The organism is Mesorhizobium sp. M0208, assembly GCF_040322015.1.
Lineage (GTDB): Bacteria > Pseudomonadota > Alphaproteobacteria > Rhizobiales > Rhizobiaceae > Mesorhizobium.
In genome coordinates this window covers 1-54,284 of sequence record NZ_JAMYSP010000020.1, presented here as the reverse complement: position 1 = coordinate 54,284, position 54,284 = coordinate 1, and the positions used below count along the sequence as shown (strand labels likewise).

The window sequence follows — 54,284 nt, the reverse complement described above, 5'->3', positions numbered from 1 at the left end:
TCCTCGGCGAACAGCCGCTTGTCGCGCTTGAGTACGCCGCGCGTCTCGTCGAGATATTCGGCGATGACCATCGCGCCGACGATCGGCACGTCGCCCTCGGCAAGCAGGATCGGCAGCGTGCCGGCCGGGTTCAGTGCCAGGAACTCCTTGCGCCGCGTCCACGGCTTTTCTTCGATCAGCGCCAGTTCCTCGGCATACTCGCCAAAGGCGAGGCGGACGAAGCGGCAGCTGGCGAACATCGGATGGTGGAAAAGCGTCAGCATGGTCCCGCGATAATAGAGCGCACTGGCAAATCGCCGGCTGCGCCGGTAAGTCTTGGCCGCCCGATTCAGGGGCTGTCAGGGTGCTGCGACCTATAGGGGGAGTTCCGCGCCGTGACAAGCAAACCGTTTTCTCAAGCCCGCCCTCCAACGCCGAGGTTGCCATGGAAAGCCAAACCGTAGTCGAAGCGCTGCTGCTCGGCATGCTCGAGGGCCTGACCGAGTTTATTCCGGTGTCTTCGACCGGTCATATCCTGCTCGCCGGCCATTTCCTCGGCTTTCATTCGACCGGCAAGGCCTTCGAGATCCTGATCCAGCTCGGCGCCATATTGGCGATCCTCAGCGTCTATTTCCGCCGTCTCTGGAAGATGCTGCTCGAGCTGCCCTACGATCGGCTGACGCGGCATTTCGTCCTTGGCATTCTCATCGCATTCCTGCCGGCGGCCATTATCGGCGCACTGGCGCATGACTTCATCAAGACGGTGCTGTTCGAATCGCCGCGGCTGATCTGCATCATGCTGATCATCGGCGGTGTCATCCTACTGCTGGTCGATCGCATGACGCCGAAGCCGTATTACCACGATGTCGAGCGGTTTCCGACCAGGCTTTATCTGCAGATCGGGCTGTTCCAGTGCTTGTCGCTAATCCCCGGCACGTCGCGTTCGGGCTCGACCATCGTCGGCGCGCTGCTGCTCGGCGTCGACAAGCGGGCGGCGGCGGAATTCTCTTTCTTCCTTGCCATCCCGACGATGGTCGGCGCCTTCGCCTTCGACCTGTTCAAGAACCGCAATGTGCTAAGCAGCGCCGACTTGCCCATCATCACGGTCGGCTTCGTTGCCGCCTTCGTCACCGCGCTAATCGTCGTGCGCTTCCTGCTCGACTACGTCTCGCGCCATGGCTACGCGCTGTTCGGCTGGTGGCGGCTGGTCGTCGGCATCGTCGGGCTGACGGGGCTGGCAATCTGGGGGTGAGCCGGCGCGGATAGCGCAATCCCAGCCGGAACTCTATTCTTGCCCGAAGCCGAGCCATACGATCTTGTGGACGTATGGTTGGCAGGGGGAATGCGTGAGCGAAGTTCTTGACGCCCTCGTTATTGGCGCCGGTCCGGCGGGTCTCGGCGTCAGCTACTTCTTGAAACGGCAGGGCCGCAACCACCGTGTACTCGATCGAGGCCGGATTGGCGAAACGTGGCGAACGCAGCGATGGAACTCGTTTCGACTGAACTCGCCGACCGTCCGCTCCATCTTACCCGGTGATTCCTACGACGGCCCCGAGCCCTGGGGCGCGATAACCCACCACGAGTTCGTCGCATACCTCGAAGGCTATGCCGAGCGGCACCGGTTGCCGGTAAGCACTCAAACTCCGGTGCAAGAGCTGACCAGAGACGACGGGATCTTTCGCATCACCACGACGGACAGGGCATTTCTGGCGCGCACTGTGGTGATCGCCACCGGCGACCAGAATCGGCAGGTCCGGCCAGCAGGGTCGGCGGATTTGCCAACCGCAATTCGCCAAGTCGATTCCTCGGCTTATCGCAACCCGGCCGAGTTCGAGAGTGGCGCGGTGCTGGTGGTCGGCAGCGGCCAGTCGGGCGGCCAGATCGCCGAGGATCTGGCGTCGGCAGGACGTGTGGTCTTTTTGGCGACCAGCCGCAACGGCCGTTGGGTGCGGCGCTACCGCGGGGGCAACATACTCAAATGGCTGACGCTGTCCGGGTTTCTCGACGTTCCACGCAAGGAACTCGTCCTCCCCTCCGGCAAGCTGCAGGCCCGCGCGCTGGTCGGCGCGACCCACACGATCAGCCTGCAATCGCTGAGCGCGCAGGGCGTGGTGCTGCTCGGCCGCTTCAGGGGTGTGGAGAACGGCAACCTCGTCTTCGGCGACGAGCTCGACGACCATATGCGATTTGCCGACGAAGTCTCCGCGAATGCCAAGCGCCTGGTTGACGAGTACATCGAGCGCGCCGGCCTCGATGCGCCACTGGCCGAGGACGATCCGGCCGAGACGATTGAACCGCGCTTGCCCGATCCTCCGATCCGCTCCCTCGACTGGACGGCGAGCGGCATCAGATCGGTGATCTGGTGCACGGGCTTCACCGGCGATTTCTCGTGGGTTCGGCTTCCCGGCGCGCTCGATGCAGCCGGCCAGCCCGTCCACGAGGATGGCGTCGGCGCTGTTCCAGGTCTCTTTTTCGCCGGCCTCGATTTCGGATCGACGCGGAAGTCGGGCACCATACCGGCCATTCCAGAGGAGACGGCGGCCGTCGTGGAGCGACTTGTCCAAGCGCGAGCCGACTTGCCACGGAACGGCGTCTAAACCAGCCGTCGAACGCGGGTTCTTGAACTGCAAGAACATGACAGCTCTGGCGCGATCAAGACGACGTACGCTGCCTAGCGGACCGAGCCGGCGCAGTCGTTCGGAATGGTCGACCTGGAGACGCCAAAGGAGGCGCGTCAAGGCGCACGATCGGTCAGCGCGCTCGCGCCTTCCTCCGCGGCGCAATGTGCGCAGCAGTAGATGATGTCATCCTGTTCGACGCCATGTCCGATGATCCGGCATCCGCAATGCGGACACGTCGGAGCAAGTTTCTGGACCGCGCATTCGAAGCTGTCGAATGTGTAGGTCTCGTCGGCCATCGTCACGTTGAAAGCCTTATCGTAGTCATTCCCGCATTGATCGCATCTGGCCATAGTTCTTTTCCTTCTTTCACTGGCTCCAAGCTCGACCAACCTGTCGCGCGGCGATAGGTTCCCGCCAGGATCAGGGGGCCGTCCTAAGGCGGAGACGACCGCGAGCCTGTGCCACGACGCTGTTCGATCGCACGGATCACCTCGTCGATACCCCGCGGCTCGATGTCGAGTTCCTTCAGGCCAGGCACGTCGATTGCTGCCACATTGTCCTGACGCATGAGATCGACCTGGTTGCGCGTTATGGGGGCAGCCGGGAGGAGTTCCGCGACGCCAGCCAAGGCGTTCCATACCGCAAACGGCACCGGCATCAGCTGGACGTGCGTCCCGAGCTGTCGGGCGATCTCCCGAAGCAGTTCCTTATAGGTATAGATGCGCGGGCCAGCGAATTCGAATATGGATGAACCCTTGTGGGTTCGCCCGTCGATCAGCCGGCTCACTGCTTCTGCGACGTCCGCCACATGGACCGGCTGAAGCCGTGTGCCACCATCGCCGAACAGCGGATAGACCGGCAGGAGGCGTATCAGCCTCACAATGGTCGTCAGGAAAGTGTCGTCAGGTCCTGTCATGACGGCGGGACGCACAATGAAAGCGCCGGGAAATGCGCTTTCCACGGCACCTTCTCCGCGCCCACGCGCCCTTATGTAATTCGAATCCGATTGAGGATCGGAGCCGATCCCTGAAATCTGGACGAACTGGTCGATCGCGCGGTCGCGCGACGCGGCAGCGAGATCGGCCGCGGCTTTCACATGCACGCGTTCAAAGGTCTGGACGCCCTGCTCGACGTAAAGACTGACAGCATTCACGACCGCCTGCGATCCGGCAATGGCCGACCCGATCGAGGACGCATCCGTTATATCCGCGTCGACTGCTTCGGGCATCCTCGTAATCGAGGAAAAGACCAGGGCCACGCGAGCCGGATGGCGAGATGCGACGCGCACCGTGAAACCTCTTTCCAGGAGTCGCTTCACGATCCTGCGCCCGAGAAAGCCAGTTCCGCCGAACACGGTGACGATCCGTTCCGGGTTGAGATCGTCGGGATCCATTTGCCTCGCCATCCCTTTGTCCTCGCATAGCTGCCACGAGGACTGCCCTGGCCGGCACTTGAACCAGCCCGTCGAACATCAGGACGATTGAGGAACAACGCAGGAACGCTTTTGTTCCAGTCAGCGCTGGGCGGATGCTTGACAGATCGGCAAACCATGATCTGAACCGCAGGCGCAGCAAAACGGCCCCACTTCGAGAATGGCCTAGTTTCGCCCGTAAAACACATTCTCGACATGCACCGGCCAACGCCACGGCAGCACCGCCACCATGTCGAAGCGCACCGATAATTTTCCGTAGTCGGATTGGCGCGACAGCCAGAAATCGGCGGCGCCTTCGATGCGGTGCTCCGATTCGCGACCGACGGCTTCCATTGCCTCCATCAGCGTGCGGCGCGCCTTGACCTCGACGATCAGCACCAGATCGCCACGCCGCGCGATCAGGTCGATCTCGCCGAACCTGGTGCGGTGGCGGCGGGCAAGAATTCGGTAGCCTTTCAGCATCAGCGCCGCCGCCGCCAGCCATTCGCCGTGATGGCCGCGCCGGTAGGCCTTTTGCCGGCTGGCGCTTGGCCGTTCAGCCATCGCCGTCTCCGCCGGCCCCGTCTCTTCCAGCATTCTTGAGGTCGAGCAGCCGACGATAGAGCGTCTGCTTCTGGCCACCCGTCATCTTGGCGGCTTCCGCCGCTGCCTTGGAGGCCGGCATTTCGGCGGCGAGCGAAAGCAGCAGCCGGTCGATGTCTTCTGGCTCATCAGCGACCGCATCGGCCGGGCCGACGCAGATGACGATTTCACCCTTGGGCGTATCGGCTCCCGCATAATGGCCGGCGAGCGATTGCAGGGTGCCGGTCCGCATCTCCTCGAAAGTCTTGGTCAGCTCGCGGCCGATCGCCGCCTTGCGGGCACCGCCCAGCACCTCGACCATGGCACTGAGCGTCTCGGCCAGCCGGCGCGGCGATTCGAAGAAGATCAACGTTGCCGGCACCGCCTTCAGCGCTTCCAGCCGCGTCAGCCGCTGCCCGGTCTTCACCGGCAGGAAGCCGGCAAACAGAAACGCGTCCGAGGGCAGGCCGGATGCCGTCAAAGCGGCAAGTGCTGCTGACGGGCCGGGGATCGGCACGACACGAATGCCGCGTTCCAGCGCCTCACCGACCAGCCGGTAGCCGGGGTCGGAGATGAGCGGCGTGCCGGCATCCGAGATCCGCGCTACGCTTTGGCCGGCAAGCAGCGCCGCGATCACCTTCGGTCCGCCCTAGCCGCCATAGTGCGCGGGGTAGGCGGTGGTGCGGCGGCGGATGCCGTAGCGGTCGAGCAGCACGCGGCTGACACGTGTGTCCTCGCAAGCGACGATATCGGCGGCGGCGAGCGTTTCCAGCGCGCGCAGCGTGATGTCGGCGAGATTGCCGATAGGCGTCGCCACCAGGTAGAGCGCCGGCTCGAGCGGCCGGGCGGCGATTTCGGTCTGCCCGACCACATAACTGCGTTTGGCCGATTCGCCGGTCACCTGCACAACTCCGTTCGACCCTGTTTGGCACGGCTCACGCTTGGTTGCAAAAGCCTGGGTTGCAAAGGCCCGGGTTCCAAAAGGGATGCCGACGTGAACCAGCCGCCATGCCTTCGCCATAGTAGGGAACGAAACCGTTGCCGGCGAATTTTACACCTGATCTCGGGAGGAGCAGGATGAACAGCCTGACCATACAGGACGTTTTCGAACCCTACTATGCCGGCCGCAAACGCTTCGCCGCGCCATGCGACAAGAGCCTGCCTGCCGAAGCCGCAGATGGCAGAGCCAAGAAGCCGCTTGCACGCCAGCGATCGACAGAGAGCAAGCAAGCAAACGAAACCGACCGCACGATGGAGCACTGACCGGACGATGCCCAATCGCTTCGACATTTTCATCACCCGCCTCGAAACAAAAAGCGCCCGCGATGGCGCAGCGTCACATTCCGCAGACGACCAGCACCATGCCTCACGCGACAAAAGCGAGATCAAGCCGGCCCGTTCCGGAGAGACCAGCGAAAAAGATCGCGCCAAACACCGCCACAAGCACGAGGCTTGACCCCGCAAACCTTAGCGATCGGTCGAGACAGTTCTCGAAGCGCGGTTGCGAATGCTCCGCCATGTATCCTTCACCCAGATACTTCGAGACGCGGGGCTCCAGCAGGTCCACCAGAGCCGGGTCCATGAATGCATAGTCGTCGGGAATATCGAGGCAGATTACTCGAGCCTTTTTCAGGCTTGTCTTGAATTTCTGCTGCAGTTTGGCGCGGTGCGTTTTTTCCATCACGAAGATGATGTCGGCCCAGGCGACGAGTTCATGCGTCATTAGTGCCGGCCGAAGCGACCTCGATGTCCCGCCGCTTGGAAAACACCTGCTCCGCCGTCGGGCTGCGCAAGCGATTCTGGCTGCAGGTGAAGAGAACGTTCTTCAACGTGCTATCTGGCCAAATCCGCCACGACCGCATCGAGCACGATCATGCCGGCCGGCGTGGCGCGCAGGCGGGCATTGCCGATCGGTGCCACCAGGCCTTCGTCCTGCAGCACCGACAGCCGTGCCGTCGACAGGCCGCGCCCTGAAAATGCCTCGTAGCGGGAAAGGTCGATGCCTTCCGCCAGCCTCAGCCCCATCAGCAGGAACTCGTCGGCCTCTTCCGAGCGCGTCAGGATTTCGCCGCCGGTAACGCCATGGCCCTTGGCCTCGACCAGATTGGCCCAGGTCTCCGGCATTTTCTCGGCGATCGTCACCACGCGGCGGCCATTTTCGACGAACCGGCCATGCGCGCCGGGACCGACGCCGACATATTCGCCATAACGCCAGTAGGTGAGATTGTGCCGGCTTTCGGCGCCGGGCCTGGCGTGGTTGGAAATCTCGTAGGCCGGCAGTCCGTGCGCGGCGGTGATCTCCTGTGTCAACGCGTAGAGATCGGCGGCAAGCTCATTGTCTGGAATGATGAATTTCCTTGCCGCATGCAGTGCATGGAACGGCGTGCCTTCCTCGATGGTCAGCTGATAGAGCGACAGATGGTCTGCGGCGTGGCCGATCGCCTGCTCGAGCTCCGCCTGCCACGCTTCCGGCGTCTGACCAGGTCGCGCGTAGATCAGGTCGAACGACAGCCGTGGGAATATCTCGCGCGCCAGGCTGATCGCATGCAGAGCCTCATCGACATTGTGCAAACGGCCGAGGAAGCGCAGATCCTTGTCGTTCAGCGCCTGCACGCCAAGCGACACCCGGTTGACGCCGGCCGCGCGATAGCCGCGAAAGCGCTCGGCCTCGACCGAGGAGGGATTGGCCTCCAGCGTCACCTCGATGCCACCGGGCACCGTCCAGTTCTTCGCCACTGCATCCAGCACCGCCGCCACGGTCTGCGGCTTCATCAGCGATGGCGTGCCGCCGCCAAGAAAGATACTGGTCACCTCGCGCGGCCCGGTGCGGCCGCGCATCGTCGCCAGCTCGGTCTCGAAGGCGCGGGCAAAACGCTCCTGGTCGACCGGCTGGTGGCGGACATGGCTGTTGAAGTCGCAATAGGGGCATTTGGCCGCGCAGAATGGCCAGTGGACGTAGACGCCGAAACCGGGGCTGCGGTCGAGCAGCATGGTCATGCGCCGGCCAATCGGGCTTGGGCGAATTTCTGGAAGGCACGGGCACGGTGCGACAATGCGGTTGGCTGGCCGGGCTTCCAGCCATGCTTTTCCTCCGCGCTCATCTCGCCGAAGGTCTTTTCGAACCCATCGGGCAAGAACACCGGATCGTAGCCGAAGCCGAGCTCGCCGCGCGGCGGCCATACCAGCGTGCCCTCGACCTCACCGCGAAAATATTCCGCCTGGCCATCAGGGAAGGCAAGGCAGATGACCGCGACAAAGCGGCCCTTGCGCTGGGCAGGCGTGATCGCGCCAACTTCTTGCAAGGCCACTTCCGTGCGCTGCATGGCCATGCCGAAGTCGCGGGAGCCGTCCGGCGTCTCGGCCCAGTTGGCGGTGTAGACGCCGGGTGCGCCGTCGAGCGCATCGACACACAGGCCGGAATCGTCCGACAGCGCCGGCAATCCAGTTGCCTTGGCGGCGGCCAAGGCCTTTATGAAGGCGTTCTGCTCGAAAGTGGTGCCAGTCTCGTCCGGCTCCGGCAAGCCGTATTCCTTTGCGGACTTCGCTTCTATGCCGAATGGCGCCATCAGATCGGTGAATTCGCGCAATTTGCCGGCATTGTGGCTTGCGACGACGATCTTATGCCCATCAAGCGAATGAATAGTTGGTGAATGAACAGGCGGCGAATGCATCAGATGCCCCAAATTCTTGGCTCGGCGAATTCGATCGAATTGCCCGAGGGGTCGCGAATATAGATCGAGCGACCGCCCTGAGGCCATTCGAACTCACTTTCGATGGCGATTTTCTTCGCCTCAAGATGCGCTTTCCAGCGTGGGATTTCATCCGCGCTTGCGGCGAAGCAAAGATGGCCCTCGCCGACCGTGCCATGCGGCGGCACGGGCAGCTTGGCGTCGGCCCGCGGCGGCACTTTGGTCGCCTCGGCATTGAAGATAAGCAGCACGCCGTCGCCGCAGCGGAAGAAGAGATGCCTGCCATCGACCTTACCGAGCAGATCGAGCCCGAGGACGCCCGAATAGAACCGTTCCGCGGCAGCAAGGTCCGTCACGTAGAGTGCTGATTCCAGGATTGCGGAAGGAGTCACAGGATCGCCAATCTCTCCAATATTGACCGCAGCTAAGCCACCGCCATCTGCTGCAAGCTGACCAGGCGCTGAATGCCTTTCTTGGCGAGCTCCATCAGCGCCGCGAACTGCTCTTCCGAGAACGGCTCGCCCTCGGCTGTGCCCTGGATCTCGACGATGCCGCCCTTGCCGGTCATGACGAAATTGGCGTCGGTGCCGGCCGAGGAATCCTCGATATAGTCGAGATCGATGACCGGCTGGCCATCATGGATGCCGCAGGAGATCGCCGCGACGTGATCCTTAAGCACCTTGCCCAGGCTCGCCATCTGGCGGGCTTCCATCCAGCGCAGGCAGTCGTAGAGCGCCACCCAGCCGCCGGTGATCGAAGCGGTGCGCGTGCCGCCGTCGGCCTGGATCACGTCGCAGTCGACGGTGATCTGCTGCTCACCGAGCGCCTGCAGATCGACCACGGCGCGCAGGGAGCGGCCGATCAGCCGCTGGATCTCCAGCGTGCGGCCGCCTTGTTTGCCGGCCGAAGCCTCGCGGCGCATGCGCTCGCCGGTCGAACGCGGCAGCATGCCGTATTCCGCCGTCACCCAGCCCTTGCCGGAGTTGCGCATCCAGCCCGGCACCTTTTCCTCCAGGCTGGCCGTACACAGCACATGCGTGTCGCCGAACTTCACCAGGCACGAGCCTTCCGCATGCTTGGAGACGCCGCGCTCGAAGGAGATGGGGCGCATTTCGTCGAATTGGCGTTTGGAAGGGCGCATTCAGGCTTCTTTCTTTCTTCGGAATCTTGGCCGGGGAATCTTGGCCGGCTTGTAGCCGCACGGGGCGTGAGGCGCAAAGGAAAATGGACCGGTTGCGCCGACGCCGCGGAAGTCTATATCTTCGGACCGGAGGTTTCTGGCTCGAATGACCAAGGTAGTCGATCCCGGTTCGCAGTCGCCATTGCTCTCGTCGCCGGCACTTCAACCGCCCGCGCTTCAATCGCTCGATATGCGTTCGCGCGACATCTTCCGGCGCATCGTCGATTCCTATTTGAAGGATGGCGAGCCGGTCGGTTCGCGCAGCCTGTCGCGCATCCTGCCGTCATCGCTGTCGCCGGCCACCATCCGCAACGTGATGAGCGACCTCGAGCATCTCGGCCTGATCTACGCGCCGCACATCTCGGCTGGCCGGCTGCCGACCCAGGCCGGCTTGCGCTTCTTCGTCGATGCATTCATGGAACTCGGCGACCTCTCCGACGAGGAGCGCCGCACCATCGAGGCGCAGGTGCGCGCCTCCGGCTCGGGCGCGACGCTGGAGCATATGCTGACCGAGGCCAGCCAGATGCTGTCCGGCATGTCGCGCGGCGCCGGCCTCGTGCTCGCCGCCAAAAATGAGGCGGCGCTGAAGCACATCGAATTCATCCAGCTCGAGCCGACCAAGGCGCTGGCCGTGCTGGTCTCGCAGAACGGCGACGTCGAAAATCGCGTCATCGATCTGCCCGCCGGCATCACCGTCTCGCAATTGCACGAAGCCTCCAACTTCCTCAACGCCCATATCCGCGGCCGCACCCTGGCCGAGGCCCGGGTCGAGATCGCCCGCATCAAGGAAGAGACCAGGGCAGCCCTCGACACGCTGTCGCAGGATCTGGTCGAGAAGGGCCTGGCGGTCTGGGCAGGCGCCGAAAGCGGGGTGCCTGGGCGGCTTATCGTGCGCGGCCGCGCCAATCTCCTGGAAAACGTCACCGCCCAGGCCGACATAGAATTGCTGCGGCATCTGTTCGAGGATCTGGAGACGCAGGATGGACTGATCCAGCTCCTCGACCTCGCCGAGGAAGGCCCGGGGGTGCGCATATTCATCGGTTCGGAAAACAAGCTGTTTTCGCTGTCGGGCTCCTCGCTGGTGGTGGCACCCTATCGCGACAAGGACGCGCGCGTCGTCGGTGCGCTCGGCGTCATCGGGCCGACGCGGCTGAATTATGCGCGCATAGTACCGATGGTCGACTATACCGCGCAGCTGATTTCGCGCATGCTGCGCTAGGAGCCGCCGCGGCCTGCCGCAAGGAGAAAAAGAATGGCGCTGGAATCGTTCAAGGCCCAGATCAGCCTGCTGCTCGAGGAAATGGTCAATCAGCCTGAGGATCACCACGAGGTGCAAGAGCAGTTGCGTGAGAAGCTGCAAGAGATGCGGGCCATGGGCCTGCCGCTGCCGGCCGATCTGGTCGCGCTGGAAAAGCGACTCGACGACGACTTCTACGCCTCTGGCAACTGAACGGGGTTCGGCTTCAAATCCTCGTGTGCTGGACCACCGCTTGGAACGACCAATGCCTGATCCCGTTTGCCCTCTTCGAGGCAAACCTCGGAGGACGTTAATGATCCGATCTGGCGGCTTTGCGGCCGTTGCCGCTGCCCTCCTTGTCGCGACACCGGCAGCCGCCCAGCAGGCGGATCAAAAGGTGCTCAAAGGCGAAGCCGCTTTTGGCGATTGGCACGCCGACAGGCCTGGCGTCCGCCGCCTGATCGGGCCGCAAGACATGCCGGCAGCCGACCCCGCTCAATCCGCTTCGAACGGCGGCGGCGTGGCGGAACGGCCCGAAAGCGCCGAGCCAGAATTGCCGCCGGGCTTTTCGGCCGAAATGATCGCCTCCGGACTCTATAATCCGCGCGTCGTTCGCATCGCTCCGAACGGCGACCTGTTCATCGCAAACGGCCATGCCGACCAAATACGCGTCTACCGTCTGGCCGAGGGCCGCGCCAAACCCATCGAGAAAGCGATTTTCGCCCAAGGCCTCAACTATCCATACGGCATCGCCTTCTATCCGCCAGGCGGCAAGCCGCAATGGGTCTATGTCGCAAACAGCGACAGCATCGTCCGCTTCCCCTATCGCGACGGTGACCTGAAGGCGTCCGGTAAACCAGAAACCATTGTCGCCAAAATCCCGTCGGGCGGTCACTCGACCCGCGACATCGCCTTCTCGCTTGACGGCAAGACGCTTTTTTTATCGGTTGGCTCGGACTCGAATGTCGCCGAGGACATGGACAAGCAGCCGGATGGCGGCCTCGACGCCTGGGCGAAATCAAAGCCGCTCGGGGCGGCCTGGGGCCCCGAGGACGGCCGTGCCGATGTGCTCGCCTTTGACCCGGACGGGAAAAATCCCCGAACTGTCGCCACCGGCCTGCGCAACTGTACGGGCATGACGGTGCAGCCCGCCAGCGGCGCGTTGTGGTGCGTCGTCAACGAGCGCGACGAGCTCGGCGACAATGTGCCGTTCGAGTTTGCAACTGAAGTCAAGGACGGTGCGTTCTATGGTTGGCCTTGGTACTACATCGGCAACCACGAGGATCCGCGCCATCAGGGCGAGCGGCCAGACCTCGCCGGCAAGGCCACTGTCCCCGATGTATTGATGCAGGCGCATTCGGCGCCGATGAACATAGCCTTCTACGACGGCAAGAACTTTCCGGCGGATTACCGGGGGGATGCTTTCGTCACCATGCATGGTTCGTGGAACCGTGGCGCCAGGACCGGCTACAAGGTGGTGAGGCTCAAATTCAGGGATGGCAAGCCGACCGGCGAGTATGAGGACTTCATGACCGGCTTCGTCATCTCGAACGACGCCGTCTGGGGCCGCCCGGTCGGTGTCGCCATGGCCAAGGACGGTTCCCTGATCGTCACCGAGGACGGTAACGGCACCATCTGGCGCGTTACCTACGAAGACGGCCGCTCCTGAACGGCGGCGTCGCCTGCTGCGCTGGCGCAATCGAATTCGGCCCGAGGGAATTCACCCAACTTCAACATTGTGCGACAAGCGCGAACCATGACGCTCACCGGGTTCCTCGCCTATAGCGCCGCCCTCGGCATCGCCGCAGCCATCCCCGGCCCAGGCGTCACCGCGCTTGTTGCGCGTGCGCTGGGTTCCGGCTTCCGCTCGTCGCTGGCCATGTCGTTCGGGCTGATGCTCGGCGACCTGACCTATTTGACTGCCGTGGTGCTCGGCCTGGCTTTCGTCGCACAGACGTTCGGCATGGTCTTCCTGGCCATCAAATGGCTGGGCGTCGCCTACCTCGCTTTTCTTGGCTGGCGTTTCTGGACGAGCGGCATCACGCCCGAAACGGTAGAGGCGAAGAAAGGCAAAGGCGGCTTGGCATCCAGCTTTGTAGCCGGTCTCGCCGTCACACTCGGCAATCCGAAGACGATGATCTTCTATCTCGCCATCACCCCGACCATCGTCGATCTGAAGACGATCACACTGGCCGATTACGGCATCCTGGTCGCGCTCACTATCATCGTTCTGCTCGTGGTGCTGGTGCCCTATCTGGCGCTGGCGGCCAAGGCGCGCTGGTTCCTGAAGTCGCCGCGGGCGCTGAGGGCACTCAACCGCACCGCCGCCGGCTTCATGGTCGGTGCGGCGGCGGCAATTGCCGCCCGCCAGTAGATCTCTTCGCCAATCCGCCCAACGCCCTGCAAGGCGCCGGTATTCAGCACGACCGTCACCCGGATATTTTTCGAACGTGCCTATCTTGCGCGGTGGATGGCTCTATCCTATGCCCGCCCGGCTCTTGCCGCTTGACCTCTGGGAGGAAAACCAATGAACAAGCCCGCCACCCACACACACGTGCCCGGCCGCGGCCGCATCTACAATTCGATCACCGAGACGATCGGCGACACGCCGCTGGTGCGACTGGATAAATTCGCCAGGGAGAAGGGTGTCGTCGCCAATCTGCTGGCCAAGCTCGAATTCTTCAACCCGATCGCCTCCGTCAAGGACCGCATCGGCGTGTCGATGATCGAGGCATTGGAGGCTTCGGGCAGGATTACGCCCGGCAAGACCACGCTGATCGAGCCGACCTCGGGCAATACCGGCATCGCGCTCGCCTTTGCCGCCGCCGCCAAGGGCTATAAGCTGATTCTGACCATGCCGGAAACCATGTCCGTCGAACGCCGCAAGATGCTGGCGCTGCTCGGTGCCGAGCTGGTGCTGACCGAAGGGCCGAAAGGCATGAAGGGGGCCATCGCCAAGGCCGACGAGCTGGCGGCAACACTGCCCGACGCCGTCATTCCGCAGCAATTCGAAAACCCCGCCAATCCGGAAATCCATCGCCGCACCACGGCCGAGGAAATCTGGAACGACACCCATGGCGAAGTCGATATCTTCGTTGCCGGCATCGGGACCGGCGGCACCATCACCGGCGTCGGCCAGGTGCTGAAGAAGCGCAAGCCCTCGGTGCATGTCGTCGCCGTCGAACCGGAAGCCTCGCCGGTGCTGTCGGGCGGCCAGCCAGGCCCGCACAAGATCCAGGGCATTGGCGCCGGCTTCGCGCCAAAAATCCTCGACACGACGATCTACGACGAGATCGTCAAGGTCTCGAACGAGGATTCGGTTGCCAATGCACGGCTCGTCGCTCGGCTCGAAGGTGTGCCGGTCGGCATTTCGTCGGGTGCCGCCCTGCAAGCGGCGATCGTCGTCGGCTCGCGGCCGGAGAACAAGGGCAAGAACCTGGTGGTCGTCATTCCATCCTTCGCCGAACGCTATCTGTCGACGATCCTGTTCGAAGGGCTGGGTGCGTAAGTCCTCGACACTTCATCTCGCGACAGGTTCCAATAACAACGCCCAGGGTCTAGATCGCAGCTCGCTGGACCGCTGAAAAAACACCTGTGGCGGCCGTCGCTCGCTTGAGCAGGGTGGTGCTTCCGGTTCAAATCGCCACCGGCCCTATGCCGGCTGGCGGAGGATTTCATGTACAAGCTCTATACGCGTGCCAATACCGGCGGCTTTGTTGTCGAGGCGGCGCTCGCTTTGGCAGGCGTGCCTTTCCACCAGATCGACGTTCCGAAGGGCCGCCTCGATCAGGCCTTTCTTGATATCAGCCCCTTGAACCAGGTGCCGGTCCTGATCTTGCCGGACGGACGCTCGATGACCGAATCCGCGGCGATCTGCATCCTGCTGGCCGAGCGCCACCCGGAAGCAGGACTGGCGCCCGCGGCAAGTTCGCCTGACCGTGCGGATTTCCTGCGCTGGATGTTTTTCATGTCCTCCGTCATCTATCCAGCCAACCTGCGGTTCTTCTACGCGCATCGCTATACGGCCGACGCCGGTGGCGTGGACGCCCTCAAACAGGCGGCGGTCTCGGAAATGGATCGCAGCTTCGCCATTCTCGATGCCGCCCTCGACGGCCGCGACTGGCTGGCCGGCGACCAACTCTCGCTGGCCGACATCTATCTCGTCATGTTGGTGGCCTGGCATCCGGAGGTCGCGAAGGTTCCAACCGCTTGGCCGAACATCGAACGCCTGTGGGCCAATTTGCGGGAACATCGGGTGATGAAGAGGCTGAATGCTTCCCACGACATGTGGCCGGCCTGAGCACTCCGCCTTGTCTCAGTCTTTTTCCGCGCGGCCGAGCTCTGCCCGTCGTTCCTGCAGGAACCGGCGCACGGCTGGATCGCGTTCGAGGCCGATGGCCCGGTCATAGGCCTCGCTCGCCTGCGGAACTTTGCCGAGCCTGGCCAGCAGGCCCGCGCGGGCGGCCCAGTAAGGTTGATAGTCATACAGCCGCTTATCGCCGCTGAGTTGATCAAGGGCGCCCAATCCTGCCGAAGCACCTTCGGCCTCGGCAATGGCCACCGCACGGTTGATCGAAACCACCGGCGAGCCGGCAATCACTGACAGCGCGTCATAGAGCTCCTTGATCGCGACCCAGTCGGTGCCGCCGGTCAGCCGTCTTGTCGCATGGGCGGACTGCACGGCGGCCTCAAGCTGGTAGCGGCCGACAACGCCCTTGGCCGCGGCGCGCCCGAGCAGCGTCTCTGCTTCATCGATCAGTGTATCGTCCCACAGTGCAAGATCCTGCTCGGCCAGCGGCACATAATCGCCCGCCGCATTGCGCCGCGCCGCGCGCCGCGCTTCGGCGAACAGCATCAGCGCCAAAAGGCCGAGCGCCTCCGGCTCGTCCGGCATCAGCGTGGCCATCAGACGGCCGAGCCAGATGGCTTCTGTCGCGAGATTGCGGCGCCGCGTTTCGGTGCCGGCCGGGTCGGACCAGCCTTCGGCAAACGCCGCGTAGATTGCTTCCAGAACGGTGCCCAGCCGCTCGCCGAGTTCGGCCCGCTCCGGCACGCGGAACGGAATGCCTGTCTCGCGAATTCGCGTCTTGGCGCGCACCAGGCGCTGGCTCATCGTGGCTGGCGAGACAAGGAAAGCCGAGGCGATCGTCGCTGCGTCGAAGCCCAGGACCGTCTGCAGGATCAGCGGCGCGCGGACGCCGGCCTCGATCGCCGGATGGGCGCAGGCGAACATCAGCCGGAGCCGCTCGTCCGGCAGGTCTTCGTCGACCATGCGTGCCTCCATCTCCTCGGCGATCAGCCTAAGGTGGTCGCGGGCCGCCTCGCTTGTCAGTCGTCGTCTGACCGCGTCGACGCGGCGCTTGCGTGCCACCGCCAGCAGCCAGGCTTCCGGCTTGTCGGGCACGCCCGCCTGTGGCCAACGCTCGAGCGCCGCTGCAAAGGCATCTGCCAAGGCGTCCTCGGCAGCGGCCACGTCGCGTGTGCGCGCGGCGAGATACGCGACCAGCTTGCCGTAGCTTTGCCGGGCGGCCGCTTCCGCCGCCGCCCGCGCGATCTCCGGACGACTGTTCATCACACGGTCACTTCTGGGATGGGTACTCGGTCATTTCCCAGATCGGCCGCACCTCGATCGTGCCGGTGCTGGCACCGGGGCAGCGAGCCGCCCAGGCAATTGCTGCGTCGGCGTCCTCAGCCTCGATCATGTAGAAGCCGGCGAGCTGCTCCTTGGTGTCGGCATAGGGACCGTCGAGCACATTGGTCTTGCCGTTGGCCATCCGCACCGTGGTGGCGGTCTGGGTCGGCTTCAACCGGTCGCCGGCCAGCCACGCTCCGGATTTCTTCAACGCCTCGGTATAGGCTCCATAGGCTGCGCTGATTTCGTAGGTCTTCTCCGTCGGCGCGACCGCCATCGCGGCTTCGTTCGCATAGATCAAAAGCATGTATCGCATGGTCTTCTCCCGTTTTTCTCGAAGGCCGCTCCGTTGCGGGCCGAACGTATGTCGCGTGGCCTCGCCCGATTTCGACACGCGCTGCAAAAATCTTTCGGCTCCCATGGCATTTCACGCAAGCTCAACCGTTCGTCTAATGGCGACAATTGCGGGTTGGCATTTCCCGTCCGCTCTCTAAACTCGTCCCGGATCGCGCTGACGAGGAGAGTGCGGCAGATACTTCAGGGAGGAAACCGAATGCTCAATTTCAGGACGAAGTTCGTTGCCGCCGGCGCGATAGCGCTGTCGCTTGGCCTTGGCGCGGTATCGGTCAAGGCACAGGAATTCATCAACGTGCTGACCGGCGGCACGTCGGGCGTCTACTATCCGCTCGGCGTGGCGCTGTCGGAAATCTACGGCAAGGGCATCGAAGGCGCGCGCACCCAGGTGCAGGCGACGAAAGCGTCGGTCGAAAACCTCAACTTGCTGCAGCAGGGCAAGGGCGAGATCGCCTTTGCACTCGGCGATTCCGTCAAGCTGGCCGCCGAAGGCAATACCGAAGCAGGCTTCCCAGGCAAGCTCGACAAGCTGCGCGGCATTGCGGCCATCTATCCCAATTATATCCAGATCGTCGCCAGCAAGGAATCCGGCATCAAGACGCTCGCCGATCTCAAGGGCAAGAGCCTTTCGGTCGGCGCGCCGGCCTCAGGCACCGAGCTCAACGCCCGCACCATTTTCGCCGCTGCCGGGCTGAAATACGAAGACCTCGGGCGGATCGAATATCTGCCCTTTGCCGAATCCGTAGAGTTGATCAAGAACCGCCAGCTCGACGCCACGCTGCAGTCGGCGGGCCTTGGGGTCGCATCGATCCGTGACCTCGCCACCTCGGTGCCGGTAAACATCGTTGCCGTGCCGGCGGAGGACGTCGCCAAGATCGGCTCGCCCTATCTTTCCGTGGTCATCCCCAAGGGCACCTATGAGGGCCAGACCGAGGATGTCGCGACCGCCGCCGTCGGCAATTTCCTGATCACCAGCGCCGATGTCCCTGACGAGACCGCCTACCAGATGACCAAATTGCTGTTCGAGCATCTCGACCAGCTCACCGCTGCCCACGCCGCCGCCAAGGCGATCGACCCCGCCAAGGCGCTCGACGGCATGCCGGTGCCGCTGCATCCAGGCGCCGAGAGGTATTACAAGGAAAAGGGATTGGTGAAGTAAGGAGCCTCGCCTCGCTCCGCACCCTCCCTCGGGGAGGGGAGCGCCCCGCCAGGAACCCCGCCAATGACCGCAACCCCGACCGTTCTTTCCCCCACAGCGGAAGCTCCTGTCGAAGGATTGCCGCCGGGGTTCGGCGAAGGCATCGCCGGCAAGGCGGCTTTTTTTATCGCCATCGCCTTCTCCATCTTCCAGATCTACATCGCCGCCTATGGCAGCCTGCCGAGCCAGGTCGTACGCGCCATGCATGTCGGCTTCCTGCTGCTGCTCGGCTTTGCCCTAATCGCCAATCTGCGCGCCAAAAGCGTCCCGGCGAAAGCAGTGTTCTGGACGCTCGGCGTGCTCGGCTTCGCCATCGGTCTGTACAATTGGGTGTTCTATGCCGACCTCATCCGCCGCTCCGGCTTTCTCACCACGCCTGACCTGATCGTCGGCGCGGTGCTGGTCGTGCTGGTCTTCGAGGCGGCGCGGCGATTGATGGGGCTGCCGCTCGCCGTCATTGCCTTCATCTTTCTCGCCTACGCATTTGCCGGCAATCATCTGCCGCCGCCTTTCATCCATCGCGGCTATGATTTCGCCCAGCTCGTCGACACCTTCGCCTATGGCACCGAAGGCATCTACGGCACGCCGGTCTATGTCTCGGCCGCCTACATCTTCATCTTCGTCGTCTTCGCCGCCTTTCTTGAACGCGCCGGCATGATCGCGCTGTTCAACGATTTTGCGCTTGGCCTGGTCGGCTCATGGCGCGGCGGCCCGGCGCAGGTCTGTGTGCTGTCCTCGGCGCTGATGGGCACCATTTCCGGCTCCGGCGTCGCCAATGTGGTGGCCAGCGGCCAGTTCACCATCCCGCTGATGAAGCGCTTCGGTTTCCGCTCGGCTTTCGCCGGCGCCGTCGAGGCGACCTCGTCGATGGGCGGCCAGATCATGCCGCCGGTGATGGGAGCGGTTGCCTTTATCATGGCCGAGACCCTGAACATCCCCTATGCCGCGGTGGTCAAGGCGGCGATCATTCCGGCGCTGCTCTATTTCGGCGCCTGTTTCTGGCAGGTGCACCTGGAGGCAGGCAAGGCCGGACTGCACGGCATGGCCAGGACCGACCTGCCCAATCCGTGGGATGCGGTGAGACAGCATTGGCCGCTGGTACTGCCGCTCGCAGCACTGATCTACCTGCTGTTTGCCGGCTACACACCGGTGTTCGCCGGCACCATGGGCCTGGCGTTGACCATTGTGCTTATTCTCGGCACGCCGCTGGCAGCATCGATCGGGCCGCTCGCCTTCCGCATCGTCTTCTGGCTGGCGCTCGGGCTTGCCGCGGCTTCCTTCATGAAATTCGGCGTCGACATCCTCAGCCTGGTCATCGCCGTGCTGGTCGTCGCCTGCCTCACGTTCAAGGGCGGGCGCGAGACGCTGCGCATATGCATCGATTCCCTTGCGGAGGGAGCAAAGAACGCGCTGCCGGTCGGCATTGCCTGCGCCATTGTCGGCATCGTCATCGGCACGTTGACGCTTACCGGCATCGCCTCGACCTTCATCGGCTGGATCATCTCGATCGGCGAGAACAATCTGTTCCTGTCGCTGCTTTTGACCATGCTCACCTGCCTGGTGCTCGGCATGGGCATACCGACCATTCCCAATTACATCATCACTTCGTCGCTGGCCGGGCCGGCGCTGCTGTCGCTCGGCGTGCCGTTGGTGGTCAGCCATATGTTCGTCTTCTATTTCGGCATCATGGCCGATCTCACTCCGCCTGTGGCGCTGGCCGCCTTCGCCGCCGCACCCATGGCCAAGGAAAGCGGCCTCAAGATCGGCATCCAGGCCACCAAGCTTGCCATTGCCGGCTTCGTTGTGCCGTTCATGGCGGTCTATACCCCGGCGCTGATGCTGCAGGACCCCGGCCCGATCGCCGCCCAGTTCGGCTATCCCGTCGAGGTCGCCTATATCGTCATCAAAGCCTGCATGGGCATAGTCCTGTGGGGCGCCGCTGCCGTCGGATTTCTGGCCCGGCGCATGGCCTGGTGGGAACGCCTCGTCGCCTTCGCCGCCGGCGTGCTGCTGGTTGCGGCGCTGCCGCTTACCGACGAGGCCGGCTGGGCGCTGTCCCTTGCCTGGATCGGCTGGCACTGCTGGCGCGCGCGGCAGGCTTCGCTGGCCAACTCGGGATGAGCCTCTGCATCGTCGCGGCCGGCAAGACGGTGGCGCTCGCGGTCGCTGCCTTCACGCTCTCCTGGGTGCATTCGGTGGAGAAGACTCAGTGGCAGGAAGACTGGAAGGTGCTGCCGTCCGGCCTGCAGCTGGTCGAGGCCCGCATCAAGGGATCGGGCGCCGGGATGGAGCCGCCGCAAGGCTCGGTGCTGAGAAACGGCTGGTGGGTCTATGCGCCCAAGGTCGGGCCACAGCGGCGCCTCGTGCTAGCCGCGTCGGGCGCTACGGGTCAGGGTTGGACGCTGTGCACGGCGCAGGACTGCCGCGAACTGGCTAAGCTGGCAGGCGACACGATCTCGCTGGAGCCGTGCGGGCCGGAGGGCTCCAGCCAGCCGCGGTAGCAGGCGATCATGCCGGCAAGTGGATGCGAGATCTCGACGTGGAAGCGGAAGCGGCCATCCTCCACCGTTTCGTAGGAAGCCGAGCGTGGACCGAGCCACATCGGCAGCGGCAGGCCAAAAAAGCTCCAGCAGCGCAAGACCAGCGCCAGCCGGCCGTCCTCGGCAACCAGCGCCATCGCGAAGGTCAGCGGGCCGAAGCGTTCGCACAGCAGGCGCTGCGATCGACCCCGGCCTGCAAACTGCAGGCTAGAAAAACTGTGCTTGCCGAATGTCCGCGTCCAGGTCTCACTCTCCTTGTCGGTGTCGAAGCGGACGTGAACCGGGATGTCCTCGCTTGCCCCGGGGAAGCCGACCATCCGGGCCATTAGCCGGCCAAGAACATTGCGCCCGCGTTCGACGCGCGCGCGGCCTGCCGCCATTGTTGTGCAATCGTGCATGGCGCGGATTTCCCGGGGCAGGCCATGCCAGGCGTCGCCGAGCAAGACGGCATAAAGCGACTTGTCCCTGTCAGCGGGCTCATTCCTGAACCCGGTGTAGATTGTCTTGCCGGCGAACAGCGCTTCATAATCCCGGAGCTCCAAATCGCGCACCGCCGCCCGTGCGCCCGGCGCGGGCTGATGTCCGGCCAGCGCTTTGCGGACCAGCGCTTCGACCGCCATCGACGGGATCAGCGGCCCATCATTGCCCTCGGCCAAGAGATGCCACGAGCGCTTGACGATGGCGCCCGCCCGGTCAGATCCCTCCACCTCGACGAACATGCCGCCGCGATGCTCGCCCCAGCGCAGCCGGTTCGTTGCCTGATGCATCAGCGGCGCCAGCGGCAAAAGCGAACCGATCAATCCGGCGCGCACCAGCCAGGCGAGGCAGATCAGGGCGCGGTGCAGCAACTCGGGTACCGGCCCGGCTCCCATCCAGATGGTCCTCGCCTCCGGCCAAAGCTCGGCCAAGGCGCGCAGGTCGGGAACGTCGACAAGCGAAAACAGCGTGTATCGAAGCGGCAGCCGGCCCGGCGGCGCGATGGTGTAGCGCAGTTGTTCGGTGAACGGACGGCCTTGTTCCGGACGGCCATTGCGAACAAGCCGCACCGGCTGACCGGCATAACCGGCGATAGCGTGAATGACGTTTCCGCCGACACCGGCCAAGGGCGACGGCGCGATGCCGCCGCGAATGCCGTCGACCCGCGTCAGGTCCGACGACAGGCGGCGCACAACCGCGGCCGTCAGCACCGGAAAGCTCGAGACGCCGGACAGCACGAAAACCCCTGCATTTCGCGCCGCCTCGTCGAACGCAGAGACGCCGGCGACGAAATCCGAGCCGTCGGCTAGATCGAGATAGTTGATGCGCCGGGCGATGCAGGCCTCGATCAGGCGATAGCGTCCCTCGCCATAGGCCTGGAACGGGCCGCTCGCGTCGACTACAATATCAGGCTCAAATGCAGCGAGTTGCGCGGCGAGATCGCCGTCACGGTCGAACAGGGCCGGCTGCAGCCGGGCTGCTGTCGGCGCACGCCTGTTGCAATAAGCGTCAGCCTTGGCAAGCGAGCGCCCGGCGACGAAGAGGATCAGACGCGGTTCGCCCTCCAAAAGCTCGACGGTGCGACCGCCAAAGGTGCCATAGCCGCCGACGACAAGAACCTTCATCCGCAGTTCCCCCAAAATGCCCCGCGCCGCTCCCGGCCACGGCAATGAGCCTAGCCGATCAACCTTGCCCTCACCTCGGCGGAAGGGATTTCACAATTGTCCTTCTTGCCGAACAGAGCGTAGCGGTTCTTTGCGATGCGGTCGTAGAGCCAGTCGCGAAGCGGGCGCGGCAACAGCAGCAGGATCCGCGCTGCCCGCCACGGCCAGCCGAGTTCGGCCATGACGGCAACGAAACTGTCCAGGCGGGTGAAAGCGGCGCCATCGACGATGACGAGATTGGTCTCGTAGCGATCCGTTCGCAGCCCGTATTTCTGGAACAGCATCTCGCCGAAGGGCGACTGCGCCGTTGCGAAATGGAAGCGGCCCTTGCGGTCGAGCTTCACCACCATGCGCACAAAGCCCGAGCACAACACGCAAATACCGTCGAACACGATCAACGGGCGACGTGATTCGAATTCTGGCGGCTCAGGAGAATGGTTCGGCTTGACGATCACGTGACGCCCGGCAGCTGGTGTCAGGCGACACTAGACCTGCCGGCGGCTGGATCAAAGCCCGGACTGCTGAAGGCTTGGCGTTGTCGCACGCCGTCTGTCGGTCAGCGCAGGGCGCTCGGCGCGATAGGTCGTTGACCGATTGTCGGCGTGGGGCCGGCATATTCGGCTGTCGTGACGGCTCTCCATGCTCATCATCAGTGCACGCTGATCCCAAGCGTGTTGCCACGGCGCGCGCAGGCGGGGCCTGGGCCGCGCATGTAATAGCGCTCGGGCCGATAGGTCGGTGCGACGAATTCGCGGATGGCGGCAGCATAGCCGGCGATGTGATTCCAGAAGCTCATTTTACTCGGTCCCTGTCCCGTTTCGGATGTCCCTTCCGAATTGCGGGGATCATAGCGTCCAGGCGTGAATAGTCGGTGAACGCGATGTTAATCTCTGGTCGAAAATGCCTTCGTTCATGGCTGGAATGCGGCTGATTCGCGGTGTTTCCATGCAGTCCGTCGGCATTTCGCCCAGTGTGACTTTTGCATCACATATGTTTCGCCCGAATGTCGCTGAGGCGCGGTTTTGTTTCAGCTTTTTGCTGGACCGCGAAATTTCCGTGCACGCGGCCGGAAAACCAGGAACCCGCCCGTCAGCCGCACGTTGATTTCCCAGTGCCGGGACGAACCGGTTCCGCAGGCTGTGGTGCTCGGGTTGGGCCGCAGCCAAAAATCCGAAACTGCAAGAGAATGGAAAGGCAAAGGCCATGGGCTTCTTTTCGAAGGATATCAAAACACTCGATGACCTGTTCGTGCACACGCTGCGCGACATCTATTACGCTGAAAAACAGATCGAGAAATCGCTGCCGAAGATGATCGACAAGGCGAGTGATCCGCAGCTGAAAGCCGGCTTTGAGAAACATCTCGCCCAGACCAAGGGTCATATCCAGCGTGTCGAGCAGGTGTTCGAACTGCACGGCGTGAAGGCCAAGCAGGTCGACTGCCCGGCCATCGACGGCATTCTCGAAGAGGCCGACGACATCAGCGGCGACATCGCCGACAAGGAGGTCCTCGACGCTGCGCTGATCGCCTCGGCCCAGGCGGTCGAGCATTATGAGATGACCCGTTATGGCACCTTGATTGCCTGGGCCAAGCAACTGGGCCGCAGCGACTGCGCCAATGTGCTGGCCAACAATCTCAAGGAGGAGCAGGCGACCGACCGTAAGCTTACCGAGATAGCGGAAAGCAAGATCAACCTGCAAGCCGCCGAGTAGGGCAGCGATAGAGAATTGAGTTCAAGGCAAGGCCGGGCCGAAAGCCCGGACTTGCCTTTTGCGCCGCCGGAACCGGAACGGGCTTTGGCCGTTCTCGGTTGGACGCCGTTATCGGTTGAACCTTGTCGCGCAGGGAGTTTGTCATGGCGCCGCGCCCCGCCTGGAGAGGATATCTCAAGCTTTCGCTGGTCACTTGCGCCGTCGAACTGACCAATGTCGTGACCCAAGCGGAGAAAGTCTCGTTCCGCGTGCTCAACCGCAAGACCGGCAATACCGTCAAGCGCGTCTATGTCGATTCGGCAAATGGCAAGCCGCTCGATGAAGGCGACGAGATCAAGGGCTACCAGATCGGCGACGGCGACTTCGTCCAAATCGGGGAGGAGGAGATCGAAGCCGTGCAGATCGAATCCTCGCACACGATGAGCCTCGATGGTTTCATCGAAAAATCCTCGATCCAGCAGATCTATCTCGATACGCCCTATTATGTGACGCCTGCGGACGAGGTCTCGGAAGAGGCCTTCGCCGTCATCCGCGACGCCATGGCCGCCAAGAAGACGGCGGGGCTGGCCCGTATCGTGCTCTATCGCCGCGAACGTCCGGTGGTCATCGAGCCGTTGGGCAAGGGTCTGCTGCTGACGACCCTGCGCTATGGCGATACGGTTCGCAGGCCCGAGATGGTGTTCGGCGACATCAAGCCGGTGAAGACCGACGCCGAAATGATCAGGCTGGCCGAACACATCGTCGATGAGAAACAGGCGAAGTTCGATCCTTCCGAATTCGAGGACAAATACGAAAACGCCCTGATCGAGCTGGTCCGCGCCAAGAAGGCCGGCAGGAAGGCACCGAAGACAAAGGCGGAACCACGGCCCTCCAACGTCGTCAATCTCTTCGATGCACTGAAGAAGAGCCTTTCGTCGGAAGCCGGTGGGCCGGCAAAGACCGGACGCCCGGCAAAGGGCGCCAAGTCCAAAGCCGCTCGGCGCAAATCTGCTTAGGATCAGACCATGGTCAGCCTCGAGCAGTATCACGCCAAGCGCAATTTCAAGAAGACCACCGAACCGGCCGGCAAGGTTTCGCGCGGCAAGAAAGCCGAGCCAGGTGGCATCTTCGTCATCCACAAGCATGCCGCCACCAGGCTCCACTACGACCTTCGTCTCGAGCATGGCGGCGTGCTGTGGAGCTGGGCAGTGACGCGGGGCCCGAGCCTCGACCCGCACGAAAAGCGGCTCGCCGTGCATGTCGAGGACCACCCGATCGACTATGCGCCGTTTGAAGGCACTATCCCGAAGGACCAATATGGCGGCGGCTCGGTCATTGTCTGGGACGAGGGAACTTGGGTCCCCGATGGCGATCCGGCAAAAGCGATGAAGAAAGGCCATATCAGTTTCGAACTGCATGGCCACAAATTGCATGGCGCCTGGCATCTGGTGCGGCTGAAGCCGCGTCCGGGCGAAAAGCGTGACAACTGGTTGCTGATCAAATCCGACGATGCCGCCGCGCGTCCGGGCGAGGACATTTTGCAGGAGGCGCCGCAATCGGTGAAGTCCGGCCTGACCATCGAGGAGGTCGGCGAAGGCAAGACCGCCGACGGCAAGAAGCCAAGCGTCTGGCAGTCCGACAGGCCGGCCGCCAGCAAGGCGAAGGCCGTCGCGGCAAGGCGGCTCGAATTCATCGAACCGGCGCTCGCAACACTGGAGCGGGACGCCCCGCCCGGCAAGGACTGGCTGCATGAGGTGAAGTTCGACGGCTATCGCATGCAGGCGCAGCTTGCCGGCACCGAGGTGCGGCTTTTGACACGCGCCGGCCTCGACTGGACCGACAAATTCGGTGGCGCAATTGTCGCGGCACTTGGCGGCCTGAAATGCACCGATGCTATCATCGACGGCGAAATCGTCGTGCTGGCGGATAATGGCGTGTCGTCATTCTCGCTGCTGCAGCAAGATCTGTCGGCGGGCCGCACGGATCGTTTCATCTACTACGTTTTCGACCTGTTGCGTCTCAACGGTGAGGATATCCGTTCCGAACCGCTGGTCGAGCGCAAGGAAACGCTGCGCACTTTGCTCGCCGGATTAGCCGAGGATCAGGCCGTGCGCTTCAGCGACCACTTTGCCGAACCCGGCAAGATCATGCTGGAGCATGCTTGCCGGCTGGGGCTCGAAGGCGTCGTCTCCAAGCGCGCCGACGCGCCCTATCGCAGCGGCCGTGTCCCGTCCTGGGTGAAGTCGAAATGTACGGCGCGCCAGGAATTCGTCATCGGCGGCTACATGCCGTCGGACAAGACCGGGCGGGGCCTGCGCTCGCTGCTGGTCGGCTATCACGAGGGCGGCAAGCTGCGCTATGCCGGCCGCGTCGGCACCGGCTTCACGGCCAAAAGCACCAACGAGCTGAAGAAGAGGCTTGATGCGCTGAAGACGATAACCTCGCCCTTCGACAGGGCGGTGCCAAGGGGTAAGGGGCTGGTCTGGGTCAAGCCCGAACTTGTCGGCGAAGTGGAGTTTCGCAGTTGGACGTCGGACCGTATAATACGCCACGCGTCGTTCCAAGGATTGCGCGAGGACAAGCCGGCGGAGGAAGTCGTGCAGGAGAAACCGAAAGCACGCTCAGCCCCGGCAGAGTCGAAGCCAAAGCCCGCCAAACCCGTGGCCACGGCGAAAACCTCGGTTACGCTGTCCCGCCCCGACAAGCTTCTGTGGCCCGAGGAGAACGTATCGAAGCAGGATCTGGTCGACCACTACGCGCTGGTCTGGCCGCGCATGAAGCAATTCGTCATCAACCGGCCGCTCAGCCTCGTGCGGGCGCCGGACGGTGTTGGCGGCCAACGGTTCTTCCAGAAGCATGCCTCCGCCGGCATGCACGACAAGATCGCCGTGATGAAGGATCCCACCGACGGCGAGGAGATATTGTTCATCCGCGATTTCGACGGTGTCGTGGCCCTCGTTCAACTTGGCGTCGTCGAGATCCACATCTGGGGCTCGACCACGGACGAGCTGGAAAAACCAGACCAGATCATCTTCGATCTCGATCCCGACGAGGGTGTCGACGTGAAGGCGGTGCGTGCCGCGGCGCTCGACATCCGCAGCCGGCTCGACGAACTGTCCCTGCCTAATTTCGTCAAGACCTCGGGCGGCAAGGGCTATCATGTCCTCGTCCCGCTGAAGCCGTCGGCGGACTGGGACGAGGTCAAAGGCTTCGCCCATGAGTTCGCCCGAGCGCTCGAGCAAGCCGCACCCGACCGCTACACGGCGACGTTGTCGAAGAAGGCGCGCACCGGCAGGATATTCGTCGATTATCTGCGTAATGGCCGTGGCGCGACCACGGTCGCGCCCTATTCGTCGCGCGCCAAAAAAGGTGCCACTGTATCAATGCCGGTGACCTGGGCGGAAATCGAGGCCGGATTGCCGCCGAACGCCTTTCCGATCGGCGACAAGACGACGCTGAAGCGGCTTGGGCAAGCCGATCCCTGGGAGGATTTTTTCAAGCAGGCCAAGCCGCTCAAGCGCGGCTAGAGCAATTCCAGGAAAAGTGTGTGGAACGATTTTCCGTCCGGAATGCGTCAAAACAACAAAGATAGAGCGGTTCGGCGTTTCCGTGGAGACGGCGAGCCGTTCTGGTGCGTCGAAGCGAGCCGTCAGGCGAGAAACGTCTTCTCGAACGCCTGCTTGCCTGTCGGCGAGAAGATTACCGCACGGCTGTCCTTCTCGCGCCGCGCCCATTTCTCGGCGAGGATCTTATCGAGAATGGCGGCGCCCAGCGTGCCGGCGAGGTGCGAACGCCGCACGCTCCAGTCGAGGCAGGCCCGGCACACCGGTCGCCGCGCCTTGCCCTCGACATCGATGCCGATCGCGGCGAAATGCGAGGCGGCCGACGGCCCAAGCCGGATCTCCTCATCATTGCGCAGGAGCACTTGTCGAGCGACGAGACGGTCCAGCATCGCCACCGCCTGCTCGCCGGCGAGGTGGTCGTAGCAGACCCGCGCCACGCGCATGGCAGCGTCGCGTGGGCCAGGCCGCACTCGTTGCGGCCCGACCGCAGCGGCAACACCGGTGATCGCCTCGATCATGCCTGCTACCAGCGGGCCGGCGAGGCCGTAGTAGCGATGCCGCCCCTGGCTTGCCAGCGTCAGCAGCCCGCCTTCCATCAGTTTCGACAGATGGGAACTCGCTGTCGGAAGCGACACGCCGGCCTCGAGTGCCAGTTCACTCGCCGTCAGTGCCGTGCCGCCCATCAGTGCAGACAGCATGTTTGCCCGCGCCGGATCGCCCACCAGGCTGGCAATGCGGGCTATGTCAGGTCCTTCGCGCATGGTTCGTTCCTCATCGAAGCATCCTCGTCAGACAAGCATTAATCTCGATGCAAATCAAGGAGACGACAATGCCTGCAAGGACCATTCTCGGCGCCGCGCCTGCTCGCCGGCCGTTCCCGTTCATTGTCTTGCGCCGCTTGCGGCTGCGGCTCCTGAAGCGGTGGTACGACCGTCATTTGCAGCGTCTCGACCTCGCCGAGATCGACGATCATCTGCTGCGTGACCTTGGCCTGACACCCGAAGACGTCCGCCGCGAATGCGCGAAATCCTTCTGGCAAACCTGACCGGCCAGCGAATTTGCCTAGCATATCGATCTTCGGAACGTTTCGACCCGGCTCGAACTGTGACCGCCAGAAAACATCCACCGCCAAGGAGGCGAAAATGACCATCACCTGCTTCATCCGCTACGAGATCGATCCGTTCGGCAAGGCGGCGTTCGAGGAATATGCACGCAATTGGGGGCAGGCGATCCCGCGCTGCGGCGCCGATCTGATCGGCTATTTCGCGCCGCACGAAGGCTCGGCCACTACGGCTTATGCCGCCTACAACATCGACAGTCTTGCGGCCTACGAAGCCTACCGCGCCCGGCTCGCCGCCGATCCCGCCGGCAAGGCGAATTACGAGTTCGCCCGGCGGGAAAAATTTATCCTGAAGGAGGACCGCATCTTCCTCAAACTGGCCTCCGGGCCACATGCTTCTTTGGTGAAGCCATGATCGCCGTCATCTTCGAGGTCGAGCCGGCGGCGGGCATGCGCGATGCCTATCTCGGCATCGCCGCCGATCTGCGCCCACTGCTCGACGGCATCGACGGTTTCCTGTCGATCGAGCGCTTCCAGAGCCTTGCCGATCCGAACCGCATCCTGTCGCTGTCCTTCTGGCGCGACGAGGATGCGGTGAAGGCCTGGCGCAACACGCAGGAACATCGGCAGGCGCAGAGGGCTGGGCGCGGCGGCATCTTTGCCGGCTACCGTTTGCGGATCGCCCATGTCATGCGCGACTACGGCCTGACCGAACGCGCCGAGGCGCCAGCAGACAGCCGGGCGGTGAATGGGTAGCGACTGCTATGCATTCCCGATCAGCACCCCTGCCGCAAACACCAGCGCGCCGCCCAGCACCACCTGGAAGGCGGCGCGCCAGAATGGCGTCTGCATGTAGCGGTTCTGTACGAAGGCGATCGTCCAAAGTTCGAAGAACACCACGACCGCGGCGACGATCGTCGCCGTCCAGAAAAGCGGGATGAGATAGGGCAGCGCGTGCCCGAGCCCGCCCAGCGTCGTCATGACGCCGACGGTCAGCCCGCGTTTTACCGGCGAGCCGCGGCCGGATAGCTTGCCGTCGTCGGAGGCCACTTCGGTGAATCCCATCGAGATACCGGCGCCGATCGAGGCGGCAAGCCCGACCAGAAAGGTCTGGAACGTGTCGTGCGTGGCAAAGGCCGCGGCAAAGATCGGCGCCAGCGTCGACACCGAGCCATCCATCAGCCCGGCCAGCCCGGGCTGCACGTAGGTCAGGATGAACTGACGTTGCTCGGCCGCCGCCTCTTCGTCCTTGACCGCGCCCGATATATGCTTTTGCTCCAGCCGCTGCGCCAGTGTCTCGTGGCCCTGTTCGGCCACCGCCAGATCGTCGAGCAACTTTCTCGTCGAGGCATCGCCTGTGCGTTTGGCCGCCTCGATATAGAACAGGTAGGCCTGCCGCTCCATGGCCTCGGCTTGGCTGCGCACATGATCGATACCGAGCGGCCTCACCAGCCAGTCCGGCTTGCGCTCGTAATAACCCTTCACATGCTCGCGCCGGATCAGCGGTATGCGCTCGCCGAAACGCTTGCGGTAAAGCTCGATCAGCGCGTCGCGATGGCCGTCCTCTTCCTCCGCCATCTCCTCGAACACTTTGGCCGATTGCGGAAAGCTTTCCGCCAGCCCGTCGGCATAGGCGCGATAGATGCGCCCGTCATCCTCCTCGGAGGAGATTGCGAGCGCCAGGATCTCCTGCTCCGAGAGAGATTCAAACGGACGGCGGCCGAAGCCAAAAACGCGGGAAAGCATGAGAAATTCACCCCAGTTTAGAATAGTTCTAAACTAGAGCTTCGCACATCCTCGGTCAATCGCGCCCCTCCACTCATCTGCTCAAAAGTATCGACGTCGAAACCGAACGAGGCATCGTTTGCTATCGGCAAACGTTCACCTATATGATCGAATCTGAACCAAGAGAAAGGAACCCGCAGATGCCGGAACAACAGCAGCCATTTGACCCCAAGCCGGTTCTCGACCTGATCGCTAACATCGAGGCGGACTTGCAGCGCCTGAAAGGGCTGGTCGAGCAGCAGGTCGAAAAATTCGATCCCGCCAATCCACACAACAAGGCTCCCGACGGCAAGTTGACCGAGGAGGGCGTCGAGTGCTGCTATCGCCTGTTCGACGAGGGTAAGTCGCGCTATTCGGTTGCTCAGCAGATGAAGATCTCCTTCGCTGCTGCCACCCATCGCTTCAACACCTGGCGCAAGATGGGCGGCCCCAAACGGAAAAAGACGCTGTTGGGATGAGGAGCGGCCGGCAATGCCGGTCAGGCAACGATTTGTCGATTGAAGTGACGAATGCATAGCGGAGGGCGGAGGCGGCGGGGGGTGACAGTCACGCCCCACTCCTGCCTCCAAGTCGATTTGTAACGGTCACATTTTTTATTGGTGCGCGGCCTCCCTTTCCGTGCACCATAGGCGGTCTCATTTCTTGCAGGACCCCAGCCATGACCATCCCTCCCGGCATCGCCGATATTCACAGCGCAGCAGCGCGATTGTCCGGACTGATCGTCGAAACGCCGCTGATCGAATCGCCGGAGTTGAACAAGCGCTTCGGCGCCAGGATCCTGTTCAAGCCGGAGACGTTGCAGCGCACCGGCTCGTTCAAGTTCCGCGGTGCCTATAACAGGCTCTCCTCGCTCTCGGCGGAAGAACGCGCCCGCGGCGTCGTCGCCTTCTCGTCGGGCAATCACGCGCAAGGCGTTGCCGCCGCAGCGGCGATGTTCGGCGTCAAGGCCATCATCGCCATGCCTGCCGATGCGCCGGCGATGAAGGTCGGCAATGTCAGGAAGATGGGCGCCGAAGTGATCACCTTCGACCGGGTCCGCGACGATCGCACTGCCGTTGTCCGTTCTTACGTGGAAAAGGGCATGGTCCTGGTGCCGCCCTACGACGATCCGGCCATCATCGCCGGCCAGGGCACGATCGGCCTCGAATTGATGCGCCAAGCAAAAGCGCTTGGCGTCAGCCTCGATGCGGTGGTGGTTCCCTGCGGCGGCGGCGGGTTGAGCAGCGGCATTTCGATCGCGATCAAGGACGCCTCGCCGGACACCGCCGTCTGGGCTGTGGAACCCGAGCATTTCGACGACACACGCCGCTCGCTGATCCAAGGCGCCAGGGTGTCGAACGCGCCCGGCCACACCTCGATCTGCGATGCCCTTCTCGTCGCCGAGCCGGGTGCGATCACTTTCGAGATCAACCGCAAGAATCTCGCGGGCGCCATCGCCGTTTCCGACAAGGCGGTGGCTCAGGCGACGCGCGACGCGATGGCTTGCCTGAAGCTGGTGGTCGAACCTGGCGGCTGCGTCGGCTTGGCCGCGCTGTCGTCAGGCGAGATCGACCTTACCGGGAAATGCGTGGCCGTGGTGCTGTCCGGCGGCAATGTCGATTTCAGCACCTATGCCGAGATCATTGCTGCCAGCTAAGATAGCAATCAGTTGCAGGTCATGCGCCGGTTCGAGGCGCTCGAGCCTCCGTTGCGTCCGGTCGAACCGGTCCCATTCAAGGACTGAGATCAATGAAACTGTTCTTCAGCCGCAATCCCAATCCTCGCCTCGCGGTCGCCGTGGCACGTTATCTCAATGCCAAGGTCGAGTTTGAATTCGCCTCCCCCTTCGCTCCGGGGCAGGCCGAGCGCTTTCGGCCGCTCAATCCAAATCTTTCATTGCCCATCCTTGTGGACTTGGGAAAAAGCCTCTGGGAGGCCGATGCCATAGCCTGCCGGCTTTCACGCGACACGCATTCGCATTTTTGGCGCACCGGCGACGATGAGCCGGAGATGATCCGGTGGCTGAGTTGGGGCAAAGAGAACCTCGCAAGAGCCTGCGATGTCGTGCATTTCGAACGCGGGACCAAACAGCGCTATGGGCTCGGCCCGATCGATCAGGCACGGGTTGAGGAGGGCCTGAGGGACTTCAGTACCGCCGCTGCAATACTTGATGCCGAGCTTTCCCAGCGAGAATGGCTGGTCGGAAATTCGGTTTCCTACGCCGACTTTCGAATGGCGACGTTTCTGCCCTTCAACGACGTCGCCCGATTGCCTCTCGATGATTATCCCTCTGTCGGCCGCTGGTATCGGCAGCTTGAAGAAATCGATGCCTGGCGTGATCCCTTCGAAGGGCTCAATGCACCTGAATTGACACCGGTCCCGGGCCAGGCCAAGGCCGTGTGATTCTCGATCATTTGCGCAAGCTGATTGCGTCGACCCTAATCCAGCGTCCGGCGGAACCGCACCAGCGCAATGCCGGCGAATAGCGCCACGAACACCACCAGCCAGCCGATCTCCGTTGCCACTGCCGGCAGCTCGGCGCCCTTCAGCATCACCGCGCGGATAATGCGCAGGAAATGCGTCAGCGGCAGCACTTCGCCGAAATCTTGCGCCCAGTCCGGCATGCCGCGATAGGGGAACATGAAGCCGGACAGCATGATCGACGGCAGGAAGAAAAAGAAGGTGAGCTGCAGGGCCTGCATCTGCGTGCGGGCGATCGTCGAAATCGTGTAGCCGAGCAGTACCAGCGCCAAGACGAAGATCAGGACCGCCGTCAGCAGCAGCGACATAGATCCGGTGAAGGGTATGGCAAACAGAAGCTTCGAGGCCGCCAGCACCACCAACACCTGCACGGCGCCGACCGCCAGATAGGGCAGCACCTTGCCCAGCATGATCTCGAGCGGGCTGGACGGCATCGCCAGAAGGTTCTCCATCGTGCCGCGCTCGGTCTCGCGCGTCAGCGCGATCGAGGTCATCATCACCATCGTCATCTGCAGGATGACGCCGAGCAGACCGGGCACGATGTTGTACTGCGAGACGGCTTCCGGATTGTAGCGCCGGTGTACTACCACCTGGAGCTGGCCCCGGGCAGCTTCAGCCGCCGTCTCCTGCATGCCGCGTGCCCTGAGCAGCGCCTGGTTGGCGACGGTGCCGAGCGTCGAGATGGCGCCGCTGGCGACGGCCGGGTCGGTTGCATCCGCCTCGATCAGGATCTGCGGGCTGTCGCCGCGCTCGACCCGTCGGGCAAAATCGGCGGGAATGGTGACGACGAAGGCGACATCGCCGCGCGCCATCAGGAATTCGGCTTCGGCGGCACTTTGCGCAACATGGTCGAAGCGGTAATATCCGGTGGTCTGCAGCGCCGAAACCATGGCCCGCGTGTAAGGATCGCTGCTCATCGCCACCAGTGCTGCCGGCAGGCTCTTCGGATCGTTGTTGATGGCATAGCCGAACAGCACCAGCTGCATCAGCGGCACGCCGAGCATCATGGCGAAGGTGATGCGGTCGCGCCGCATCTGGATGAACTCCTTGATCAGCAGAGCGCCTAGCCTGGCGAAGGAAAAGATGCTGTTTATCCCGTTCTTCATCCCATGTTGTCCTTCGAACCGGACATGAACTGGATGAACACATCCTCCAGGCTGGTCTCGCCGGGCGATACCGTGACGCCCTTGTGCTCTTTCTCGACATCGGCGAGCGCTGCCTGAAGCGCCTTCCTGTCGGAACCGACGACATGCAGCGTCGCCCCGAACGGCGCCACCTGGTCGACGCCGTGGCGGCCATGAAGTGCGGCCGCGACCTTATCGAGCCGTGGCCCTTGCAGGACGAAGGTGGTCAGCCCGGCATTCCTCACCACGTCCTCGACCGTGCCAGTGGCCAGCATCTTGCCGTAGGAGATGTAGCTGATGCGGTGGCAGCGCTCGGCTTCGTCCATGTAATGGGTGGAGACCAGCACGGTCAGGCCGCCGCTCGCCAGCCGGTGGATCTCGTCCCAGAATTCGCGTCTGGCCTTCGGATCGACGCCCGCCGTCGGCTCGTCGAGCAGCAGCAGTTTCGGCTTGTGCATGATGCAGGCGGCCAGCGCCAGCCGCTGCTTCCAGCCGCCGGACAGCGTACCGGCCAGCTGGTTCTTGCGCGATGTCAGGCCGAGCTCCTCAAGCGTCTTAGCCACATGCCCGTCGAGCGGCTTCAGCCGGTAAAGCCGTGCCACGAATTCGAGATTCTCGCCGATCGTGAGGTCTTCGTAGAACGAGAATCTCTGCGTCATGTAGCCGACTTCGCGCTTGATCCGCAGGCTGTCGGTGCGGATGTCGAAGCCCAGAACCGTGCCTTCGCCCTCATCCGGCGTCAGCAAGCCGCACATGATGCGGATGGTCGTCGTCTTGCCTGAGCCGTTCGGCCCGAGGAAGCCGACGATCTCGCCCTCGGCCACCGTCATCGTCACATGGTCGACGACGGTCTTGTCGCCGAAGCGCTTGACCAGGCCGTGCAGGTCGATGACGTTCATTTTCCGATGTCCGCCAGATCGACGTCGACGATCTGCCCGGGCTGCAATGCGCTGGCGTCGCCCTCCGGCCGCGCTTCGACCAGATAGACCAGCTTTTGCCGGGTCTCGAGCGAGTAGATCACCGGCGGCGTGAATTCCGGATCCGGCGACACGTAGCTGACGCGAGCCTTCACGCCCGCTCCGCAACCGTCGCAATGGACATTGAGCAGCGTGCCGACATCGACCGAGGAGAACGCGCTTTCCGGCACATAGACGCTGAGCTTCACCGCGCCATCCGGCAGTATGGAGATGACCGGCGCGGTCGGCCCGGCCGTGTCGCCTGGATAGCGGATGACATCGTTGACCCGGCCGGGCGAGGGCGCCGTCAGCACGCGCTTCGACAGTCGCCATTGCGCTTGCTCCAGCGCCGACTGCGCCTGCCTGACCTGATTGTCGGCGGCCTTGATCGTCTCGGGCCGTGCGGGCAGCCCGCCGACGGCGAGATTGGCCTCCGCCTGGCCGACCTGCGCGTTGGCCGTCTCCAGCGTCGCGGAAGCCGTGTCGTAGTCGGCCTGCGTGCCGGTGCCGCGTTTGAACAGATCGCTGGCGCGGATGTAACGGCGTTTGGCGTCGGCGGCTTGCGCCTTGGCCATGTCGACCTGCGCCTTGAGCACCGCAATCTCTTCCGGCCGCTTGCCGACCTGCAGGTCGGCAAGTTGCGCCTGGGCCTGCGCAAGGGCCGCCTCGGCTTGTGCGATGGCGATCTTGGCGTCGGCGTTTTCCAACGTCACCACCGGCGTGCCGGGCGCGACGCGGTCGCCGCGCTTGACCGCAATCGTCTCGACCTGCGCCACCTCGATCGGCGCGAGCAGGACGTAGTCGCCCTCGACGTAGCCGACGGCGAGCGGTGCTGCCGGCGCGCAGGCGCTGAAAAGCTGGGCGGCAAGCGGCAAAGAACAGAGCAGGCTCATGATCCACGATCCTTCCGGACAGCCAAATCGCGCCGAGCTAAAATCGCGCTGAGATTGTCGGTTATTGTTGCCGCGATCTTGCCGGCCTCATCATCGCCGATCTTGCGCCAGCCCATCCGGCGCATAACCGCCTCGCGGCCGATGCGGAAATAGACGACCTGCCCGATCAGCGTGAATACGGTGAGTTTTGTGCGCTCGCTCTCGGCCGGCTCGCCTGTCGCCTGTTCCCAGATCAGGCAGAGGCGGTGATGCGCCGGTTCGAACACGCCGTCATAGATACGGTCGAGCGCCGCGGTAGGATGCGACAGCTCGCGCAGGACGAACTGTACAATCTCGCCGGCTTCCGGCCTTGCCGCGATGAAGGCGACCATCCGCTCCAGTGCGACGGCTAAATGTGCCCGCGCGGCCTCGGTGTCCGCCAATGCTGCGACCGGCGCCTGCAGATTGCCGATCGCCTGGCCGGCAACGGTCTGGATGGTGTCGACGATGTAGTCGGCTGCCGCGTTGCGGAGCCCTTCCTTGCCGCCGAAATGATAGGCGATCGAGCCGATATTGGCCTTGGCCTCAGCCGCGATCTGGCGCGTCGACGTTCCGTCGAAACCCTGGCGTCCGAACAGCTTCAGCGCCGCGCGCACGAGTGCCGTCCGCGTCATGTCTGCGGCGGTCTTGGGCCCCTCATGAGGAAGGCTGCTGGCGCTGGGCGATTTGATCATCATCGACAATTTAATCAATCGAATGATTAAAGTCAACTGCGATCAAGCGGCTTGCCAACTCTGGCCGTGCGCGCTCTAGTGCGTGGCCATGGGCAAGGAAATCGAGCGTAAATTCCTGGTCTCAGGTGAGGAATGGCGGGCAATGGTCGAGGCGGACACTCATATCCGTCAATTCTACCTTCTCGCCGAACCCAGCCGTACGGTGCGTGTGCGCATCAGCAATGATGCCGCCGCCAAGCTGACGCTCAAGTTCGGCAGCCAGGCACGCCAACGCGATGAATTCGAATATCCGATGCCTTTGGCGGAGGCGCAGGAGATGCAGGCCTTTGCCATCGGACATGTCATCGAGAAGACACGCCATCATGTTAGACACCGCGGCTATCTCTACGAAGTCGATGTCTTCGGCGGGACGCTTGCGGGGTTGGTGATCGCCGAGCTCGAGACGCCGGAGGATGTACCGGACGAAATGCTGCCAGATTGGCTCGGCCGTGAAGTCACCGGCGAGCCGAGATTTTACAACGCGTCGCTCGCCCTTGGGGGGATTGCGGAGATCGTCGCATGAGCTTTCGTATCGATCCGCACATCTCGCTGACCGGCGAGATCAGACGCATTCTCGCCGAGGAGATCGGCAAGGCGCTTGTCCATCTGGACGCCGCGCGTGACAGGCCCGAACAGGGGCTGCACAACTGTCGCAAACGGCTGAAGAATGTCCGCGCCTTGCTGCGCCTTGTCCGTTCCGGAGACGAAACATTCTGCGTGACTGAGAATCAATGCTACCGCCAGGTGGCGGCCCTGCTTGCCGGCCCGCGCGAGGCGACCGCACTGGTGGAAACAATCGACCGGCTAGCGGCAAGCTTTCCCGAGCAAAGTGCCGGCGGTGGCCTCGATGCCGTTCGCGACCGGCTCGTCGCGCGCCTTCATGAACTGCATGGCGGAGCAGGCCTCGATGCTGCGATAGGCGCGGCGATCGCCGCTTGCGAGGAAGGTGTCGGCCGGATCGACAAGCTCGCTCTGCCCGACCAGCCGGAGCAGGCTGCCGACGTGCTCGCCGAAGGCGCGCGCGCCACTTTGCGCCGCGCCAGGAAAGCGCTGGACAAGGCGGCTTCGCGCGGCGAAGCCGATGACTTTCACGACCTGCGCAAGGCGGCCAAGACGCATGGCATGCACCTGTCGCTGCTCGGCCGGCTGTGGCCGACGCCGATCAAGGCCCGGCGCAAGGCCGTCGATGAATTGGGCGAGCGGCTCGGCGAACTGCACGACGTGTTCGTCATGCGCGCGCTTCTCGATGCCGAGGACCAGCCGCTCGGTCCCCCTGAGGACACGCGGTTGCTTGCCAAGCTGCTGAAGCGCTCGGAAAAGAGCCTGAAAAAAACCTGCCTCGCCGAGGCGGCCGAGCTTTTCGGCGACCGTCCGAAGCGCTCGACAAGGAAGCTTGCCCGCAAGGTGCGCGACGATCTCACAGCGGTATCGCACGAAGACGCCGGCGCGCCTGGCGTGGGCTGATCATGGTGTAATTTGCCGCCCTGTGATAATCGCCGTCTGGCATGACCGAGCCCGGCGACACGCTTCTGGACCGACTTGGCCGCTGGCTTGCCGGCCGGCTGCAGGAGGAATCGTCCGGCTACGAGCCTTACACGCCGTCGGACGCTATTCGCGCAGGGAAATTCTGCACATCCGCCATCACTCGCTCGACACGCCGCGCGACTTCGACCTGTCGCCCTATTTCCGCATCAGCAAGCCGACCGTCGAATATGGTTTCGACTACCGGCAGATGATTTGGGACGACAAGCCCTGGATTACCAACGCCGAAACAAGGGTTCAGAGTGGCGGCTAGGCCGGCAGCGGCCGTCGTGTCTTTGCGGCGGCCCGGCCGGGTGTCCGCGCGCCGGCGTCGCGCGGATGCGGTCCGATCGGCATGATCGCCGGGAATGGCGTCGCGCCGAAAGCGAAGGTCCATTTGTAGCCGACCAACCCGTCTTCCGGCGTCGTGTGCTGATCGTGATGCGCAAGCAATTTGGCGCGCTCGGCCAGTTCCTCCGCCTCCCGCCTGACCATTTCCGCCGTCTCGGGCCGCATCCGCCTGGAGAAGCTGACGAATGTCGCCTCGCGCTCCAGATGCGTGATGGCCCAGCCGATGAAGTTCTTGTTGGTCACCTCGAACAGTGGCCGCAATGGCCCGTCGAAATTCCACTGGATTGGCGTCTCGACCAGCAGCCTGGCCGACAGGCCGCGACCGAGCGCGACCAGCCCCAACTCCTCGAGGTCTCGCAGATAGAGGAACATCGAAGCCTCGCTCAACCCCTGTGAGCGCATGATGCCTTCGGGCGTAAATTTTTCCGAAAGCATGACGAAGATGAACAGCAGTGCCGGCCGGCCGGCGAGCTTGCGCTCGATCTCCGGCGCGACGTGGTTGGCAGGTCCTGGTCCTCTGTTCATAGAGCCGAGCACGTTCTCCAACTCCACGCCGGCGGCAGCGCAGATCTCCATCAGCCGGTCGAGCTTGCAGTTGCGCTCGTGGAAGATGCGCTTCACCGTCGGCTCGGAAACGCCCATTCGCTCGGCAAGGACGCGGTAGGTCACGCCCTTGGCCTTCAGCGTCCGCTTCAGCGCGTCGAAGATCAGGCCGTTCACGGGATGCACCTCTTTTGCACGATTTGGTATCAACCTTCGGTACTAGTCCCGATAGATCTTCCCGGAAAGTATCGAAAGGCCTAGCTCTCCGCCAGTCCATTACAGGAGACTAGCCATGAAAAGCCTCTTCACACCGATACTTCTCGCCATCTTCGGCATCGCGACTGCGCCGGCAGTTCAGGCCGCTGAACTCTGGCGCGCCAGCGGCCTCGAGCAACCTGAATCGGCGCTGTTCGACGCCGCCGGCCAGCGCGTTATCGTCTCGAACATCGTCGGCAATCCCGGCGAAGCCGACGGCAACGGCTATCTGTCGGTTCTGTCGATGGACGGCAAGCTGGTCACACAACACTGGACCGACGGCATGGACGCGCCCAAGGGCATGGCGATTGCCGGCGGCAAACTCTACGTCGCCGACATCACCCATGTGCGCGTCGTCGATCTCCAAAGCGGCAAGCTAGCGTCGACGATCGACGTGCCGAACGCTGTCTTTCTCAACGACATGACCGCTGATGCATCCGGCAAGGTCTACGTCACGGATATGCTTGCCGATACGATCTATCGCATCGACGGCGACCGGCTCGAACTGTTCATCAAGGATGCGGCGCTCGCTTCGCCGAATGGCATCTTCGCCGATGGCGGCCGGCTGATCGTCGCTTCGTGGGGCAAGGGCATCAAGCCCGACTTCAGCACCGCGGAGCCGGGCGGCCTGCTCTCGGTCGATCTCGCCACCAAGGCCGTTTCGCCTCTGGCTGGCGCGGAAAACTTTGCCAACCTCGATGGCGTCGTTGCCATCGGCGGCAGCATCTACGCCACTGCCTATATGACCGGCACGCTCTACCGCTACAAAGCCGGCGGTACGCCGCAAGTGGTTGCGACGTTCAAGCCGGGCAGCGCCGATATCGGCACAGATGGCAAGTCGACAATCTTCGTGCCGCTGATGAACGAGGGCGAGGTCTCAGCGTTGGGCCTCGACTAAGCCGGCAGTTGCCAGCTCAGGCGGCGGGCGCGGCTTTCTTCAGCTGCGCCCGCGCATCCGTGATCGATGCGGCATAAGTCACCAGCGGCCGCTTGACACCGTGGTTGATCAGCATGCGGCGTGTCTGCGGTGAAGCGCCTGAGATAATAAAGCGAACGCCGGCGCGCTTGGCCTTGTGGGCCGCGCCCTCGATGACATTGGCCGCCGTCGAATCGAAGAACGGCACCGCCGAACAGTCGAGGATGAAGTTCTTGCGCTGGTCGGCGATGCGGTCCAGCACCGTGCCGACGGTCGAGGCGGCGCCGAAGAAAAAGGCGCCCGATATCCGGTAGACCACGGTGTCGGCATCGCTCGCCTCGCTGGAATCATAAGCGCTGGCTCGGTCGGCGACGTCTTCCTGCACCAAGGATTGATGGTCCGCCTCCACCGCGATGCTCTTGGCCATGCGGTCGATGAACAGGATCGAGCCTAGCGCGAAGCCGACGACGATGCCTTCGGTCAGGTCGCGGAAGATGACGATCAGGAACGTCGCCATCAGTACCAGCGCATCGCCGCGCGAGGCGCGCAGCAAGGTGGCGAAGGCCTGTTTCTCGAACATGTTCCAGCACACCACCGCCAGCACGCCGGCAAGTGCTGCAAGCGGGATATAGCTGGCCAGCGGTGCCGCCGCCAGCATCAGAGCAAGCAGAATGGCCGAGTGCATCATGCCTGAGACCGGTCCATGCGCGCCGGCCCGTACATTGGTCGCGGTGCGGGCAATGGTGCCAGTGGTGCATATGCCGCCGAACAAGGCGGAGGCGATATTGGCGAAGCCTTGCGCCACCAACTCGCAATTGGAGCGATGCCGCCTTCCGGTCATGCCGTCGGCGACGACGGCCGACAGCAGCGATTCGATCGCCCCGAGCAGCGCAAAGGCGATGGCGTCCGGCAGCACGTCGATTATCCTGTCGAGGCTGAGCGGCGGGAAGGCCGGCCATTGCAGGCTGCGCGGGATGCCGCCGAAGCGCGTGCCGATCGTCTCGGCCGGCATGGCGAGCAATGCGACGACGAGGGATGCCAGTCCGATGGCAATCAGCATAGCCGGCCACTTCGGCCGAAACCGCTTCAACATCGCAATGGTGATGATGGTCAGTGCCGCCACCGCAGTTGCGGCGAGGTTGATTGTTCCGGCCGCTTCGCCGATGGCCATCAGCTTCGGCACCAGCGGCCCTGGCTCCTTGCCGGCGAGCTTCAGCCCGAACAGTTCGACGATCTGGCCGGAGAAGATGATGACAGCGATGCCGGCGGTGAAGCCGACGGTCACCGGGTAGGGGATGAATTTGATGTAGGTGCCAAGTCTGAGATAGCCGATGGCAAGCAGGAACACGCCGGCCATCATCGTCGCCAGCAGCAAGCCGTCGACGCCAACCCGCGCCACCGTCGCCGCCACAAGCACAACGAAGGCGCCGGCCGGGCCGCCGATCTGGAAACGGCTGCCGCCAAGCGCCGAGACCAGGAATCCGCCAATGATCGAGGTGTAGAGCCCGCGCTCCGGCGTCACGCCTGAAGCAATGGCAATTGCCATCGACAACGGCAGCGCAACGATGGCGACAGTCAGCCCGGCGATGGCATCCGCCTTGAAATGCGTGAGCGTGTAGCCCTCGCGCAGCACCGTCACCAGCTTCGGGGTGAACAGTTCGGAAAATGTCGGCCGCGCCGGTTGATGCACTGCCCGCTGCGTCTGATCCATCGAGTGCCTTCCGCATGAAACCAAGGAGCGGCGGGATCGTCGGCAGGACTGTCGGCGGTCGCCGTCGCGACTTGGAGCGGCGTGCGTCCAAATAGGCGCACAGATACGCCCCAACACTTTTGACCCGCGCATCGGACTATCCGAAAATCGAATTTGATTTTCGGCGATGCGGCAGTAGCGTCAGCCTTGCGGGTTCTGCGGCGTGACAGGCTTGAGGCGAACGCCCCTGCCGCCACGCTCGCTCGCCTGGTTCTCGCCGATCAGCTCGACCCCGGCCTCTTCAAGGGCCTGGATGACCCTCATCAGCGTATCGACCACGCCCCGGACCACGCCGTCGCTCGCTTCCATGCGCTGAATGGTTGGAAGCGAAACCCCGGCGCGCTCGGCGAGGGTCTTCTGATCGATGCCGGCCAGCGCCCTCGCGGCACGCATCTGCGCGGCAGTGATCATCGGTCAAAACCCCGTCTGAGTTCTGCAGTATCACGTATAATACCTTCATAATGATGGGTCAAACATCATCTTGCATATGTGAAACATGCAACAGTCTTTGCCAGCCGGTGCGCTGGCATGCTACAAACCTCGACATCGTTAGGCGGGACATCCGTTGCGGTACCGATTTCACAGGTACGACCTTAAAAGGGATGAGCAGGTGAAGACATTCAAAGCGTTGGCGACCTCGACAGTCTTGCTGTCGATGGTTTTCCTGCTGGCAGGCTGCGGACATGGCCTGATCAACAGGCTGATTTGAAGTAGTCCGGCCGACGTCAGGTGCCGTCGGCCCGCCCTAGCCATCGCTGCAGCAATCGTGCCGCCAGCCAGCACAGCATCGCCCAGGCAAAGCCGGCGCACCAGCCGGCCAGCACGTCGGACGGCCAGTGGACGCCGAGATAGATGCGGCTGATGCCGACCAGCACCGTCGTCAGCACCGCCAGCACGAGCACATAGATCTTCGTTGTGCGCCCGGGCAAAAACCGTGCCGCCATGCTGCCCAGCGTCAAATACGTCACCGCCGACAGCATGGCGTGGCCGCTCGGAAACGAAAGCGATGCCACATCGGCGAGATGCGAGACCAGATCGGGGCGCGGCCGGTCGATATCGAATTTCAGCACGCTTGACAGGAGCTGGCCGCCCGCCACTGCGACGAACATGAGAAGCGCCGCGCCTGGCCTGCGGATAAGGAGCAGATAGACGATCATTGCTGCCGTGATCAGCACCAGTACGCTGGCGCTGCCGAGGCTGGTGACGTCGCGCATCGCTCCTTCCAGCCACGCCGGTCCGATCGGATTGTCGGGCTGGCCGGCCTTGCGGAAGGCAAGCAGGATTTCGGTGTCGAAGGCATGCGGCGTGGTCGCCCGCGCCAGCTCCATCAGTTCTTCGAACCCCCACAGCCCGCCGGCAATGACCAGCCCGGCCAGCAGAACCGGGAACTCCAGCCAGTTGCGCAGTCTGCTTGCAATCTTCTTCATCGGCCCGATCGCAGCTACAGCCTTTGCAGATAGGGCCCGAGCGTGATCAGCGCCACAGCTGCGATGGCAAGCACAATGCCGGTTGCCTGCAAGGCATTGACGCGCTCGCCGAAGAAGACCAGCGCCACCACATTCACCGACACCAGCTGGATCACCGCCGACAGGCTGAACGACACCGACATGCCGAATTCACGGATCAGCCTCAGCATGATCAGATTGCCCAGCGAATAGAGCGCCAACGTCAGCACGATCTTGCCGAGGCTCGGCGCCAGCCCCCACTGTTTTGCGGCCATGGCCGCCAGCAGAAAGATCACCGTCGAAACGCAGAGCTGCCCAAGTCCCCAGAAACTCACTTTTGTTCCTCCCGATGCGGTCCCTACGCGCCTGCCGCAGCTCTTGTTTCCGAAGCGCCGGTCGCGGTCAAGCGGGGCTGATGTTGGATACGAAATCGCAGGTGGCAATTAGCCGGCATGTCATCAAACTGTGACCTGCCGGTAATACCGGATTGGCCAGGCAACACGCTCCAGCAATCCATCCAGCCAGAGGCAGGCCCCCATGACTGAACAGCGCTCGACCGAACATCGCACCCCTGACGCCCATTTCCGCACCAGCCTGCTCGAGGAAAACGATGGGCCAGGAGCCAATCCCACCGACAACCGCACCATGGGTGAGATCATCGCCGCGCGGTTCTCGCGCCGCGGCTTCCTCAAGGGCTCGCTTGCCGTCTCGGCCATAGCCGCTACCGTTAGCCCGCTGGCGCTGATCGCCGCCGACAACGCCCGCGCCGCCGAAGGCTCCGCTTTCGCTTTCGACGAGCTCGAGGCCGGCATCGACGACAAGCATCACGTCGCACCTGGCTATGACGCCGACGTGCTGCTGCGCTGGGGCGATCCCCTGTTCGCCGATTCGCCGGAATTCGATCCGACAAAACAGTCGGCGGAAGCCCAGGCCAGACAATTCGGCTACAACAACGACTATGTCGGTTATATCCCGATCGGCGGCTCGGCCGAGCATGGCCTGCTGGTCGTCAACCACGAATACACCAATCCGCATCTGATGTTCCCGGGCCTCGTCACCATCGTCGATGGCAAAGCCAAGCAGGCGCCCCTCAGCAAGGAGCAAGTCGATGTCGAGATGGCCGCGCATGGCGGCACCATTGTCGAGATCCGCAAAGAAGCCGGCAAATGGCAGGTCGTGCGCGACGGCAAGCTCAACCGCCGCATCACCTCCAACACCGAGATGGCACTGTCGGGTCCCGTCGCCGGCCACGACCGCGTCAAGACCAGCGCCGACCCGAGCGGCACGAAGGTCATCGGCACCCTCAACAACTGCGCCGGCGGCGTCACGCCGTGGGGCACCTATGTCATGGCCGAGGAGAACATCCACGGCTATTTCTCGGGCGAGCTGCCGCAGAGCCATAACGAGGCGGCCAATTACAAGCGCCTCGGCATTCCCGAAGGCGCCTATGAATGGGCGGCGCATCACGACCGTTTCGATATCGGCAAGGAGCCGAACGAGCCGAACCGCTTCGGCTGGATCGTCGAGGTCGACGTCCAGGATCCGACGTCGGTGCCGAGGAAGCGCACCGCCATGGGCCGCTTCAAGCATGAGGGCGCAGAATCGATCGTCGCCAAGGATGGCCGTGTCGTCTTCTACCTCGGCGACGACGAGCGCTTCGACTATGTCTATAAGTTCGTCACCACAGGCAAGTTCAATCCGGACGATCGCGCCGCCAACATGAATTTGCTCGACGACGGCACCTTGCATGTCGCCAAGTTCGCCGAGGACGGTTCAATCGAATGGCTGCCGATCGTCTTCGGCCAGGGACCGCTGACAGCGGCAAACGGCTTTGCCAGCCAGGCCGACGTGCTGATCGAGACGCGCCGTGCCGCCGACCTGCTTGGCGCCACCAAGATGGACCGCCCGGAAGACATCCAGCCCAATGCCGCCAATGGCAAGGTCTATGTCATGCTGACCAACAATTCGAAGCGCAAGGCCGACCAGGTCGACGCCGCCAATCCGCGCGCCGAAAACGCCTTTGGCCATATCATTGAGATCGTCGAGGATGGCGGTGATTTCGCTGCGACCAAGGGCAAGTGGGAAATCCTGCTGAAATGCGGCGATCCCGCCGTGGCCGAAATCGGCGCCACCTTCTCCACCGCAACCACTGCCAATGGCTGGTTCGGCATGCCGGACAATTGCGCGGTCGATTCGGCCGGCCGCCTCTGGGTTGCTACCGACGGCCAGGGCCCGAAGGCCACAGGCCGCACCGACGGCCTGTGGGCGGTCGACACGGAAGGCCCGGCGCGGGCGACCTCAAAGCTGTTCTTCCGTGTGCCGATCGGCGCCGAAATGTGTGGTCCCCTGTTTGCGCCGGACGACCAGACTGCTTTCGTTGCCGTCCAGCATCCAGGCGACGGTGGCGAGGACTGGGAGGCTTTTGGGCGTCCCTCCTATTATGAGGATTTGTCGACCCGCTGGCCTGACTTCAAGCCGGACATGCCGGTGCGCCCGGCGGTCGTTGCCATCACCAGGCAAGGCGGCGGCAAGATCGCGGTCTGAGACGCAGGAAGGCCTTGCAGTCTCGAGGAAGGATTTCGGTGGATGCGAAATCCTTCCTTTCCTGATATGGGATGCATCCATGCTGCGCATCATGCGCCGACTAATCATTCGGTGCGCTGAACCACGGCCACATTCATTGTGCTTCGCAACCTGAAGCCAATGGACTCGTATAGTCTGATGGCCGTGGCGTTGCTGGCATAGGCGTGGAGATAGGGAACTTCGCCGCGCGCCACTATCCGGTTTGCCACGAACAGGGACAGCAGCTTGCCTAGGCCACCGCCGCGAAATTCCGGATGTGAGCACACCCCGCTGAGTTCGGTATAGCCAGGTTGCTTCATGCGCTCGCCGGCCATTGCCACAAGTCTGCCCTCGATTTTCACGCCCCAAAAATCGCCCAGGCTCAAGGCTTCGAGCGTGAATGGGCCAGGCTTGGTGAGCAATGCCAGGGCGAGCATCTCAGCCGCATCGTCTCGGGTCAGATGTTGCACACGTTGGTCAGACACGGTTTGCAACGGCCGCTCGGCAATCATTTGAACCCCGGCTGCGGTCGAAGTCGCAAAAAGCCCCGCGGGCAGAGCAATGGCGTCCGACTGAAGCAGAATGACACTCTCGCCCGCGGAGACAAGCTGTTCGAGCGTCCGCAGGCTTTCCGCGTCGTCGGCGCCAGTGGCGGCGAATGGAACGATCGACGGCCGATACTGCCTGGCGAGGTCATTACCTTGCGCGAACGCCCGATGTCGCGTCTGAAGTGCGCTCCAGATAGGGCGGTCGAGCAGGTGTCTCATTACGCCGCGCCCTCCGGATTTTTCACTCGACGGTCGAGAGGAGCCGCGGCGAGGCCGTCCTCGATGGCGGTCAGCTGCTCAAGAAGCGGCCCCGAAAGATCCGCGCACAAATCCGCAACGGCGTTTTCGATGCGCGGCCAGACCTCGCGCTTTGCGACATCGACCAGCCGCCGGCCGTCCCGAGTGAGAGAGACAATCCTGCGCCGCTGGTCATCGGTCGACTGACTGACCTCGAGCAATCCCAGTCCGGCCAGAAGCGAGACGCTTCGCGTTATACCTGGCTGCGCGATGCCGAGCGATTGCGCCAGTTCCCCGACAGGCAGCGGGCCCAGCCTGTCGAGCGCGGCCAGCAGTGGGTACTGGCTCGCCTGAACCGGAACATCCAGCCGGTCGAGCAGGCGCTGCGCCTCCGCTTGCAGTTGCTCGCCTATACGCTTCATCCTGCTGCCCAGGCACAAGAAGCCAAGCGATCGTATGATGTCTTCCATAAACCAATCCGTCTCGCGAAAAACAATAACATGATATATAACAAAACATGAAGATCAAGGGCATCGTCGCAAGGGCTGCACTCAGCGCTGTTTCCGTTGACTGATAAGGCTGCTTTGCCTGGCAGGCCAGTCGATCAGTTGCGCAGCCGGTAGCCGGTCCTGAAGATCCAGGCGACGATTGCTATGCAGACGAGCAGGAAAACAACCGTCATGCCGAGGCTGACGCCGACCGAAACGTCGGACTTGCCGTAAAAACTCCAGCGGAAGCCACTGACCAGGTAGACGACCGGGTTGAACAGCGTCACCGTGCGCCAGATGCCCGGCAGCATGTTGATCGAATAGAAGCTGCCGCCGAGGAAGGTCAGCGGCGTGATGATCAGCAGCGGCACCAGCTGCAGCTGCTCGAAGCTCTTCGCCCAGATGCCGATGATGAAGCCGAACAGGCTGAAGGTCACCGCCGTCAGCACCAGGAAGGCGAGCATCCAGAACGGATGCTCGATGTGAAGCGGCACGAACAGCGAGGCCGTCGCCAGGATGATCAGGCCAAGCACGATCGACTTTGTCGCCGCACCCCCGACATAGGCGATGACGATCTCCAGATAGGACACAGGTGCCGACAGCAATTCGTAGATCGAGCCGACGAATTTCGGAAAATAGATGGCGAAAGAAGCGTTGGAGATCGACTGCGTCAGCAGCGACAGCATGATCAGCCCCGGCACGATGAAGGCGCCGTAGCTGATGCCGTCGATCTCGGTGATGCGTGAGCCGATGGCCGAGCCGAAGACGACGAAATAGAGCGACGTCGAAATGACCGGCGAAACAATGCTCTGCAGCACCGTGCGAAGGGCGCGCGCCATCTCCACCCGATAGATCGCCCATACCGCATGAAGGTTCATGACCGCGCGCGGGTTCATGCCGGTTTCCTCACCAGATTGACGAAGATCTCCTCGAGCGAGCTGTTTTCCGTGTCGATGTCGCGGAACTGGATGCCGGCCGCCTCGAGCTCGCGGATCAACGAGGCGACGCCCGGCCGTTCGCTCTGGTTGTCATAAGTATAGGTCAGCTGCCCGCCATCCGGCGAAAGCTCCAGCGCGTAGCGCGAAAAGGCGTCGGGAACGGTGGCCAGGGGACTGCGCAGTTCCAGCACAAGCCGCTTGCGGCCGAGCTTGCGCATCAGCTCGGCCTTGTCCTCGACCAGCACGATCTCGCCGCGGTTGATGACGCCGACGCGGTCGGCCATCGCCTCCGCTTCTTCGATGTAGTGCGTGGTCAGGATGATGGTGACGCCGTCTTCGCGCAGCCGGCGCACCATAGCCCACATGTCCTGGCGCAGCTCGACATCGACGCCTGCCGTCGGTTCGTCGAGGAACAGGATGCGCGGCTCGTGCGACAACGCCTTGGCAATCATCAGCCGGCGCTTCATGCCGCCGGACAGCGTGATCGCCTTGGCGTCCTTCTTGTCCCAGAGCGACAGGTCGCGCAGCACTTTTTCGACGAACGCCTTGTCCGCCGGTTTGCCGAACAGGCCGCGGCTATAATTGACCGTCGCCCACACGCTCTCGAAGGCGTCGATGGTCAGTTCCTGCGGAACCAGCCCGATCAAGCTGCGCGCCGCGCGGTAGTCGCGGTTGATGTCATGGCCGTCGACGGTGACGGAACCCGACGAACGGTTGACGATGCCGCAGACGATCGAGATCAGCGTCGTCTTGCCGGCGCCGTTCGGACCGAGCAGCGCAAAGATCTCGCCGCGCACTATATCGAGATTGATCTCCTTCAGCGCCTTGAAGCCGGTGGCGTAGGTCTTGGTGACCCCGGAAATCGAGATGATCGGCTGCATGGCTGAAAACGGCTGCTTGAAACAGAGTTGTTGATTTAATCCGCTGAATGTCGGTTCGCAAATCCGGATGTCAATGCCGCTCCTGACAGTTCTGGACATCGAGGTTTGCCGGAATAGGCGACACCTGCCAGGTCGTCCAGCCAAATTCCATGCAAAAACAGATTCACCGACACTGCGGCGTTCCGCCTCGCGGCGGGACGCCGCTTTGACCGTCCCGCGCATGAAGCCTATCCTTGTACAAACAAGCAGCAGCCGGAGCCGCCATGGACCCGCTCATTCTGTCGCGCATTCAGTTCGGCGCGAACATTTCGTTCCACATCCTGTTCCCGGCGATCACCATCGCGCTCGGCTGGGTGCTGCTGTTCTTCAAGCTCCGCTACAACGCGACAGGCGATTCGGCCTGGATGCGCGCTTATTTCACCTGGGTTAAGGTATTCGCGCTGTCCTTCGCCATGGGTGTGGTTTCCGGCGTCACCATGAGTTTTCAGTTCGGCACCAACTGGCCGGGCTATATGGAGACGGTCGGCAACATTGCCGGCCCGCTGCTGGCCTACGAGATCCTGACCGCCTTTTTCCTCGAGGCGGCGTTCCTCGGCATCATGCTGTTCGGCTTCCGCCGCGTCTCGAACCGCGTCCATACGCTGGCGACGGTGCTGGTGGCCGGCGGCACCACCTTGTCCGCCTTCTGGATCATCGCACTCAATTCGTGGATGCAGACGCCGGCCGGCTTCGAGATGCGCGATGGTGTAGCGCACGCCACCGACTGGTGGGCCGTTGTCTTCAATCCGTCCATGCCCTACCGGCTCGTCCATATGCTGCTTGCTTCGGGGCTGACCGTCTCGTTCCTGATCGCCGGCCTGTCGGCGCTGCGCTATCTCTACGGCGATCGTTCGGAATCGATGTGGAAGGCGCTGCGCACCGGCGTCTTCACCGCCGCGATCCTGATCCCGATCCAGATCTTCGCAGGCGACCAGCACGGCCTCAACACGCTCGTACACCAGCCGCAGAAGATCGCCGCCATGGAGGCCAACTGGAACACCGGCCCCAACGTGCCGCTGGTGCTGTTTGCGCTTCCCGATGAAGCGGCGAGCGAGAACAGGTTCGAACTCACCATTCCCGACGGCGCCAGCCTCATCCTCAGGCACAGCGCCGGCGGCGTCGTGCCGGGGCTGAACGATTATGCCGGCAACCATCCGCCGGTATTTCCGGTGTTCTGGGGCTTTCGCATCATGGTCGGCACAGGCCTCCTTATGCTCGCCGTCTCCTGGTCGGCGGCCTTTTTCCTCAAGCGCCGCCATAGCCTCCCCAAGCCGCTGGCGCTCGTCATGGTGCCGATGGCGCTGTCCGGCTGGCTGGCGACGCTGGCCGGCTGGTACACCACCGAGATCGGCCGCCAGCCCTGGCTGGTCACCGGCGTGCTGCGTACCGCCGATGCTGTCGGGCCGGTCGCCGGCAGCCATGTCGCGCTGTCGCTCGCGGTCTATCTCAGCCTCTACGTGCTGCTACTGATCGCCTATCTCGGCGTGTTGGTGCATCTGGCATTGAAGGCGGCGAAGGATGGTGACACCTCGCCGCTGCCGGGTGTCATGAACATGCCGCTGTCGCAGCCGGTTGCGCAACCGGGAGAAACATCATGAGCGTCGACTGGCCGACCCTGCTGCCTCTGATCTTCGCCGGCCTGATGGGCCTCGCCATCCTGATCTACGTCATCCTCGACGGCTTCGATCTCGGCATTGGCATCCTGTTCGCCGCAGCCGAAGGCACCGAACAGGATACGATGATCGCCGCCATCGGCCCGTTCTGGGACGCCAACGAGACCTGGCTGGTGCTGGCGGTCGGCCTGCTGCTGGTCGCCTTCCCGCTGGCGCACGGCACCATTCTGACCGCGCTCTACACTCCGGTTTTCGTGCTGCTGGTCGGCTTGATCCTGCGCGGCGTCGCCTTCGATTTCCGCGCCAAGGTGCCGGCCGGCAGGAAGCACCGCTGGAACCGCATCTTCTTCCTGGGCTCGGTCGTCGCTTCGCTGGCGCAAGGTTATATGCTCGGCGTCTATGTGCTCGGCCTCGACGTCGGCCCTGGCGGCATGGCGTTCGGCGCGCTGGTGGCGCTCTGCCTTGCCGCGGCCTACGCGGCAATGGGCGCGGCCTGGGTCATCTATAAGACCGAAGGCGATCTGCAGAAGAAGGCGGTGCTGTGGCTGCGCACGGCGCTGGTGCTGACCGCGCTCGGCATGGTCGCGGTATCGCTGGCCACGCCCTTTGCCAGCGCGCGCATCTTCGACAAATGGTTCGTCTGGCCGGCCATGCTCTATTTGTCACCGCTGCCGATCCTGTCGGCAGTGCTGTTCCTGTGGCTGTGGCGCCAGACCTTCCATCTGCCGAAACCCGGCGACCGCCACGCGCTGCTCCCGTTCCTGACATTGGCCGCGATCTTCACGCTCGGCTTTGCCGGCCTCGCCTGGTCGTTCTACCCCTTCGTGGTGCCCGACCGGCTGACCATCTGGCAGGCTGCTTCGGCACCCGAAAGCCTGGCCGTCATCCTGGTCGGCACGGCCGTCGTGCTGCCGATCATCATCTTCTATTCGTTCTTTGCCTACCGGGTGTTCGCCGGCAAGGCGACGGATCTGACCTATGACTGACCGGCATCGCCGTCGCAGCCTGAAACAGAATATTCATCTTCAAGCGGAATAACCTTCTCTGGCCGGCCCAGCAGAATCGCCGGCAAGAAGAAGGGCAACAGAATGAACCCCTTTTCTGCGGCAGGACAGGATCGGCTGCTGCTTTTGCTGATCCGGACGGTCGCGCTGATCGGCGCACTCGCGCTTGCCGGCCTGCTGCCGGCCATGCCGCAGGCGCATGCCCAGGACGCGGCCAACTGGACCGGCGTGTGGGACACGAAGTGGCGCGGCGGCGGCGCCCAGATCAAGTTCGAGCAGACCGGCGCCGACGTAAAGGGCGTGTACCCGCTTTATAACGGCCGTATCGAGGCCAAGGCCGAAGGCGACAAGCTTGTCGGCCACTGGTTCGAAGGCGACCGCCAGGGCGCCTTCACCTTCGTCCAGTCGCCTGACGGCGGCAGCTTCATGGGCCGCTTCGATGCCGCCACCGCCGAATGGTGGACAGGTGTGCGCGTCAGCGCCGTCGAGGACGTGCGTGTCGACCAGTCGAGCCCGATGAGCACCATGCGCTCGTTCCTGCAGACGATGAACGAGAGCGGCGCCGACAATGTCCCGCGCGCCACCGGCGGCGGCATGGGTCTTGCCGGCCTGGCGGCCGGTCTCGTCGACGTCACCGAGGCCGACCGCGGCGGCCTCAACATGCCCGATTACACCAAGCTGCTGTTCACCGTCATCGACAACGCGACGTTCCGTCTGTGGAGCCTGCCGCATGACATTATTTCCAGCGACGAGGTGACGGCGACGCTGCCGCAATACGGCACCAGGGTCTCCTTCGACGTCACATTTCGCCGCAGGAATGGCGACTGGTTCATCGTGGGGCCGCCACTTGGCGAGCTCCAGGCAAAGCTCGCCGAATTCCAGGAAGCGCGTGGCGAAGCCGTCGACATGATCGACGATCCGAGCAGGCTCGCCTCGCCGCGCGACACGTTCAAGGTACTGTTGAGCGGCCTCACCGAAGCCGGCGACCCGGCCCAGGCGGCGCTCGACCTGCGCAACTACAGTCAGGCCGTGCGCGGCGACGAGGCGTTCCTGCTCGAGCGCTATCTCAAAAAGGTCATCGACCGCATCGGCTACGTCTATTGGCAGGAGATCCCCGACGATCCGAAGAGCAACACCCCCTTCGTCTATTTCGAGCATCCCGCCGGCAACATCGTCATCGGCCCGGTCGAGACCGACCCCGACGGCACCGGCAAGCGCAAGATCTGGCAGTTCACGCCCGAGACGCTCGCCCACATCCGCGCGCTCTACGCCGACGTCGAAGACGTGCCGGTGGCGCCGGAATTCGCCGCCTTCGCCAGCACCGACCCGTTCTTTATCGCCCGTGGCCTCGCCCGCGAGATCAGCCCCGGCCTGCTCACCCGCGCCGGCCCGATGGAGCACTGGCAATGGTGGATGCTCGGCCTTGCCGCACTGGCCGGCATCGTCTTCGGCTTCATCGCCAATGCGCTGATTTCCTTGTTTGTGCGAAGGACGGACAGCCCGGCCTTCTTCCGCATCGTCGAATGGGCGGTGCGCTCGATCGTGCTTGGCTTCTTCCTGCTGTTGACGCTGCGCCCGCTCGGTCTGCCACAAGTGGTCGCCGCCCCGGTCAAGGCAATCGCCTGGAGCCTGATCGTGATCGGCGCCGTGCCGGTGGTCTGGCATCTGATTGGCAAGGTCGCCGAACACTATCGCGGACTGTGGCAAGTGCCCGGCTATCACGACACGCTGATTTCGCTGTCCACCGGCGTCGCGCGCGTCGCCGTGCTCGTCGTCGCCTTCCTGCTGTTGGCCGAAGTGCTCGCCATCCCATACGAAGGCGTCATCGCCGGTCTCGGCATCGGCGGTCTGGCGGTGGCGCTGGCCGCGCAGCCGACGCTGCAGAACTTCCTCTCCGGCCTGACGCTCTATGCCGACCGGCCGGTAAGCGTAGGCGACTTCTGCAAGTTCGGCGACCAGTCCGGCACAATCGAGCATATCGGCATGCGCTCGACGCGCATCAGGTCGCTCGACCGCACCATCATCTCGGTGCCGAACTCGGATTTCGCCGGCATGCAGATCGAGAACTACGCCCATCGCGACCGCACCCGGTTCGCGACGACGCTGCAGCTGCGCTACGAAACGACGCCCGATCAGCTGCGTTACGTCCTGGCCGAGCTGCGCAAGCTGCTGATTGCCCATCCGCGCGTTATCGATGAGCCGTGCCGCGTGCGCTTTGCCGGCTACGGCGCCTATTCGCTCGATATCGACGTGTTCACTTATATCAAAACCGCCGACGTGGCCGATTTTCAAGCCATCCGCGAGGACATCCTGTTATCCATGATCAACGTCATGGATGATGCCGGCGCACAGTTCGCCTTCCCTTCGTCACTGGAATACAGAGCCACCGACCTTCCGGTCGACGACGAAAAACGCATCGCCGCGGAGAAAAGGGTCGGCGATTGGCGCGAGGCGCAAAATCTGCCTTTCCCCGACTTCAGCCAGATCGACAAATTCGCCCTCAACAACACGCTTGACTACCCGCCTGAGGGCTCGGCGCATTATCGCGAGACAGAGCCCGACCCGGACTCGGCCGAGGCAAGGGCGACGCTGGAGAAAGTGCGCTGGAGCCTGCCCTGGAAAAAGGGGGAGTAGTTTCGAGACGTTGGCGGGACAGCACCCCCCTCTGGCCTGCCGGCCATCTCCCCCGCAAGGGGGGAGATTAGCAGTTTCAGCGCTCCGCTCGTCCTGAACGTTGGAGATTTGGCGAAGGTCGAGGTGATAGCCGATCTCCCCCCTGTTTGGACCGGGGACATCGCGAACAGCTGTGCGAGGACATCGCGAACAGTTTGCCATCCTATCGTTGGCT

At 63.3% G+C, this 54,284-nt stretch carries 56 protein-coding genes and 3 pseudogenes (1 of these 59 running past the window's edge); 29 read left to right on the top strand and 30 right to left on the bottom strand.

Going from position 1 to position 54,284, the window contains the following annotated elements; genetic code table 11:
- Positions 1 to 263, bottom strand: partial view of a glutathione S-transferase family protein gene (locus NKJ17_RS20170; protein ID WP_254817994.1) — the 5' end (the start) only. It extends 430 nt beyond the left edge of the window; only the first 263 of its 693 coding nucleotides appear in the window; the start codon lies at positions 261 to 263; its stop codon lies off the left edge, out of view.
- Positions 264 to 424: 161 nt separating this feature from the next.
- On the opposite strand from NKJ17_RS20170, the gene NKJ17_RS20165 reads away from it, so the two are divergent.
- The gene (locus NKJ17_RS20165; RefSeq protein WP_352689800.1) at positions 425 to 1,231 is read left to right on the top strand and encodes an undecaprenyl-diphosphate phosphatase; all 807 of its coding nucleotides are present in this window, start codon (positions 425 to 427) and stop codon (positions 1,229 to 1,231) included.
- Positions 1,232 to 1,325: 94 nt separating this feature from the next.
- The gene (locus tag NKJ17_RS20160) at positions 1,326 to 2,576 is read left to right on the top strand and encodes a flavin-containing monooxygenase (protein WP_352689799.1); all 1,251 of its coding nucleotides are present in this window, start codon (positions 1,326 to 1,328) and stop codon (positions 2,574 to 2,576) included.
- 137 nt (positions 2,577 to 2,713) lie between these two features.
- Here the strand turns inward: NKJ17_RS20160 and NKJ17_RS20155 are convergent, their stop codons facing one another.
- From NKJ17_RS20155 to rsmI, 4 genes and pseudogenes are all read right to left on the bottom strand, one after another.
- Entirely contained in the window at positions 2,714 to 2,950 is a 237-nt protein-coding gene (locus tag NKJ17_RS20155) for a metallothionein (RefSeq protein WP_254817997.1), read from the bottom strand.
- An 83-nt stretch (positions 2,951 to 3,033) separates the two neighbouring features.
- On the bottom strand, positions 3,034 to 4,005 hold the full coding sequence (locus NKJ17_RS20150; RefSeq protein WP_352689798.1) for a complex I NDUFA9 subunit family protein: 972 nt from the start codon (positions 4,003 to 4,005) through the stop codon (positions 3,034 to 3,036).
- 192 nt (positions 4,006 to 4,197) lie between these two features.
- Complete coding sequence (locus tag NKJ17_RS20145) at positions 4,198 to 4,575, bottom strand: YraN family protein (RefSeq protein WP_023678973.1); 378 nt, start codon at positions 4,573 to 4,575, stop codon at positions 4,198 to 4,200.
- Positions 4,568 to 5,494, bottom strand: a pseudogene (rsmI, locus tag NKJ17_RS20140) (16S rRNA (cytidine(1402)-2'-O)-methyltransferase). Before rsmI ends, NKJ17_RS20145 begins: the two are co-directional and overlap by 8 nt.
- 176 nt (positions 5,495 to 5,670) lie before the next feature.
- Between rsmI and NKJ17_RS20135 the strand changes: the two are divergent.
- Positions 5,671 to 5,856 carry a hypothetical protein gene (locus NKJ17_RS20135; protein ID WP_352689797.1) on the top strand — a complete coding sequence of 62 codons (186 nt, stop codon included), beginning with the start codon at positions 5,671 to 5,673 and terminating at the stop codon, positions 5,854 to 5,856.
- A 265-nt stretch (positions 5,857 to 6,121) separates the two neighbouring features.
- Here NKJ17_RS20135 and NKJ17_RS20130 read toward each other — a convergent pair.
- The 5 genes and pseudogenes from NKJ17_RS20130 to rph all read right to left on the bottom strand — a co-directional run.
- A pseudogene (locus NKJ17_RS20130) lies at positions 6,122 to 6,422 on the bottom strand (low molecular weight protein tyrosine phosphatase family protein); the annotation flags it as partial.
- Positions 6,423 to 6,426: 4 nt separating this feature from the next.
- Positions 6,427 to 7,590, bottom strand: coding sequence for a radical SAM family heme chaperone HemW (gene hemW / locus NKJ17_RS20125; RefSeq protein ID WP_352509494.1), 1,164 nt, complete (start codon positions 7,588 to 7,590; stop codon positions 6,427 to 6,429).
- The gene (gene rdgB, locus NKJ17_RS20120; protein WP_352509499.1) at positions 7,587 to 8,234 is read right to left on the bottom strand and encodes an RdgB/HAM1 family non-canonical purine NTP pyrophosphatase; all 648 of its coding nucleotides are present in this window, start codon (positions 8,232 to 8,234) and stop codon (positions 7,587 to 7,589) included. The genes hemW and rdgB overlap by 4 nt, the downstream gene beginning before the upstream one ends.
- 29 nt (positions 8,235 to 8,263) lie before the next feature.
- Positions 8,264 to 8,674, bottom strand: a complete 411-nt coding sequence (locus NKJ17_RS20115; RefSeq protein WP_254818002.1) for a VOC family protein — start codon at positions 8,672 to 8,674, stop codon at positions 8,264 to 8,266.
- Between the two features lie 32 nt (positions 8,675 to 8,706).
- Positions 8,707 to 9,423 (bottom strand): ribonuclease PH, encoded by a 717-nt coding sequence (gene rph / locus NKJ17_RS20110; protein WP_352491199.1) that lies wholly within the window; start codon positions 9,421 to 9,423, stop codon positions 8,707 to 8,709.
- A gap of 145 nt (positions 9,424 to 9,568) precedes the next feature.
- Between rph and hrcA the strand changes: the two genes are divergently transcribed.
- The 6 genes from hrcA (at position 9,569) to NKJ17_RS20080 (ending at position 14,999) form a co-directional block, all read left to right on the top strand.
- Positions 9,569 to 10,681, top strand: a complete 1,113-nt coding sequence (gene hrcA / locus NKJ17_RS20105) for a heat-inducible transcriptional repressor HrcA (RefSeq protein WP_352648474.1) — start codon at positions 9,569 to 9,571, stop codon at positions 10,679 to 10,681.
- Between the two features lie 33 nt (positions 10,682 to 10,714).
- Entirely contained in the window at positions 10,715 to 10,912 is a 198-nt protein-coding gene (locus NKJ17_RS20100) for a hypothetical protein (protein ID WP_352648472.1), read from the top strand.
- A gap of 100 nt (positions 10,913 to 11,012) precedes the next feature.
- A complete protein-coding gene (locus NKJ17_RS20095) occupies positions 11,013 to 12,368 on the top strand; it encodes a PQQ-dependent sugar dehydrogenase (protein WP_352689796.1) in 1,356 nt (451 codons plus the stop codon).
- Between the two features lie 87 nt (positions 12,369 to 12,455).
- Positions 12,456 to 13,073, top strand: coding sequence for a LysE family translocator (locus NKJ17_RS20090; RefSeq protein ID WP_352689795.1), 618 nt, complete (start codon positions 12,456 to 12,458; stop codon positions 13,071 to 13,073).
- 153 nt (positions 13,074 to 13,226) lie between these two features.
- Positions 13,227 to 14,207, top strand: a complete 981-nt coding sequence (gene cysK, locus NKJ17_RS20085) for a cysteine synthase A (RefSeq protein ID WP_352689794.1) — start codon at positions 13,227 to 13,229, stop codon at positions 14,205 to 14,207.
- A 168-nt stretch (positions 14,208 to 14,375) separates the two neighbouring features.
- A complete protein-coding gene (locus tag NKJ17_RS20080) occupies positions 14,376 to 14,999 on the top strand; it encodes a glutathione S-transferase family protein (RefSeq protein ID WP_352689793.1) in 624 nt (207 codons plus the stop codon).
- A gap of 15 nt (positions 15,000 to 15,014) precedes the next feature.
- Here the strand turns inward: NKJ17_RS20080 and NKJ17_RS20075 are convergent, their stop codons facing one another.
- Both NKJ17_RS20075 and NKJ17_RS20070 read right to left on the bottom strand, forming a co-directional pair.
- Positions 15,015 to 16,271, bottom strand: coding sequence for an RNA polymerase sigma factor (locus NKJ17_RS20075; RefSeq protein WP_352689792.1), 1,257 nt, complete (start codon positions 16,269 to 16,271; stop codon positions 15,015 to 15,017).
- Positions 16,272 to 16,278: 7 nt separating this feature from the next.
- Positions 16,279 to 16,647: a YciI family protein gene (locus NKJ17_RS20070; RefSeq protein ID WP_352689791.1), complete on the bottom strand. Its 369-nt coding sequence runs from the start codon at positions 16,645 to 16,647 to the stop codon at positions 16,279 to 16,281.
- A 237-nt stretch (positions 16,648 to 16,884) separates the two neighbouring features.
- Here NKJ17_RS20070 and NKJ17_RS20065 point away from each other — a divergent pair, with 237 nt between their 5' ends.
- From NKJ17_RS20065 to NKJ17_RS20055, 3 genes are all read left to right on the top strand, one after another.
- Positions 16,885 to 17,844 carry a TAXI family TRAP transporter solute-binding subunit gene (locus tag NKJ17_RS20065; RefSeq protein WP_254818012.1) on the top strand — a complete coding sequence of 320 codons (960 nt, stop codon included), beginning with the start codon at positions 16,885 to 16,887 and terminating at the stop codon, positions 17,842 to 17,844.
- Between the two features lie 63 nt (positions 17,845 to 17,907).
- Positions 17,908 to 20,004: a TRAP transporter permease gene (locus tag NKJ17_RS20060; protein ID WP_352509487.1), complete on the top strand. Its 2,097-nt coding sequence runs from the start codon at positions 17,908 to 17,910 to the stop codon at positions 20,002 to 20,004.
- Positions 20,001 to 20,384, top strand: coding sequence for a DUF1850 domain-containing protein (locus NKJ17_RS20055; RefSeq protein ID WP_352689790.1), 384 nt, complete (start codon positions 20,001 to 20,003; stop codon positions 20,382 to 20,384). Before NKJ17_RS20060 ends, NKJ17_RS20055 begins: the two co-directional genes overlap by 4 nt.
- On the opposite strand, the gene NKJ17_RS20050 is transcribed toward NKJ17_RS20055, so the two are convergent.
- The 3 genes from NKJ17_RS20050 to NKJ17_RS20040 all read right to left on the bottom strand — a co-directional run bounded on the left by NKJ17_RS20050 (position 20,273) and on the right by NKJ17_RS20040 (position 22,859).
- Entirely contained in the window at positions 20,273 to 22,024 is a 1,752-nt protein-coding gene (locus NKJ17_RS20050; protein WP_352689789.1) for a saccharopine dehydrogenase family protein, read from the bottom strand. The two genes, NKJ17_RS20055 and NKJ17_RS20050, sit on opposite strands and share 112 nt — an antisense overlap.
- A 50-nt stretch (positions 22,025 to 22,074) precedes the next feature.
- Complete coding sequence (locus NKJ17_RS20045; RefSeq protein WP_352689788.1) at positions 22,075 to 22,455, bottom strand: thiol-disulfide oxidoreductase DCC family protein; 381 nt, start codon at positions 22,453 to 22,455, stop codon at positions 22,075 to 22,077.
- A 257-nt stretch (positions 22,456 to 22,712) separates the two neighbouring features.
- Positions 22,713 to 22,859, bottom strand: coding sequence for a hypothetical protein (locus NKJ17_RS20040; RefSeq protein WP_254818015.1), 147 nt, complete (start codon positions 22,857 to 22,859; stop codon positions 22,713 to 22,715).
- A 407-nt stretch (positions 22,860 to 23,266) separates the two neighbouring features.
- Here NKJ17_RS20040 and NKJ17_RS20035 point away from each other — a divergent pair, with 407 nt between their 5' ends.
- From NKJ17_RS20035 to ligD, 3 genes are all read left to right on the top strand, one after another.
- Positions 23,267 to 23,773, top strand: coding sequence for a YciE/YciF ferroxidase family protein (locus tag NKJ17_RS20035; RefSeq protein WP_254818016.1), 507 nt, complete (start codon positions 23,267 to 23,269; stop codon positions 23,771 to 23,773).
- 143 nt (positions 23,774 to 23,916) lie between these two features.
- Complete coding sequence (gene ku, locus NKJ17_RS20030; protein ID WP_352689787.1) at positions 23,917 to 24,768, top strand: non-homologous end joining protein Ku; 852 nt, start codon at positions 23,917 to 23,919, stop codon at positions 24,766 to 24,768.
- Positions 24,769 to 24,777: 9 nt separating this feature from the next.
- Entirely contained in the window at positions 24,778 to 27,279 is a 2,502-nt protein-coding gene (ligD, locus tag NKJ17_RS20025) for a DNA ligase D (protein ID WP_352689786.1), read from the top strand.
- 122 nt (positions 27,280 to 27,401) lie between these two features.
- On the opposite strand, the gene NKJ17_RS20020 is transcribed toward ligD, so the two are convergent.
- On the bottom strand, positions 27,402 to 28,076 hold the full coding sequence (locus NKJ17_RS20020; protein WP_352689785.1) for an ArsR/SmtB family transcription factor: 675 nt from the start codon (positions 28,074 to 28,076) through the stop codon (positions 27,402 to 27,404).
- Positions 28,077 to 28,144: 68 nt separating this feature from the next.
- Here NKJ17_RS20020 and NKJ17_RS20015 point away from each other — a divergent pair, with 68 nt between their 5' ends.
- The 3 genes from NKJ17_RS20015 (at position 28,145) to NKJ17_RS20005 (ending at position 29,131) form a co-directional block, all read left to right on the top strand.
- Complete coding sequence (locus tag NKJ17_RS20015) at positions 28,145 to 28,360, top strand: DUF1127 domain-containing protein (protein ID WP_254818020.1); 216 nt, start codon at positions 28,145 to 28,147, stop codon at positions 28,358 to 28,360.
- A gap of 97 nt (positions 28,361 to 28,457) precedes the next feature.
- Positions 28,458 to 28,790 (top strand): NIPSNAP family protein, encoded by a 333-nt coding sequence (locus NKJ17_RS20010; protein ID WP_352509481.1) that lies wholly within the window; start codon positions 28,458 to 28,460, stop codon positions 28,788 to 28,790.
- A complete protein-coding gene (locus NKJ17_RS20005) occupies positions 28,787 to 29,131 on the top strand; it encodes an antibiotic biosynthesis monooxygenase family protein (RefSeq protein WP_254818022.1) in 345 nt (114 codons plus the stop codon). Before NKJ17_RS20010 ends, NKJ17_RS20005 begins: the two co-directional genes overlap by 4 nt.
- Before the next feature lie 6 nt (positions 29,132 to 29,137).
- On the opposite strand, the gene mbfA is transcribed toward NKJ17_RS20005, so the two are convergent.
- Positions 29,138 to 30,121, bottom strand: coding sequence for an iron exporter MbfA (gene mbfA / locus NKJ17_RS20000; protein ID WP_254818023.1), 984 nt, complete (start codon positions 30,119 to 30,121; stop codon positions 29,138 to 29,140).
- Positions 30,122 to 30,300: 179 nt separating this feature from the next.
- Between mbfA and NKJ17_RS19995 the strand changes: the two genes are divergently transcribed.
- The 3 genes from NKJ17_RS19995 (at position 30,301) to NKJ17_RS19985 (ending at position 32,542) form a co-directional block, all read left to right on the top strand.
- Positions 30,301 to 30,618 carry a hypothetical protein gene (locus NKJ17_RS19995; RefSeq protein WP_352509480.1) on the top strand — a complete coding sequence of 106 codons (318 nt, stop codon included), beginning with the start codon at positions 30,301 to 30,303 and terminating at the stop codon, positions 30,616 to 30,618.
- Between the two features lie 200 nt (positions 30,619 to 30,818).
- Positions 30,819 to 31,796 (top strand): threonine/serine dehydratase family protein, encoded by a 978-nt coding sequence (locus tag NKJ17_RS19990; RefSeq protein ID WP_352509479.1) that lies wholly within the window; start codon positions 30,819 to 30,821, stop codon positions 31,794 to 31,796.
- 92 nt (positions 31,797 to 31,888) lie between these two features.
- Positions 31,889 to 32,542, top strand: a complete 654-nt coding sequence (locus NKJ17_RS19985; protein ID WP_352509478.1) for a glutathione S-transferase family protein — start codon at positions 31,889 to 31,891, stop codon at positions 32,540 to 32,542.
- Between the two features lie 35 nt (positions 32,543 to 32,577).
- On the opposite strand, the gene NKJ17_RS19980 is transcribed toward NKJ17_RS19985, so the two are convergent.
- The 4 genes from NKJ17_RS19980 to NKJ17_RS19965 are packed head-to-tail and all read right to left on the bottom strand — an operon-like array spanning position 32,578 to position 36,306.
- Positions 32,578 to 33,714 carry an ABC transporter permease gene (locus NKJ17_RS19980; RefSeq protein ID WP_352509497.1) on the bottom strand — a complete coding sequence of 379 codons (1,137 nt, stop codon included), beginning with the start codon at positions 33,712 to 33,714 and terminating at the stop codon, positions 32,578 to 32,580.
- Positions 33,715 to 33,722: 8 nt separating this feature from the next.
- Positions 33,723 to 34,643 carry an ABC transporter ATP-binding protein gene (locus tag NKJ17_RS19975; RefSeq protein ID WP_352509476.1) on the bottom strand — a complete coding sequence of 307 codons (921 nt, stop codon included), beginning with the start codon at positions 34,641 to 34,643 and terminating at the stop codon, positions 33,723 to 33,725.
- Positions 34,640 to 35,593, bottom strand: a complete 954-nt coding sequence (locus tag NKJ17_RS19970; protein WP_254818028.1) for an HlyD family secretion protein — start codon at positions 35,591 to 35,593, stop codon at positions 34,640 to 34,642. Before NKJ17_RS19970 ends, NKJ17_RS19975 begins: the two co-directional genes overlap by 4 nt.
- On the bottom strand, positions 35,590 to 36,306 hold the full coding sequence (locus NKJ17_RS19965; RefSeq protein ID WP_352509412.1) for a CerR family C-terminal domain-containing protein: 717 nt from the start codon (positions 36,304 to 36,306) through the stop codon (positions 35,590 to 35,592). Before NKJ17_RS19965 ends, NKJ17_RS19970 begins: the two co-directional genes overlap by 4 nt.
- An 88-nt stretch (positions 36,307 to 36,394) precedes the next feature.
- On the opposite strand from NKJ17_RS19965, the gene NKJ17_RS19960 reads away from it, so the two are divergent.
- The 3 genes and pseudogenes from NKJ17_RS19960 to NKJ17_RS19950 all read left to right on the top strand — a co-directional run.
- Complete coding sequence (locus NKJ17_RS19960) at positions 36,395 to 36,868, top strand: CYTH domain-containing protein (protein WP_352509406.1); 474 nt, start codon at positions 36,395 to 36,397, stop codon at positions 36,866 to 36,868.
- Entirely contained in the window at positions 36,865 to 37,809 is a 945-nt protein-coding gene (locus NKJ17_RS19955; protein WP_352509405.1) for a CHAD domain-containing protein, read from the top strand. Before NKJ17_RS19960 ends, NKJ17_RS19955 begins: the two co-directional genes overlap by 4 nt.
- Positions 37,810 to 37,942: 133 nt before the next feature.
- Positions 37,943 to 38,140: pseudogene (locus tag NKJ17_RS19950) on the top strand (hypothetical protein); the annotation flags it as partial.
- On the opposite strand, the gene NKJ17_RS19945 reads toward NKJ17_RS19950, so the two are convergent.
- Entirely contained in the window at positions 38,137 to 38,937 is an 801-nt protein-coding gene (locus NKJ17_RS19945; RefSeq protein ID WP_352509404.1) for a helix-turn-helix domain-containing protein, read from the bottom strand. The pseudogene NKJ17_RS19950 and the gene NKJ17_RS19945 sit on opposite strands and share 4 nt — an antisense overlap.
- A gap of 115 nt (positions 38,938 to 39,052) precedes the next feature.
- Here NKJ17_RS19945 and NKJ17_RS19940 point away from each other — a divergent pair, with 115 nt between their 5' ends.
- Positions 39,053 to 39,913, top strand: coding sequence for an SMP-30/gluconolactonase/LRE family protein (locus tag NKJ17_RS19940; protein ID WP_352509402.1), 861 nt, complete (start codon positions 39,053 to 39,055; stop codon positions 39,911 to 39,913).
- A gap of 16 nt (positions 39,914 to 39,929) precedes the next feature.
- Here NKJ17_RS19940 and NKJ17_RS19935 read toward each other — a convergent pair whose 3' ends face one another.
- From NKJ17_RS19935 to NKJ17_RS19920, 4 genes are all read right to left on the bottom strand, one after another.
- Positions 39,930 to 41,642: a SulP family inorganic anion transporter gene (locus tag NKJ17_RS19935; protein ID WP_352509400.1), complete on the bottom strand. Its 1,713-nt coding sequence runs from the start codon at positions 41,640 to 41,642 to the stop codon at positions 39,930 to 39,932.
- A gap of 180 nt (positions 41,643 to 41,822) precedes the next feature.
- Positions 41,823 to 42,092: a helix-turn-helix domain-containing protein gene (locus NKJ17_RS19930; RefSeq protein WP_352509399.1), complete on the bottom strand. Its 270-nt coding sequence runs from the start codon at positions 42,090 to 42,092 to the stop codon at positions 41,823 to 41,825.
- 314 nt (positions 42,093 to 42,406) lie between these two features.
- Positions 42,407 to 43,108 (bottom strand): phosphatase PAP2 family protein, encoded by a 702-nt coding sequence (locus NKJ17_RS19925; RefSeq protein WP_352509397.1) that lies wholly within the window; start codon positions 43,106 to 43,108, stop codon positions 42,407 to 42,409.
- 14 nt (positions 43,109 to 43,122) lie between these two features.
- Positions 43,123 to 43,461, bottom strand: a complete 339-nt coding sequence (locus NKJ17_RS19920; protein ID WP_023679017.1) for a hypothetical protein — start codon at positions 43,459 to 43,461, stop codon at positions 43,123 to 43,125.
- 202 nt (positions 43,462 to 43,663) lie between these two features.
- Between NKJ17_RS19920 and NKJ17_RS19915 the strand changes: the two genes are divergently transcribed.
- Complete coding sequence (locus NKJ17_RS19915) at positions 43,664 to 45,670, top strand: PhoX family protein (RefSeq protein WP_254818037.1); 2,007 nt, start codon at positions 43,664 to 43,666, stop codon at positions 45,668 to 45,670.
- A gap of 104 nt (positions 45,671 to 45,774) precedes the next feature.
- On the opposite strand, the gene NKJ17_RS19910 is transcribed toward NKJ17_RS19915, so the two are convergent.
- The 4 genes from NKJ17_RS19910 to NKJ17_RS19895 all read right to left on the bottom strand — a co-directional run bounded on the left by NKJ17_RS19910 (position 45,775) and on the right by NKJ17_RS19895 (position 48,780).
- Positions 45,775 to 46,455, bottom strand: a complete 681-nt coding sequence (locus tag NKJ17_RS19910; protein WP_352509395.1) for a GNAT family N-acetyltransferase — start codon at positions 46,453 to 46,455, stop codon at positions 45,775 to 45,777.
- Positions 46,455 to 46,943 (bottom strand): MarR family winged helix-turn-helix transcriptional regulator, encoded by a 489-nt coding sequence (locus NKJ17_RS19905; RefSeq protein ID WP_352509394.1) that lies wholly within the window; start codon positions 46,941 to 46,943, stop codon positions 46,455 to 46,457. Before NKJ17_RS19905 ends, NKJ17_RS19910 begins: the two co-directional genes overlap by 1 nt.
- Positions 46,944 to 47,077: 134 nt before the next feature.
- Positions 47,078 to 47,839, bottom strand: coding sequence for an ABC transporter permease (locus NKJ17_RS19900; protein ID WP_352509411.1), 762 nt, complete (start codon positions 47,837 to 47,839; stop codon positions 47,078 to 47,080).
- Between the two features lie 14 nt (positions 47,840 to 47,853).
- Positions 47,854 to 48,780 carry an ABC transporter ATP-binding protein gene (locus NKJ17_RS19895; RefSeq protein WP_352509392.1) on the bottom strand — a complete coding sequence of 309 codons (927 nt, stop codon included), beginning with the start codon at positions 48,778 to 48,780 and terminating at the stop codon, positions 47,854 to 47,856.
- A 263-nt stretch (positions 48,781 to 49,043) separates the two neighbouring features.
- Here NKJ17_RS19895 and NKJ17_RS19890 point away from each other — a divergent pair, with 263 nt between their 5' ends.
- The 3 genes from NKJ17_RS19890 (at position 49,044) to NKJ17_RS19880 (ending at position 54,070) form a co-directional block, all read left to right on the top strand.
- Positions 49,044 to 50,417 carry a cytochrome ubiquinol oxidase subunit I gene (locus NKJ17_RS19890; protein WP_352689784.1) on the top strand — a complete coding sequence of 458 codons (1,374 nt, stop codon included), beginning with the start codon at positions 49,044 to 49,046 and terminating at the stop codon, positions 50,415 to 50,417.
- Positions 50,414 to 51,418 carry a cytochrome d ubiquinol oxidase subunit II gene (locus NKJ17_RS19885; RefSeq protein WP_352689783.1) on the top strand — a complete coding sequence of 335 codons (1,005 nt, stop codon included), beginning with the start codon at positions 50,414 to 50,416 and terminating at the stop codon, positions 51,416 to 51,418. The genes NKJ17_RS19890 and NKJ17_RS19885 overlap by 4 nt, the downstream gene beginning before the upstream one ends.
- 102 nt (positions 51,419 to 51,520) lie before the next feature.
- Positions 51,521 to 54,070: a mechanosensitive ion channel family protein gene (locus NKJ17_RS19880; protein WP_352689782.1), complete on the top strand. Its 2,550-nt coding sequence runs from the start codon at positions 51,521 to 51,523 to the stop codon at positions 54,068 to 54,070.
- Positions 54,071 to 54,284 lie beyond the last annotated feature (214 nt).

Excerpts from the sequence above, each read along its gene's own strand:
- NKJ17_RS20165 (WP_352689800.1), top strand. The coding sequence starts at position 425 with ATGGAAAGCCAAACCGTAGTCGAAGCGCTGCTGCTCGGCATGCTCGAG.
- NKJ17_RS20155 (WP_254817997.1), bottom strand. The coding sequence starts at position 2,950 with ATGGCCAGATGCGATCAATGCGGGAATGACTACGATAAGGCTTTCAAC.
- NKJ17_RS20150 (WP_352689798.1), bottom strand. The coding sequence starts at position 4,005 with ATGGCGAGGCAAATGGATCCCGACGATCTCAACCCGGAACGGATCGTC.
- NKJ17_RS20145 (WP_023678973.1), bottom strand. The coding sequence starts at position 4,575 with ATGGCTGAACGGCCAAGCGCCAGCCGGCAAAAGGCCTACCGGCGCGGC.
- NKJ17_RS20135 (WP_352689797.1), top strand. The coding sequence starts at position 5,671 with ATGAACAGCCTGACCATACAGGACGTTTTCGAACCCTACTATGCCGGC.
- hemW (WP_352509494.1), bottom strand. The coding sequence starts at position 7,590 with ATGACCATGCTGCTCGACCGCAGCCCCGGTTTCGGCGTCTACGTCCAC.
- rph (WP_352491199.1), bottom strand. The coding sequence starts at position 9,423 with ATGCGCCCTTCCAAACGCCAATTCGACGAAATGCGCCCCATCTCCTTC.
- hrcA (WP_352648474.1), top strand. The coding sequence starts at position 9,569 with ATGACCAAGGTAGTCGATCCCGGTTCGCAGTCGCCATTGCTCTCGTCG.
- NKJ17_RS20100 (WP_352648472.1), top strand. The coding sequence starts at position 10,715 with ATGGCGCTGGAATCGTTCAAGGCCCAGATCAGCCTGCTGCTCGAGGAA.
- NKJ17_RS20095 (WP_352689796.1), top strand. The coding sequence starts at position 11,013 with ATGATCCGATCTGGCGGCTTTGCGGCCGTTGCCGCTGCCCTCCTTGTC.
- NKJ17_RS20090 (WP_352689795.1), top strand. The coding sequence starts at position 12,456 with ATGACGCTCACCGGGTTCCTCGCCTATAGCGCCGCCCTCGGCATCGCC.
- cysK (WP_352689794.1), top strand. The coding sequence starts at position 13,227 with ATGAACAAGCCCGCCACCCACACACACGTGCCCGGCCGCGGCCGCATC.
- NKJ17_RS20080 (WP_352689793.1), top strand. The coding sequence starts at position 14,376 with ATGTACAAGCTCTATACGCGTGCCAATACCGGCGGCTTTGTTGTCGAG.
- NKJ17_RS20075 (WP_352689792.1), bottom strand. The coding sequence starts at position 16,271 with ATGAACAGTCGTCCGGAGATCGCGCGGGCGGCGGCGGAAGCGGCCGCC.
- NKJ17_RS20070 (WP_352689791.1), bottom strand. The coding sequence starts at position 16,647 with ATGCGATACATGCTTTTGATCTATGCGAACGAAGCCGCGATGGCGGTC.
- NKJ17_RS20065 (WP_254818012.1), top strand. The coding sequence starts at position 16,885 with ATGCTCAATTTCAGGACGAAGTTCGTTGCCGCCGGCGCGATAGCGCTG.
- NKJ17_RS20060 (WP_352509487.1), top strand. The coding sequence starts at position 17,908 with ATGACCGCAACCCCGACCGTTCTTTCCCCCACAGCGGAAGCTCCTGTC.
- NKJ17_RS20055 (WP_352689790.1), top strand. The coding sequence starts at position 20,001 with ATGAGCCTCTGCATCGTCGCGGCCGGCAAGACGGTGGCGCTCGCGGTC.
- NKJ17_RS20050 (WP_352689789.1), bottom strand. The coding sequence starts at position 22,024 with ATGAAGGTTCTTGTCGTCGGCGGCTATGGCACCTTTGGCGGTCGCACC.
- NKJ17_RS20040 (WP_254818015.1), bottom strand. The coding sequence starts at position 22,859 with ATGAGCTTCTGGAATCACATCGCCGGCTATGCTGCCGCCATCCGCGAA.
- NKJ17_RS20035 (WP_254818016.1), top strand. The coding sequence starts at position 23,267 with ATGGGCTTCTTTTCGAAGGATATCAAAACACTCGATGACCTGTTCGTG.
- ku (WP_352689787.1), top strand. The coding sequence starts at position 23,917 with ATGGCGCCGCGCCCCGCCTGGAGAGGATATCTCAAGCTTTCGCTGGTC.
- ligD (WP_352689786.1), top strand. The coding sequence starts at position 24,778 with ATGGTCAGCCTCGAGCAGTATCACGCCAAGCGCAATTTCAAGAAGACC.
- NKJ17_RS20020 (WP_352689785.1), bottom strand. The coding sequence starts at position 28,076 with ATGCGCGAAGGACCTGACATAGCCCGCATTGCCAGCCTGGTGGGCGAT.
- NKJ17_RS20015 (WP_254818020.1), top strand. The coding sequence starts at position 28,145 with ATGCCTGCAAGGACCATTCTCGGCGCCGCGCCTGCTCGCCGGCCGTTC.
- NKJ17_RS20010 (WP_352509481.1), top strand. The coding sequence starts at position 28,458 with ATGACCATCACCTGCTTCATCCGCTACGAGATCGATCCGTTCGGCAAG.
- NKJ17_RS20005 (WP_254818022.1), top strand. The coding sequence starts at position 28,787 with ATGATCGCCGTCATCTTCGAGGTCGAGCCGGCGGCGGGCATGCGCGAT.
- mbfA (WP_254818023.1), bottom strand. The coding sequence starts at position 30,121 with ATGCTTTCCCGCGTTTTTGGCTTCGGCCGCCGTCCGTTTGAATCTCTC.
- NKJ17_RS19995 (WP_352509480.1), top strand. The coding sequence starts at position 30,301 with ATGCCGGAACAACAGCAGCCATTTGACCCCAAGCCGGTTCTCGACCTG.
- NKJ17_RS19990 (WP_352509479.1), top strand. The coding sequence starts at position 30,819 with ATGACCATCCCTCCCGGCATCGCCGATATTCACAGCGCAGCAGCGCGA.
- NKJ17_RS19985 (WP_352509478.1), top strand. The coding sequence starts at position 31,889 with ATGAAACTGTTCTTCAGCCGCAATCCCAATCCTCGCCTCGCGGTCGCC.
- NKJ17_RS19975 (WP_352509476.1), bottom strand. The coding sequence starts at position 34,643 with ATGAACGTCATCGACCTGCACGGCCTGGTCAAGCGCTTCGGCGACAAG.
- NKJ17_RS19970 (WP_254818028.1), bottom strand. The coding sequence starts at position 35,593 with ATGAGCCTGCTCTGTTCTTTGCCGCTTGCCGCCCAGCTTTTCAGCGCC.
- NKJ17_RS19965 (WP_352509412.1), bottom strand. The coding sequence starts at position 36,306 with ATGATCAAATCGCCCAGCGCCAGCAGCCTTCCTCATGAGGGGCCCAAG.
- NKJ17_RS19960 (WP_352509406.1), top strand. The coding sequence starts at position 36,395 with ATGGGCAAGGAAATCGAGCGTAAATTCCTGGTCTCAGGTGAGGAATGG.
- NKJ17_RS19955 (WP_352509405.1), top strand. The coding sequence starts at position 36,865 with ATGAGCTTTCGTATCGATCCGCACATCTCGCTGACCGGCGAGATCAGA.
- NKJ17_RS19940 (WP_352509402.1), top strand. The coding sequence starts at position 39,053 with ATGAAAAGCCTCTTCACACCGATACTTCTCGCCATCTTCGGCATCGCG.
- NKJ17_RS19935 (WP_352509400.1), bottom strand. The coding sequence starts at position 41,642 with ATGGATCAGACGCAGCGGGCAGTGCATCAACCGGCGCGGCCGACATTT.
- NKJ17_RS19930 (WP_352509399.1), bottom strand. The coding sequence starts at position 42,092 with ATGATCACTGCCGCGCAGATGCGTGCCGCGAGGGCGCTGGCCGGCATC.
- NKJ17_RS19925 (WP_352509397.1), bottom strand. The coding sequence starts at position 43,108 with ATGAAGAAGATTGCAAGCAGACTGCGCAACTGGCTGGAGTTCCCGGTT.
- NKJ17_RS19915 (WP_254818037.1), top strand. The coding sequence starts at position 43,664 with ATGACTGAACAGCGCTCGACCGAACATCGCACCCCTGACGCCCATTTC.
- NKJ17_RS19910 (WP_352509395.1), bottom strand. The coding sequence starts at position 46,455 with ATGAGACACCTGCTCGACCGCCCTATCTGGAGCGCACTTCAGACGCGA.
- NKJ17_RS19905 (WP_352509394.1), bottom strand. The coding sequence starts at position 46,943 with ATGGAAGACATCATACGATCGCTTGGCTTCTTGTGCCTGGGCAGCAGG.
- NKJ17_RS19900 (WP_352509411.1), bottom strand. The coding sequence starts at position 47,839 with ATGAACCTTCATGCGGTATGGGCGATCTATCGGGTGGAGATGGCGCGC.
- NKJ17_RS19895 (WP_352509392.1), bottom strand. The coding sequence starts at position 48,780 with ATGCAGCCGATCATCTCGATTTCCGGGGTCACCAAGACCTACGCCACC.
- NKJ17_RS19890 (WP_352689784.1), top strand. The coding sequence starts at position 49,044 with ATGGACCCGCTCATTCTGTCGCGCATTCAGTTCGGCGCGAACATTTCG.
- NKJ17_RS19885 (WP_352689783.1), top strand. The coding sequence starts at position 50,414 with ATGAGCGTCGACTGGCCGACCCTGCTGCCTCTGATCTTCGCCGGCCTG.
- NKJ17_RS19880 (WP_352689782.1), top strand. The coding sequence starts at position 51,521 with ATGAACCCCTTTTCTGCGGCAGGACAGGATCGGCTGCTGCTTTTGCTG.